This window comes from Chryseobacterium sp. CFS2 (genome assembly GCF_036543225.1).
GTDB classification, from domain to species: Bacteria; Bacteroidota; Bacteroidia; order Flavobacteriales; family Weeksellaceae; genus Chryseobacterium; species Chryseobacterium culicis_A.
Genome location: NZ_JAZHQU010000011.1, coordinates 1 through 57,671, shown reverse-complemented (window position 1 = coordinate 57,671; position 57,671 = coordinate 1). Strand labels below are relative to the sequence as shown.

61 protein-coding genes and 1 tRNA gene (1 of these 62 running past the window's edge) are annotated in these 57,671 nt (G+C 35.7%); 13 read left to right on the top strand and 49 right to left on the bottom strand.

Annotation, left to right across the window (positions count from 1 at the left end; all coding sequences use genetic code 11):
- The 18 genes from ODR02_RS21150 to ODR02_RS21065 form a co-directional block, all read right to left on the bottom strand.
- On the bottom strand, positions 1-36 hold the start of the coding sequence (locus tag ODR02_RS21150; protein ID WP_209783936.1) for a bestrophin family protein. Its footprint begins 969 nt before the window's first position; only the first 36 of its 1,005 coding nucleotides appear in the window; its start codon is at positions 34-36; the stop codon falls past the left edge of the window.
- 80 nt (positions 37-116) lie between these two features.
- Positions 117-794 (bottom strand): DUF2490 domain-containing protein, encoded by a 678-nt coding sequence (locus ODR02_RS21145; protein ID WP_309513464.1) that lies wholly within the window; start codon positions 792-794, stop codon positions 117-119.
- A 131-nt stretch (positions 795-925) separates the two neighbouring features.
- Complete coding sequence (locus tag ODR02_RS21140; RefSeq protein ID WP_309513463.1) at positions 926-1,318, bottom strand: DUF1398 domain-containing protein; 393 nt, start codon at positions 1,316-1,318, stop codon at positions 926-928.
- 153 nt (positions 1,319-1,471) lie between these two features.
- Positions 1,472-2,161: a response regulator transcription factor gene (locus ODR02_RS21135; RefSeq protein WP_209783933.1), complete on the bottom strand. Its 690-nt coding sequence runs from the start codon at positions 2,159-2,161 to the stop codon at positions 1,472-1,474.
- Positions 2,162-2,172: 11 nt separating this feature from the next.
- A complete protein-coding gene (locus ODR02_RS21130; protein ID WP_105680682.1) occupies positions 2,173-2,949 on the bottom strand; it encodes a sensor histidine kinase in 777 nt (258 codons plus the stop codon).
- Between the two features lie 21 nt (positions 2,950-2,970).
- Positions 2,971-3,603 carry a hypothetical protein gene (locus ODR02_RS21125; protein ID WP_309513462.1) on the bottom strand — a complete coding sequence of 211 codons (633 nt, stop codon included), beginning with the start codon at positions 3,601-3,603 and terminating at the stop codon, positions 2,971-2,973.
- Between the two features lie 19 nt (positions 3,604-3,622).
- Positions 3,623-3,949 (bottom strand): hypothetical protein, encoded by a 327-nt coding sequence (locus tag ODR02_RS21120; protein ID WP_105680684.1) that lies wholly within the window; start codon positions 3,947-3,949, stop codon positions 3,623-3,625.
- 301 nt (positions 3,950-4,250) lie between these two features.
- Entirely contained in the window at positions 4,251-4,700 is a 450-nt protein-coding gene (locus tag ODR02_RS21115; RefSeq protein WP_105680685.1) for a VOC family protein, read from the bottom strand.
- Positions 4,701-4,736: 36 nt separating this feature from the next.
- Positions 4,737-5,282 carry an SRPBCC family protein gene (locus ODR02_RS21110; RefSeq protein ID WP_309513461.1) on the bottom strand — a complete coding sequence of 182 codons (546 nt, stop codon included), beginning with the start codon at positions 5,280-5,282 and terminating at the stop codon, positions 4,737-4,739.
- A 17-nt stretch (positions 5,283-5,299) separates the two neighbouring features.
- Positions 5,300-5,671 carry a VOC family protein gene (locus ODR02_RS21105; RefSeq protein WP_309513460.1) on the bottom strand — a complete coding sequence of 124 codons (372 nt, stop codon included), beginning with the start codon at positions 5,669-5,671 and terminating at the stop codon, positions 5,300-5,302.
- Complete coding sequence (locus ODR02_RS21100; protein ID WP_309513459.1) at positions 5,668-6,072, bottom strand: hypothetical protein; 405 nt, start codon at positions 6,070-6,072, stop codon at positions 5,668-5,670. The genes ODR02_RS21105 and ODR02_RS21100 overlap by 4 nt, the downstream gene beginning before the upstream one ends.
- Positions 6,073-6,074: 2 nt before the next feature.
- The gene (locus ODR02_RS21095; RefSeq protein WP_309513458.1) at positions 6,075-6,545 is read right to left on the bottom strand and encodes a hypothetical protein; all 471 of its coding nucleotides are present in this window, start codon (positions 6,543-6,545) and stop codon (positions 6,075-6,077) included.
- Positions 6,546-6,557: 12 nt separating this feature from the next.
- On the bottom strand, positions 6,558-7,013 hold the full coding sequence (locus ODR02_RS21090; RefSeq protein WP_034699611.1) for a DUF1569 domain-containing protein: 456 nt from the start codon (positions 7,011-7,013) through the stop codon (positions 6,558-6,560).
- Positions 7,014-7,405: 392 nt separating this feature from the next.
- Positions 7,406-8,614, bottom strand: a complete 1,209-nt coding sequence (locus ODR02_RS21085) for an ABC transporter permease (protein WP_209783927.1) — start codon at positions 8,612-8,614, stop codon at positions 7,406-7,408.
- A gap of 67 nt (positions 8,615-8,681) precedes the next feature.
- A complete protein-coding gene (locus ODR02_RS21080; protein ID WP_309513457.1) occupies positions 8,682-9,638 on the bottom strand; it encodes an HlyD family secretion protein in 957 nt (318 codons plus the stop codon).
- Positions 9,639-9,649: 11 nt separating this feature from the next.
- Positions 9,650-11,068 carry a TolC family protein gene (locus ODR02_RS21075; RefSeq protein ID WP_309513456.1) on the bottom strand — a complete coding sequence of 473 codons (1,419 nt, stop codon included), beginning with the start codon at positions 11,066-11,068 and terminating at the stop codon, positions 9,650-9,652.
- 562 nt (positions 11,069-11,630) lie between these two features.
- Positions 11,631-12,119 (bottom strand): serine protease inhibitor ecotin, encoded by a 489-nt coding sequence (gene eco, locus ODR02_RS21070; protein WP_209783924.1) that lies wholly within the window; start codon positions 12,117-12,119, stop codon positions 11,631-11,633.
- A gap of 146 nt (positions 12,120-12,265) precedes the next feature.
- Complete coding sequence (locus tag ODR02_RS21065) at positions 12,266-18,181, bottom strand: alpha-2-macroglobulin family protein (protein ID WP_309513455.1); 5,916 nt, start codon at positions 18,179-18,181, stop codon at positions 12,266-12,268.
- Positions 18,182-18,199: 18 nt separating this feature from the next.
- On the opposite strand from ODR02_RS21065, the gene ODR02_RS21060 reads away from it, so the two are divergent.
- The 3 genes from ODR02_RS21060 to ODR02_RS21050 all read left to right on the top strand — a co-directional run bounded on the left by ODR02_RS21060 (position 18,200) and on the right by ODR02_RS21050 (position 20,507).
- Complete coding sequence (locus ODR02_RS21060) at positions 18,200-18,955, top strand: hypothetical protein (RefSeq protein WP_309513454.1); 756 nt, start codon at positions 18,200-18,202, stop codon at positions 18,953-18,955.
- A gap of 3 nt (positions 18,956-18,958) precedes the next feature.
- The gene (gene recF, locus ODR02_RS21055; RefSeq protein WP_309513453.1) at positions 18,959-20,038 is read left to right on the top strand and encodes a DNA replication/repair protein RecF; all 1,080 of its coding nucleotides are present in this window, start codon (positions 18,959-18,961) and stop codon (positions 20,036-20,038) included.
- Positions 20,039-20,213: 175 nt separating this feature from the next.
- Positions 20,214-20,507 (top strand): hypothetical protein, encoded by a 294-nt coding sequence (locus tag ODR02_RS21050; RefSeq protein WP_309513452.1) that lies wholly within the window; start codon positions 20,214-20,216, stop codon positions 20,505-20,507.
- A gap of 51 nt (positions 20,508-20,558) precedes the next feature.
- Here the strand turns inward: ODR02_RS21050 and ODR02_RS21045 are convergent, their stop codons facing one another.
- The 3 genes from ODR02_RS21045 to ODR02_RS21035 are packed head-to-tail and all read right to left on the bottom strand — an operon-like array spanning position 20,559 to position 24,343.
- Complete coding sequence (locus ODR02_RS21045; protein WP_309513451.1) at positions 20,559-22,595, bottom strand: recombinase; 2,037 nt, start codon at positions 22,593-22,595, stop codon at positions 20,559-20,561.
- Between the two features lie 13 nt (positions 22,596-22,608).
- A complete protein-coding gene (mtgA, locus tag ODR02_RS21040) occupies positions 22,609-23,253 on the bottom strand; it encodes a monofunctional biosynthetic peptidoglycan transglycosylase (protein ID WP_309513450.1) in 645 nt (214 codons plus the stop codon).
- A gap of 43 nt (positions 23,254-23,296) precedes the next feature.
- Positions 23,297-24,343 (bottom strand): ABC transporter substrate-binding protein, encoded by a 1,047-nt coding sequence (locus ODR02_RS21035; RefSeq protein WP_309513449.1) that lies wholly within the window; start codon positions 24,341-24,343, stop codon positions 23,297-23,299.
- A 59-nt stretch (positions 24,344-24,402) separates the two neighbouring features.
- On the opposite strand from ODR02_RS21035, the gene ODR02_RS21030 reads away from it, so the two are divergent.
- A tRNA-Arg gene (locus ODR02_RS21030) sits at positions 24,403-24,476 on the top strand.
- Positions 24,477-24,767: 291 nt separating this feature from the next.
- On the opposite strand, the gene ODR02_RS21025 is transcribed toward ODR02_RS21030, so the two are convergent.
- Positions 24,768-26,201, bottom strand: a complete 1,434-nt coding sequence (locus tag ODR02_RS21025) for an SDR family oxidoreductase (RefSeq protein WP_309513448.1) — start codon at positions 26,199-26,201, stop codon at positions 24,768-24,770.
- Positions 26,202-26,253: 52 nt separating this feature from the next.
- On the bottom strand, positions 26,254-26,844 hold the full coding sequence (gene ribA / locus ODR02_RS21020) for a GTP cyclohydrolase II (RefSeq protein ID WP_309513447.1): 591 nt from the start codon (positions 26,842-26,844) through the stop codon (positions 26,254-26,256).
- A 97-nt stretch (positions 26,845-26,941) separates the two neighbouring features.
- Here ribA and ODR02_RS21015 point away from each other — a divergent pair, with 97 nt between their 5' ends.
- From ODR02_RS21015 to ODR02_RS20980, 8 genes are read left to right on the top strand one after another with little or no spacing between them, the layout of a single operon-like run.
- Positions 26,942-27,598: a TetR/AcrR family transcriptional regulator gene (locus tag ODR02_RS21015; RefSeq protein WP_309513446.1), complete on the top strand. Its 657-nt coding sequence runs from the start codon at positions 26,942-26,944 to the stop codon at positions 27,596-27,598.
- A gap of 3 nt (positions 27,599-27,601) precedes the next feature.
- Entirely contained in the window at positions 27,602-28,924 is a 1,323-nt protein-coding gene (locus tag ODR02_RS21010) for an ABC1 kinase family protein (RefSeq protein WP_309513445.1), read from the top strand.
- Positions 28,925-29,080, top strand: a complete 156-nt coding sequence (locus ODR02_RS21005; protein ID WP_209783912.1) for a DUF2256 domain-containing protein — start codon at positions 28,925-28,927, stop codon at positions 29,078-29,080.
- Complete coding sequence (locus ODR02_RS21000) at positions 29,032-29,385, top strand: deoxyribodipyrimidine photo-lyase (RefSeq protein WP_309513444.1); 354 nt, start codon at positions 29,032-29,034, stop codon at positions 29,383-29,385. Before ODR02_RS21005 ends, ODR02_RS21000 begins: the two co-directional genes overlap by 49 nt.
- Positions 29,378-30,856 carry a cryptochrome/photolyase family protein gene (locus ODR02_RS20995; RefSeq protein WP_309513443.1) on the top strand — a complete coding sequence of 493 codons (1,479 nt, stop codon included), beginning with the start codon at positions 29,378-29,380 and terminating at the stop codon, positions 30,854-30,856. Before ODR02_RS21000 ends, ODR02_RS20995 begins: the two co-directional genes overlap by 8 nt.
- Positions 30,856-31,137: a TIGR03643 family protein gene (locus ODR02_RS20990; protein WP_309513442.1), complete on the top strand. Its 282-nt coding sequence runs from the start codon at positions 30,856-30,858 to the stop codon at positions 31,135-31,137. The genes ODR02_RS20995 and ODR02_RS20990 overlap by 1 nt, the downstream gene beginning before the upstream one ends.
- A 12-nt stretch (positions 31,138-31,149) precedes the next feature.
- Entirely contained in the window at positions 31,150-31,848 is a 699-nt protein-coding gene (locus tag ODR02_RS20985; protein WP_209783908.1) for an SDR family NAD(P)-dependent oxidoreductase, read from the top strand.
- Between the two features lie 36 nt (positions 31,849-31,884).
- On the top strand, positions 31,885-32,532 hold the full coding sequence (locus ODR02_RS20980; protein WP_209783907.1) for a MarR family winged helix-turn-helix transcriptional regulator: 648 nt from the start codon (positions 31,885-31,887) through the stop codon (positions 32,530-32,532).
- A gap of 253 nt (positions 32,533-32,785) precedes the next feature.
- Here ODR02_RS20980 and ODR02_RS20975 read toward each other — a convergent pair whose 3' ends face one another.
- From ODR02_RS20975 to ODR02_RS20925, 11 genes are all read right to left on the bottom strand, one after another.
- Positions 32,786-33,847 (bottom strand): carboxymuconolactone decarboxylase family protein, encoded by a 1,062-nt coding sequence (locus ODR02_RS20975; protein ID WP_245169668.1) that lies wholly within the window; start codon positions 33,845-33,847, stop codon positions 32,786-32,788.
- Positions 33,848-33,856: 9 nt separating this feature from the next.
- A complete protein-coding gene (locus ODR02_RS20970) occupies positions 33,857-34,366 on the bottom strand; it encodes a cupin domain-containing protein (RefSeq protein WP_309513441.1) in 510 nt (169 codons plus the stop codon).
- Between the two features lie 15 nt (positions 34,367-34,381).
- Positions 34,382-34,948, bottom strand: a complete 567-nt coding sequence (locus ODR02_RS20965; RefSeq protein ID WP_309513440.1) for a DapH/DapD/GlmU-related protein — start codon at positions 34,946-34,948, stop codon at positions 34,382-34,384.
- A 74-nt stretch (positions 34,949-35,022) separates the two neighbouring features.
- Positions 35,023-36,078 (bottom strand): alpha/beta hydrolase, encoded by a 1,056-nt coding sequence (locus ODR02_RS20960; protein WP_309513439.1) that lies wholly within the window; start codon positions 36,076-36,078, stop codon positions 35,023-35,025.
- Positions 36,079-36,167: 89 nt separating this feature from the next.
- Positions 36,168-37,046, bottom strand: coding sequence for a helix-turn-helix domain-containing protein (locus ODR02_RS20955; RefSeq protein WP_209783903.1), 879 nt, complete (start codon positions 37,044-37,046; stop codon positions 36,168-36,170).
- A 122-nt stretch (positions 37,047-37,168) separates the two neighbouring features.
- Positions 37,169-38,167 (bottom strand): NADP-dependent oxidoreductase, encoded by a 999-nt coding sequence (locus ODR02_RS20950; protein ID WP_309513438.1) that lies wholly within the window; start codon positions 38,165-38,167, stop codon positions 37,169-37,171.
- A gap of 2 nt (positions 38,168-38,169) precedes the next feature.
- Positions 38,170-38,934 carry an SDR family oxidoreductase gene (locus ODR02_RS20945; RefSeq protein ID WP_309513437.1) on the bottom strand — a complete coding sequence of 255 codons (765 nt, stop codon included), beginning with the start codon at positions 38,932-38,934 and terminating at the stop codon, positions 38,170-38,172.
- Positions 38,935-39,018: 84 nt separating this feature from the next.
- The gene (locus ODR02_RS20940) at positions 39,019-39,747 is read right to left on the bottom strand and encodes an SDR family oxidoreductase (RefSeq protein ID WP_309513436.1); all 729 of its coding nucleotides are present in this window, start codon (positions 39,745-39,747) and stop codon (positions 39,019-39,021) included.
- Between the two features lie 137 nt (positions 39,748-39,884).
- Positions 39,885-40,976 carry an alkene reductase gene (locus tag ODR02_RS20935; protein ID WP_309513435.1) on the bottom strand — a complete coding sequence of 364 codons (1,092 nt, stop codon included), beginning with the start codon at positions 40,974-40,976 and terminating at the stop codon, positions 39,885-39,887.
- A gap of 79 nt (positions 40,977-41,055) precedes the next feature.
- A complete protein-coding gene (locus tag ODR02_RS20930; protein WP_309513434.1) occupies positions 41,056-41,646 on the bottom strand; it encodes a TetR/AcrR family transcriptional regulator in 591 nt (196 codons plus the stop codon).
- A gap of 339 nt (positions 41,647-41,985) precedes the next feature.
- Positions 41,986-42,867 carry a DMT family transporter gene (locus tag ODR02_RS20925; RefSeq protein ID WP_309513433.1) on the bottom strand — a complete coding sequence of 294 codons (882 nt, stop codon included), beginning with the start codon at positions 42,865-42,867 and terminating at the stop codon, positions 41,986-41,988.
- 72 nt (positions 42,868-42,939) lie between these two features.
- Here ODR02_RS20925 and ODR02_RS20920 point away from each other — a divergent pair, with 72 nt between their 5' ends.
- Positions 42,940-43,797: a LysR family transcriptional regulator gene (locus ODR02_RS20920; RefSeq protein WP_209783896.1), complete on the top strand. Its 858-nt coding sequence runs from the start codon at positions 42,940-42,942 to the stop codon at positions 43,795-43,797.
- Here the strand turns inward: ODR02_RS20920 and ODR02_RS20915 are convergent.
- From ODR02_RS20915 to ODR02_RS20845, 15 genes are all read right to left on the bottom strand, one after another.
- Positions 43,789-44,235, bottom strand: a complete 447-nt coding sequence (locus ODR02_RS20915; RefSeq protein WP_309513432.1) for a GNAT family N-acetyltransferase — start codon at positions 44,233-44,235, stop codon at positions 43,789-43,791. The genes ODR02_RS20920 and ODR02_RS20915 overlap by 9 nt on opposite strands.
- Positions 44,236-44,239: 4 nt before the next feature.
- Positions 44,240-44,761 (bottom strand): GNAT family N-acetyltransferase, encoded by a 522-nt coding sequence (locus ODR02_RS20910; protein WP_209783894.1) that lies wholly within the window; start codon positions 44,759-44,761, stop codon positions 44,240-44,242.
- A gap of 3 nt (positions 44,762-44,764) precedes the next feature.
- Complete coding sequence (locus ODR02_RS20905) at positions 44,765-45,025, bottom strand: GNAT family N-acetyltransferase (RefSeq protein ID WP_309513431.1); 261 nt, start codon at positions 45,023-45,025, stop codon at positions 44,765-44,767.
- 9 nt (positions 45,026-45,034) lie between these two features.
- Positions 45,035-45,226 (bottom strand): hypothetical protein, encoded by a 192-nt coding sequence (locus ODR02_RS20900; RefSeq protein ID WP_309513430.1) that lies wholly within the window; start codon positions 45,224-45,226, stop codon positions 45,035-45,037.
- Between the two features lie 629 nt (positions 45,227-45,855).
- Positions 45,856-46,488 (bottom strand): NAD(P)H-dependent oxidoreductase, encoded by a 633-nt coding sequence (locus ODR02_RS20895; protein ID WP_209783892.1) that lies wholly within the window; start codon positions 46,486-46,488, stop codon positions 45,856-45,858.
- Between the two features lie 64 nt (positions 46,489-46,552).
- Positions 46,553-46,996 carry a nuclear transport factor 2 family protein gene (locus tag ODR02_RS20890; protein ID WP_309513429.1) on the bottom strand — a complete coding sequence of 148 codons (444 nt, stop codon included), beginning with the start codon at positions 46,994-46,996 and terminating at the stop codon, positions 46,553-46,555.
- A 133-nt stretch (positions 46,997-47,129) separates the two neighbouring features.
- Positions 47,130-48,137 carry a VOC family protein gene (locus ODR02_RS20885; RefSeq protein ID WP_209783890.1) on the bottom strand — a complete coding sequence of 336 codons (1,008 nt, stop codon included), beginning with the start codon at positions 48,135-48,137 and terminating at the stop codon, positions 47,130-47,132.
- A 210-nt stretch (positions 48,138-48,347) separates the two neighbouring features.
- Positions 48,348-49,205 (bottom strand): SDR family oxidoreductase, encoded by an 858-nt coding sequence (locus ODR02_RS20880; RefSeq protein WP_209783889.1) that lies wholly within the window; start codon positions 49,203-49,205, stop codon positions 48,348-48,350.
- A gap of 116 nt (positions 49,206-49,321) precedes the next feature.
- Complete coding sequence (locus tag ODR02_RS20875) at positions 49,322-49,900, bottom strand: Crp/Fnr family transcriptional regulator (protein WP_309513428.1); 579 nt, start codon at positions 49,898-49,900, stop codon at positions 49,322-49,324.
- Between the two features lie 334 nt (positions 49,901-50,234).
- On the bottom strand, positions 50,235-50,879 hold the full coding sequence (locus ODR02_RS20870; protein ID WP_309513427.1) for a response regulator transcription factor: 645 nt from the start codon (positions 50,877-50,879) through the stop codon (positions 50,235-50,237).
- Complete coding sequence (locus ODR02_RS20865; RefSeq protein WP_309513426.1) at positions 50,879-51,613, bottom strand: sensor histidine kinase; 735 nt, start codon at positions 51,611-51,613, stop codon at positions 50,879-50,881. The genes ODR02_RS20870 and ODR02_RS20865 overlap by 1 nt, the downstream gene beginning before the upstream one ends.
- A 493-nt stretch (positions 51,614-52,106) precedes the next feature.
- Positions 52,107-53,540, bottom strand: a complete 1,434-nt coding sequence (locus ODR02_RS20860) for a hypothetical protein (protein WP_309513425.1) — start codon at positions 53,538-53,540, stop codon at positions 52,107-52,109.
- Positions 53,541-53,550: 10 nt separating this feature from the next.
- The gene (locus ODR02_RS20855) at positions 53,551-56,355 is read right to left on the bottom strand and encodes a COG1470 family protein (protein ID WP_309513424.1); all 2,805 of its coding nucleotides are present in this window, start codon (positions 56,353-56,355) and stop codon (positions 53,551-53,553) included.
- A gap of 9 nt (positions 56,356-56,364) precedes the next feature.
- Positions 56,365-57,165, bottom strand: a complete 801-nt coding sequence (locus tag ODR02_RS20850) for an Fn3-like domain-containing protein (RefSeq protein ID WP_245169666.1) — start codon at positions 57,163-57,165, stop codon at positions 56,365-56,367.
- 80 nt (positions 57,166-57,245) lie between these two features.
- Positions 57,246-57,671: peptidoglycan-binding protein LysM (locus tag ODR02_RS20845; RefSeq protein ID WP_331835785.1), on the bottom strand; the 426-nt coding region annotated here is incomplete at its 5' end.

The window sequence follows — 57,671 nt, the reverse complement described above, 5'->3', positions numbered from 1 at the left end:
GAACTCTCTGGCTCCGAATCTTTTTCCTGAATGCATAAGTGTTTATTTTTTGTGTTTATTATTTTTTATTTTCAAATAAAGGCTTTTCTCAGAGCATTCAGAAGCAGTTTTTATCATCAGTTTTTAGTAAATGGAATATTGTTATAAAAACCAATCTGAATCTGCCCGCGATTTCTATTTTCCTGAATCTGGTTCATATAACCTGCTTCAATCCTCATATTTTTGTTGATGACATATCCTAAAGCTCCGTAGACTCTGTTTCTATCGAAAACCGGACTGTTGAAATGCAGGAAAATTTCATTATACATTGATGCGTAAAGGGTCTTTGGCAGCATTTCTTTTTGAGTAATCGGAATATTCACGCCCAGCATATAACGGAACCTCATCCTGAAATCATCCTGAAGAAAACGTTCTTCCAGGCGATAACGGTGCTGAAGATAGAAACGTCCAAATTTCTGTTTGGTAATATACTGCTGGAAAATTCGGTGTTCTATATTCTCTTTTTTCTCCCCGTTTACATAAGGCTGGCTCAGAATAAACCCATATCCTAACAAAACATTGTTGTTATTTTCGGTAAGATCATACCCTATCCCGGTACGGATCAGCAACTGTTCCAGATCTCCAAGGGCATCAAAATTACGGTACTGAATTTCATTATGCCAGTTCAGCTTTTTGCTGATTTTGTTATTTCCAAAATACATATACCATGCTCCCAGATCATTTTTCTGAGCAAATGTCAATATGGATCCCAAACTTAATACTGTGAATGCCAACTTCGTAAAAACCTTTCTCATGTTTACCAATTACTATTATCTATCGTTTTTAACAAAATTAATATTTTAAATCAATAATAGCAAACAATATTTTGCACGCGGATATAAAGAAGTCCGGATGCAATTATCTGCACCCGGTTTTATATAAAAGATTATTCTGGAATCTGTTCTGTCAGAACATTCGTTTCATGCTGGTCAAAATAAGTACAGTTCATCCCGTGAAGATCCATTGTCCATCCGTTGATTCCGTTTTCGGCACAGTCTTTACAGAAAGTCATGTAATCTGTTCCTCCCTGCTGATGAAGTTTCAGCCTTATTTTAAAATTTTCAAGGTTTAAAGTATCGGAAACAGGAAGTGAATCATACTTACTTCCAGTCTGCACAGATTGATTGTCATGATTAAAATATTCAGTATTTCCGTCTGAAACGTATGCCTTATAATGGGAAACACCAAGCCTTTTTATCGCCTGAATATATTGAGGAAAATCGGCTCCGGTTTTTACTTTTTGGTGTTCTTCTTTAATGTTTTCGATCGTAAATTTCATTCTTTTGTATTTTTCTGACTGTTATTATTTAAGAATATAAAATTATTATTTTTTCATAAACAAATCATGTGTATCTGCTTATAAAACAAAAACTAATTTAATCAGAAAATATAAATTTCATTTACTTTTTAATGAAAACAACGGCATGAATATTTACTCGAACCTGTCTTTTAAATAGTTCATATCTGCAATTTTACTTTCAATGGCATATACCACTAAACCTGCCGTATTTTTGGCTCCTGTTTTCAGCAGAAGACTGTTACGGTGGCCTTCCACAGTTCTGGAGCTTATAAAAAGCTGATCTGCTATTTCAGAAGTGTTGTATTGTTTACAGATTAATTCCAATACCTCTTTTTCTCTTTTAGAAATATGGTTGGCATCAAAAATACTGGACACTTTCTTTTTAGGCTCTGTAAGGTTTTGATGTAATGCTTCCATTACTTCATTATTGTAAAAGAAACCTTTGCTATATACTTCCCGGATTGCAGTAAGTAATTCAGCAGGGCTTGAGTTTTTTTTAAGGAAGGAACACGCTCCGGACTGTATCATATTGACAATAAACGCTTTTGTGTTATAGCTGGTCAATGCAATAATCCTGATCTGAGGATATTTGATATGGATTTGTTTGGTAGCTTCTACTCCGTTAATTTCCGGCATATTGAGATCCATCAGGATAATATCAGGCAGCTCTTCCAGGGTTATAAGCTCATCAAGCAGCTCTTTCCCGTTACTGAAATCACTTACCAGTTCAATATCTTTTTCTCTCTGTATCAACAATGAAATTCCCTGACGAAAGAGTGCTTCATCGTCTACGGTTATTACACGAATTATATCCTTTTCCATCTTATAACTATTTAAAATGTAAATTCTACGGTGATTCCTTTATTGTTTTCACTTTCAATTTTCAGTGTTCCATTGATCAGTTCTACCCGGCTTCTGATGTTTCGCAAGCCTAATCCTCCTTTCAAAGTATTTTCATCAAGATTAAATCCTTTACCATCATCTTTATAGATACAGGTATTTTTTCCTTCTTTTCCTAGAAATTCTATATCAATATGAGTACTTTCACCATGCTTTATGGAATTGTTAATGAGCTCCTGAAGTATTCTAAAGATATGCAAATTTTTTTCTTCTTCTGTTTTTGCAAAGTATAGACTGTTGGAATAAGTAACCTGCAGGGTTTTGGACATGTTAATTTCTGAGCATAGGGCATCTATTGCAGCATGAAGGCCAAATTTTTCTAAAATGGGAGGAAGCAGATCATGAGAGATTTGCCTGGCGCTTTCGGCAGTTTTGTTGACCAGATGTATTATTTTATTTTTCAGATCGGTGTATTCTTCTCTGGCCAGATTATCAAAATCCAACAGATGGATATTTAAAGAAACCACACTGAGTTTTGAGCTGATGTCATCATGCAGATCCTGAGCAATCCGCAGTTTTTCTTTTTCCTGAGCACTGATAATGGCATGGGTAAGATCTTTCTCATATCTGATTTCCAGTTCTTTTTTCTGAATAAGATTTCTGGTTATTTTCTTATTAGAAAAATAATAAAATATGATCAGCGTAACGGCCAGTAAAGTAAATGCCAGAAAGGTATAAACGATAGTGGAAATAATTGTATTTTCATTCATTTTGTAAAATCATAACAGTAATTACACATTTTTTCTACGGGAAGAAAGATATTCTGCCAGAATAAAAATCTGGTATATAATAAACATGACGACATTAAAAACCCATATCTCTTTATGCAGTTTTCTGTTCATCACCGTATAAAGATTTCCGGATAAAAATATCACAGTACTGCTTATCAGGTAAAGTAAAAGTCCCAGACTTATATAATTGTATTTCTTTTTAGTATCCAGTATATTATACAAATGAAATAATGCCAGAATTATAATGGAATAAGAGGTGACAAAAATTTCAAACAGGTTAAAAACATAATATTTCTCGGGGTATATTATATACTGTATAACGAGAACTACAGGAATGATAATTAAAAATGCAAGTGCTGTTTTTTTCTGGTATTTTTCTATTAAAATTTCATGAAAGAACAACCCCAGTAACAAAAACTGACCAATCAGATAATAATGAGAGAAAAACAGATTGTTTATCTTCTGAGAATTCAATACATAGAAAACAATTTCACATATTAATATCCAGGCTAGATAGCCGATGAAGAATGTATAGGCTTTTCCTGCTCTTGAAAAGCCCATACAGTATACTGCCAGATTGATCAGCAGAATGCCTTTTCCAATTAATGACAATATTTCAATCCAATGATCCAATGATCTCTAGTTTTTCAAATTACAGATTCCACCATTTCGCAGTGGAACATACACTTGGGCAAGGTGTTGTCATGTCATAAACATAGTATCCTTTATCATAATCTACAATATCATTGTTATCAGCATCTACCCCAACCATCAGAAACTTAAATTCGCCTTCATCGGTAATGGCATTATATCCCCGATATCTCTCAAATCCTTTATCTTTAATGAAAATATCATGTACATCCTTCGCTGGGATAAGGTGAGCCCGTATAGACATTCCATCAATTACTTTTGTATTCTGCCAGTTGCTGATCCATGTTTTAGCATCTTCTAATAAGACTGCATGTTTAGGTAGTTCCATAGTTTTCTTGTTTTAAATTATATAATAGGTTTAGAATAAAGTCGTTATAACTACACATTACAAGTTATGAAAAAACTAACCATACTGTGAAATAAATTTATATTAATTAACATAATATTTATTTTTCAAAATTATAATAATAAAAAACAACAGGATTGCGTATTTCTACCCGTTTTTCAATTTGGCATTTAATACGTTGTTATCACTTTTATTTCCTTTATCGGCTACTTATCAGGATCACATTGAAAAAGCCGACAGAAATCTGCCGGCTTTTTTACTATTTTAAATACCAATATAAATCTTATGGATGCTGCTGCATTTTAGCAGGATCGTCATAATTTACCATCCAGTTGATTCCGAATTTGTCACTAAACATTCCGAAATAAGCTCCCCAGAAAGTATCTGCCATTGGCATTGTTATTTGTCCTCCAGCAGAAAGACCACCGAATAATTTGTCTGCTTCTTCTTTAGATTCAGCGTTCACAGAAATAGAGAAATTGTTCCCTGTTTTGAAATTGGAAGACCACTCTCCTCCTGTATCGCTTCCCATCAATATTGTTTCTTTAGAGATTGGAAGTGAAACGTGCATAATTTTGTTTTTGTCTTCTTCAGGAGTTTCTTTTCCTTCCATTGGAGGCATTTCTCCAAATGTTCCGATGTAAGGATATTCTCCTCCGAAAACAGATTTATAAAAATCAAATGCTTCTCTGCAGTTTCCATTGAATGTCAAGTAAACATTTACTGTTGCCATAATTGTTTTGTTTTTTTAAGTTGAGTTTGTTTTTTATTAAGGTTTTTCAGATAAAACTTTTAATCTTGAAAGCCCTTTCTGATAATCTTTTCCAACAGCGTCCTCCATATTCATAAACAGCTTCATCAAAGTAAAAGGATAAGGAATCTGTGAGGTAAATCCCCATGTTGCCTTACTTCCGTTTCCTTCCGGAACTACTGTTACATAAGCGTTTGCTTCACTTTCATAGGGAGTAAGGAATTTAATTTCCGTATCTATTCTTTTACCTGCTTCATCCACTTTTTTCAATTCCTGACAACCTTTTCCTGCATTCTTATTTTTACTGTCCCAGCAAACTTTTTCTCCCGGTTGTCCTGTTGTTCCTGTCCAGTCTTTTTTCATCCCCGGATCAAGATCATTCCATGGACTCCATTGATCCATTGCTTTGAGGGTATTGGTATTTTGCCATACTTTTTCTACCGGTGCATTGATAGAAACTGACTTCTCATATTTACAGTCTCCTGAAATAAAAGCCGCCCAAACTAATAAAATGATTAGTACTGTGGTTAAAAATAAAATAATTCTTTTAAATGTTCTCATCATAAATGTGTTTTTAATTATTATCTGTGTTGGTCTATAAGAATCATATTTCCATCGGGATCTTTCAGGTAGATATGTTCGGGACCTGAAGTGGTTTCGTCCGCTTCTTTTCCGATTTCTATTCCGTTTTCTTTTAATCTTTTCTGAATTTCACGTACATCGTCAAAAGATTCAAGATTTTGTGCATTTTCGTCCCATCCCGGATTGAAAGTAAGCATATTTCCATCAAACATCGCCTGAAAAAGGCCTATCAAGGTAGAACCGTTTTTCATGATGAGATAGTTTTGTTTTTCCGTTCCTGCCATGGTTGTAAACCCAAGTTTCTCATAAAAATCTTTGGATTTCTGAAGATCTTTTACGCTTAAGCTAATTGAAAAAGCTCCTAATTTCATATTTTTTTTGTTTTTAAAGCAAGTTTATGTCCAACGAAAACCAATCCCCAAACAAGGATTCCTAAAATCCAGAACCAGATTGGAGTAGGTAAAGACACCATCATGTATACAGTCATTAGCAGGAAAATAATTCCGCAAATCAGTGCTGCTGTATATTTCCCATTATTTGAAATTTTTGTTGCTGTAAATCCGGAAATAACTGCTGCCAGGGCATAAGCCAGAATGATAAAAAACAGAGCCATAAAAGGCGCTTGGCCTACATAAACTTTCAATGCCTCAATATCTCCGGCTACCGCTTCCACAGGAGGAGGATATAAAGCATGTCCTATTTTCTCCACTACAGTAATACCAATGGATCCTGCAATAAGACCTGCCAATACGGCTAATATTCTTCTCAGCATGATTATTGGTTTTTGAGTTGGGTTTTAAGCTCTATGCTTCCATCATAGCTTTTCCAGTTTCCAATAAGCTCAATATACTGTCCTTCGATTTTCTCTGTTTTTCTGTTCCATTTGAAATTATAAACAAACCTTCCTTTAAAAAGTCCGGAATGTTTTCCTTTATTCTCTTCCGCCAGCTCATATTCTCCGTATACCGCACCCTGTTTCTTGGAATCTTTATATTTTGAAATGGTAATTTTCCCTTCAAATTTTGTATAATTGGTATCTACAAGAGAGTATCCTGAAACGAAATATTCCTGATCATTTTTTTTATTCTGTTCAGAAATATTGATCTTTACTTTCAGCTCCTGACCTTTATTTCCGATAGTTCCTATATACGGTTTACTATTGTTCAGCCAGGTATTTGAGATATCAGGCATCTGAGCCCATACAAAATTGGCTGCCAGAATGAAGAGTAATAAAAGTTTTTTCATAGTGTGATTTTTTTAAACGCCAAATTGGGCAAGATGGTGGTTCAGATGTTTGGCAAACATATTATTCCATTCCTGAGAATTCAGTTTTCCAAAAGAAAAAGATTCTTTACCATCAAACGCATCTGCACCTAACTGCTGGGTCTTCTGAATAAAACCGATCAGTCTTGTTTTTTCTTCATGAAAGTTCTTTCTGGTAGTAATCAAAAACTGTGGAGCGGTAGGAGAATCTCTTGGATATGCTTTTTCTCCCACTACCTTGGGTTTTACGAAAGTTTTCAGTATAAATTTGGCAATAGCTCCCGGCTTTTTGTGTTTTTCCGGTTCATAGATCATTTCATAGGTAATACAGCAGTGTGCCAGCATTTGGTCCACGGTCATTTTCCCCCACAAACCATGAGTATCTTCTACCAGCCTGTTGATCCTATCAATATAGTTTTGAGCATCTTTTGCATCAAATACGTTTTCCATATAATTTCTATTTTACTATGGACAAATATATCAGTTTTTTTGATTGATTTGATAGTTGGTTGAAAAAAGGAGAAATTTTTGGGATACGAGGTGTGAGATGCGGGTACGAGGTTGATTGTTGCAGGGTTCTGGCTGCCATTTTTTAGATTAAGTGTAGAAATTAAGATTGAAAGAATACGAGTTACGAGATTCGAGATTCGAGTGGCCAGCGATTCAACCTGGAAGCTGATTATCTCTGACTTATTTTTTAATCCTCAATATTTAAAATTATCATAAGCACAACCGCCCATCAGAATAACTGAAACAATCCCCTAACATCTAGCATCTAGCATCTAGCATCTAGCATCTAGCATCTAGCATCTAGCATCTAGCATCTAGCAAAGCAAAAAAAACTACTCAACATCCTCCTGGGAAGTATTCTCCAAAGCAATTTCCTGCGGCGCTGCTTTTCTGAAAATAAACCAAAGCTTAATCTTTAAAGCAATCCAGCCAATGATGGCATACACAACTAAAAGAATACTTAAATGTTTCAGGTAAGGGAAAGTAAGTTCTACCGAACCTTTTTGAATCAATAAGATTTTGAAAGCCTGTAAAAAGGGAGTTAATGGAATAATATTCGCGATAAACTGTACAAAAGCAGGCATTGCACTTAAAGGCCATGTAAACCCACTGATAATGAACGCTGGTGAAGCAATAACCATAAGGATCTGCGTAGCCTTCAAAGCATCCGGAATCAGAATACTGATAAATACTCCCAGAAATGAAACTGATCCTACAAAGACCGCTGTCAGAAGAATAAAATTAAATATTCCTTCAGGCATCGGAACATGGAAAATCATATGCATAAAGTAATAAATACCTACGATGAGAATAGAAAATACCCAAATCGGGATCACCTTAATAAGCATGGTTGGGAAAGCCCATTTTTTCATTTTCAGGTATTCTTTTACGAAAGAACCTCTTTCAAATTCGGCAGCAAAACTTACAGCCATCGCCAACAGAATTACCTGCTGTAATACTACCGCCAGCATTGCAGGCCACATAAAGATCAGGTAGTTTCCGGTAGTATTGAAAAGGGTGATATAATTAGCTTTGAAAGGCTCATACTGAGTAGCGGCCTTGGCAGCGGGCATTCCTGCTTTCTGAAGAGCTTTGATGGAAGCTCCGGCAGAAAATGTTCCTATGGTCAGCTGAAGAGCTTTGGAAGCAAAATTTGCTGTTAAGACATTTCCTGTATTGATGTAGACATTCAGTTCAGGGTATTTTTTCTGAAGCATATCTCCTTCAAATCTTGATGGAATAATCACCACAGCTGCAGCTTCATGTCTGATCACCTCATCTTTAATACTCAGAGGTTCCTGGAGATATCTGATAATTTTGATGCTTTTATTATCATCCAGCATTTCCGTCAGTTGGTTTGACAAAGGGGTATTATCCCGGTCGACAACCAAAACAGGAGTATTTTCAACTTTTCCGCTTTTGTAAACAAAGCCCAGCAAGGTTGCATAGAAGACTGGTGCCAAAAAGAACACCGTCCTTAAGGTTGAATTGCCGATAAAAAGTTTGAACTCACGTTTTAAAAGACGGAAAAATTCTTTCATCTGTATATTTTTATATGTTGAAGAACGAAATAAAATCCAATAGAAGTTTCATCTGTTCTTTTTCAATTTATTTCAGGATTATATTGGCATTGACCAAAATACTTTTAGCCTTATTCATGTCTTTCGGTTTTACTTTGATCTCATAGATCGCATCCTGCAGCTGATAGTCAGGGTAAGCTGTCGTGATATCTGCATATTTTGTCAGCTGTTTGATATACACTATATTTCCTGTCAGGGTTTCTTTGTTGTAAACGACTTGCATGGTCACCTCCTGTCCTTTTTTGTATTTTGAAATGGCACTTTCCGGGATTGTAAATCTGAAATAAGTGCTTTCGGGAATATATCCATTGAATAAAGCAAAACCAGCTGTAGCAAGCTCACCCGTATTCAAGCTGATGGTTTCGATTTCCATATCGTTGGTAGCAATGATGTATCTTTCGGAATAGGCTACATTGGCTTCCTGCAAAGCTCCTTTAGCCTGTGAAGCCTGCCCTGCTGCCATTTCTACTTTTTCGAAACGGGTACCTCTTGTTACATCATCCAGTTCGGCGACTACCGCATCATACTGTGCTTTTGCTCCCTGTAGTTTTGCATAGATTTCGTCATGAGCCTGTGGAGACATCAAGCTGTCGCGGAACATATTGTTTGCTCTTTTGTAAGATTTCTGGGCAAATTCATATTGCTCTTTGAGTCCTTTATATTTAGCCTTAAGCTGTCTCAACTGATCGGCTGTAGCTCCGTTTTTCGCCATCTGTTCCTGGGCCGTAGCAGCATTTACAGCGCCCTGTGCCTGTGCAATTTTTGCGGAAACTTCAGGAACATCAAGCTGAGCCAGCGTATCTCCCTTTTTCACGGTTTGCCCTTCAGAAACATATATTTTCAGAATCCTTCCGGTAACTTTAGGAGCAAAAGAGATCACATCCTTTTTTGTTTTTCCTTCAGGATCTTTGTTTTTTTCATTTTTTTTGTCACAGCTCCCCAGCAAAAACAGAGCAGCGAAGAGTATAGATATATTTTTATGCATCATTTAAATTTTTAAGGGATTAAATAAAATTTGGTGATATCCAGTTCCTGGGTAGACCTCATCAGTTCTATTCCCGCTCTTCTCTGGTTGAAAATGGCATTCTGATATTCCAGTTCGGAAGCTTCAAGATCATTTTCTGCATCAATAAGCTGTGAAGATTTACTCATTCCGTATCTGAATTCTTTTTCGGCCTGTACCAACGCATTTTTTGCCAGCTCTTTTTCTTTGGCTTTCAAGGTAATCTGTGCGGAGGCGATATTATAATTGGTTTGATTATTAGCCAGATTCAGGGTCAGTTTTTTCAGAGCATCTTCTTTCTGATTTTGTAGTACTTCTTTTCCTACTTTGGCTGTTTCTTCTGCATGTTTTCCTTCTTTACCATCAAAAATTTCCCATTTAAATCCTACTCCAGCTGTAATCAGTGGAAATATGTTAATGTTATTAGGTCTCCAGTCCAGTTTTTTTCCTTCATATCCAAGTATTGGAACTGCCGGGATGACATTTTCTGAGGACTTAATTCTGTTTCCGTACAGTCCGATATAATAGGCTGAAGCCATCAGCTGTACTTTAGGAATCATCCAGGTTTTTTCAGCCTTTATTTTATAGTCTGCAGCGCTGATGCCATGTTCCAGCGCTCTGATTTCAGCTCTCTGCTCTATTCCTTTTTCTGCGGCCAACAATTCTACCGGAGATAATACTGGATCAATCATTTTCAGCCTTTCTCTGTTGATTCCTGTTAAAATATAAAGCTGGGTAAGAAGAAGTTCTTTTTTCCCTTCATATTCTACCATTTTAGCATCTAAAGTTGCCTGAGCCAGTTCAATTTTTTTATGATCATAAGGAGTAATCAGACCATAGCCAAGAGCTTTATCTGCAGTTTTTCTGTTGATATCCAGTCTTTTTTTACTTTCATCCAGTACTTTTTTAGACTGATGAATTAAGGCTAATTGATCATACGCTTTAGAAATGGTGGCAATCACCTCATCTTTTGTTTTCTCCAAAAGAATATCTTCAGATTTTTTCTTTTCTTCAACGGCCTTTTTCATGTATTTAACTTTGCCACCTGAATACAAAAGCATTTTAGCATCAGCTTTGGCAATTCCTGAAAATCCGGACACATTGAAATTATTGTTGAAAGCTCCTTCCGGAATATTGATAAAGGGAGCGAGATTAAATTCCGGTGACGTCAGTCTTGCTGTTCCATTGAGATAACCTGCTTTACCACTTAATTCCAGGGTTGGAAGAAAGATATCTTTCAGTTTGTGTTCATCAAGATCGGTAAGTTTGTTTTGGGTAATCTGCATTTTAAGGTTCGAGTCCCGAACCATAGCACTATCCAGAAGTTCTTTAAAATCCGGCGCAGACTGTGCCCAGCCAAAAGCGGGGAAAGCAAAAAAACTAAACGTAAAAATCAATAAATTGTTTTTCATGGTTTATGTTTATAACAAATATAATGCAAAAAAAGATAAAATCCTTAAAGATAATTCTACAATACAGTGAATTTAAAGTAAGTTTAAAATATGTTTAAGTTTAAAGCCCTACAAAATAAAGTTTTGCCCGAAGTGTTTAAATGTTAATTAAAACTTAAAAAATTTTGAAAAAATAATTAACTCTACTTTTACTGCGTCCTTTTTATTGTGTCTTTTCTTAGGAAACAAAAGAATCAACGGATATTCAATCGAAAAATAAATCTTTCCTTTTTATTCTTATTCTGAATATAGGAATCTAGATTCCTGCGGAATGGCAAACTGGATGCTTAGGCTCTGGAAATAAAAATCAGTAAAATTTGTGAGAATGGGCTTTAGCCAAAAATATATTACAACGCGATGTCCGCAAAAGCATTATGAATCGGTTTAAGCTTGTTCGTAAAGGCGTTTCACTTAGCTAAGATAATGGAGAAAACGTTGAATTAGTTCCAATCTGATACTGTGCAAAAACGAAAACTCCCCGCATTACTGTGAGGAGTTTTCTGTATAATTATAATAAGCTGATTTACTTTTGAACTGCTTTTTTCATGGCAGCATCAGGGCGTAAGATTCTGTAACGTACTTCAATGTCTTTTGGTACATAGAATACCAATGGAAGTTTACTGTTGTATCTTACGATTTCAGGTTTTAAAGTCACAAACTTTTTAGTCTGTTTCTGCCCAGGGCATCCCATAAGAGTTCCTGCTGTTTCTCCTTTAGACTCTACTTCGTAATAGTTGTATCCCCATCCCTGAAGATCCTGAGTTTTCATTTCTCCCATTAAGAAATAGTTGTTGCAGTCTAACATTTTTTCAGTTCCGACAAAAAGTTCAACTTTTAAATCGTTTTCATTTTTTGCTACGGGAAGCTGAATATATACTTGTTTGTATCCTTCTTTAGCTTTTGGGAACATTTCAATCTGTAGTTTTTCAAACTTTTCTGCTTTCTTTTGTGCAAAAGCATTTACTCCGGCCATCAACACCAATCCTGTAATTAAAGTTTTAGAAAATTTCATCTTTTAATAATTTTTTTAATTGATATTATCTTAATTCCAAAAACTATTCCAAAATTAAACAATTGTTTGGTTTTTCGATTTAATTCTATTTTATTTTAAACCTTAAAACAAAAACTGCAGTAAAATTTACTGCAGTTTTTTATACATTACTCTGAAATTGTTACGCCGGTTCCTTTTGTATGCGCATTCATCTGCGGTGCGTAGTAATTCTGCATGGTGGTAATTCCATTTGAGAATTTACCTGATGCATTGGCTACCACATCATATTCAAAAACATATTTTCCTTTCGGCATATACTGAATATAGAAATTGGTAGAGGCATCTTTGGTAGACTGATAGTATCCCAGATTATTTTTCCACTGGTATCCGGATAATACATCTACAGGTTCGAATCCTGCGGCACGCATATCTTTAATATGAATAAACTCCATGGCTCTGTCTGTATTCAGAATCATTCTTACCGTCACTTTATCTCCTACTTTCAGCGGTGTTTCGGATGAGATTTTCTGAAGTTCTTCCCCATTTACCGTTTTTACCTTTTTATAAAGTTCTTTGGTTACAGAAATATAATTTTCAGAAGATTTGATTTTATCAAGGTCTTCATAATACTGCCAGAACAATCCTCCCTGAACAATTCCCGGACCTGGCTTCGTAACCGTTACAGTTGCTAAATTTTTATCTACGGCATCTGTTTTCATTGTTGATTTCACATATCCCGTTGCCTGAGTCTGAGGAACTAATTCCTTTCCGCCCCAAACAATGGTTGCTTTATCACTTTCTGTTCCCGTCCATGATTTCCCTGAATTCAAAATCGTGAAGATCACTTCCGCAGTTCCTCTTGAGCTTCCCCATGAGTTAACTTCTTTCTGAGTAACCAGCCAGATTTTCACATCTTCAATAAAGTTCTGATCATTAGATTTCAGCTTATTGAAAGCTTCCAGTGCTCCGGCATGGCTGACCACTTTAGAGCCAAACCATCCCCAGTCGTTCAGGTTTTGTTTCCAGTAAACTCCCTGTGTTTTTGTATCTGTGGAAGTCTCCTTAAGGTAGGTCATCAGCTTAGCAGATACCTCTTTCAGACCATAATCATTCATCAATAATGCAGCGCGGTGAAGTCCGAAGAATGTAAAATCGGTAATCTTAGCAGTCTTTGCTTTTTGTTTTACCAGCGTTTTCAGGGTTGCTCCTTTACCTTTCAAAGGATATTGCTGCTCCCAGTAGTTTCTGGTATCAAGATAATCCATTGCCCAGTTGTTCCAGACATTCCCTTTTTTCACATCAAAATATTTGCTCACTTCATTGTCTACATACTGAACCAGTTTAGCGACAATAGCTTTCTGTTCTGAGCTCTGATAATCTTTCACATTATCTTTTAACCAGGAATTGATTTTTCCTAAGTTTTTAAGGATATACAATGAGGTACCATAAGAACTTGGATAACCAGGATACCATGAGAATCCACCGTCAGGGTTTTGCAGTTTTTTCAACTCATCCCAATCCTGATTAATAGAATTTTTCATCGTATTGACATCAAACAATAATGCCAGTTTCTGCATCTGTTCGCCTTCATTTTTACTTTCCAGCACCCATGGTGTTTCTTCCAACAACAATTGTTTTAATTCCTGATTCTTTTCAAGGTTTGAATTTAATAATCCTTTGTTCTGATATTCCTCAAAAACCGTTTTCATTTTTGGATTTGCTTTGAATATTTCCGAAGCCAGTACATCCGCAAACCACTTGTTGAATATCACATCTGCAGAGTTATTCTGGTCATTTTTCAGACTTGGAAGGGCAAACATAATTTCCCAGATCGGATTGGTTGTCAGTTCCAGCGTATTGGAAACATTAGAAGCTGTTTTAGAGGTATTATTTTTAAGGTTATCCAATACAAATGTCTTCGTTTCTCCTTCTTTCACAAAAACAGGAACAGCATCCGTTACCAGCATTCTGTTTGGCAATACCGCAATGGCCTGCTGCTCTCCATCCGAATACGCTCCGGCTTTTGCTACCACTTTGAAAATAACAGAAGAAACATTGTCCGGAACTTTCAATTTCCATGTCAATGCACTGCTTCCATTTTCAGTTAAGCTGAAGTTTTGTCCTCCTGAACTCATTCCGAACTTCGAAGAAATATTTTCGTTGGTAAAGGCATCCAGAATTTGTAATTCCGCAGAACCATTTAGTTTTTTATCTGTAAGGTTAGATAACTTCGACTGTAGATTCAGTTCATCTCCTTCTCTCAGGAATCTCGGATAATTTGGAGTTACTGAGAATTCTTTTTGTGTTACCACTTCTTTTTCCAATGTAGCTGCTCTTGCATCTTTTGTATGGGCAAGGAACATCAGTTTCCATTTTGTCAATGCTTCCGGAGAAGTGAATTCGAAGTTGACATTTCCATCAGCATCAGTTTTAAGATCCGGATAGAAGAATGCTGTTTCATTTAGATTCTTACGAACAGCTACCTTGTCCAGATTTTCTTCAGAAGATCCAGGAGGAGAATTTTCTACCTTCGGAGCTTTTACAGGTTCAGGAACAACATTCTGCATAACCTCAATTTTATCTTCTGCAACGGATGCTCTGGCAGTTTTAAATCTTGCGCCCGCAATGGGTGATGGCGGCGGTGTATAAGCCGGAGCTTTAACTCCTTCCTGATTACTAAATCCTACAATGGTTTCTCTTGAAATTGAATAAAAATCACCATCAAACCAGTTAAACTGAGGAACTGCTATATATCTGTCTTCGAAATAGTTCAGTCTTTTCTGATAATTTTGCTGCTGCAAGTAATTTCTGATTCCATATGAAGTGACTATTACAAATGGGGTATATAATTTTCTCCAGCTATAGCTATTAGCTGCAAACTGATCGAGAGACATATCATACATATTAGCCAATACTTCAGCATTGATCTTTTCATTATCATTCCCGGTTACTTTTACCGTCCATTTTTCCTTAGAATTTGGCTCAAGCTTATCTCTGAAAGTTACCGTTTCTATTTTTAAAGGTTTTTCGGTATCCTTTATTTTTAAAGAAACAGATTCTGTATTCACATCATTGAATGCCACCAGCTGAAACTGAAGGTTCAGATCTGAGACACTTTTATCTTTAGGAATTTCAGTGGTATATTCCAGTATTCCTTTTTTAAGCTGATGAACTTCTGAAACCGTTTTTCCAGATCCGTCCTGAACAAAAACATTGACCAATGCGTCAGGAATTGCTGAGAAAACATACACTTTCACTTTTTCTCCTCTTGAGACTTCTTCTTTCGGAGCTATCACGGTAAGGAATGTTTTTTGAGTCGGCTTTAAAGAAGCTTTATCCCAGACACTGAAATACTGGGAAGATTTTATGGTGTCTTTTCCTTCAATATTGAAAAGCTCCAGCTGATAATCTCCGGCATCCAGTTTTCCTAAATCAAGATTCGTTGAAAGCTGAGCATTGTCAGCAGATGGCTGTTGTTGTCTTTCTACCAGTACTTTTTCTGTTTTCCAGTTTTTGACCTCATCATTTTTATCAAAAAGATCATGTGGGAATTTGCTGATAAATTCTTCTTTCGAATATTTAGGCAGATTCTGAACATCAGATTTGAAATTATCTCTGAAAATTCTGTCAGGAGCCATTAGTTTTGACAGCTTAACCTGATAAGGCTTCTTAAGATTCTGATCGTTATAGTTCTTGGTTTCTACCTTTACTTTTACATTTTCATCGGCAAAAGTATTGCTGATATTTTCTGCCTGGATATAGTGAGAAACTGAGGCTACCTTCAACTGGGTATTAGCGGTCTGTGTTTCCCCATTGATATCTGTAACCGAAGCATTGATGGCATAGTTATCAATTTGTATCCCTTCCAGTTTTTCATCTTTTTTAAGCTCTAAACGGATCGTAAACTCACCTTTTTCATTGGTCTTCGCCTCACCCAGAATTGAGTTTTCATTATCATTGTCCTGTGGATACCAGCTGAAATATCTCCATCTGATATTCTGCTTTTTGATTTCATAATTCACCACAGTGTTGCTGAGTGGAACACCGGAGAACATCACCGCTTTTCCTTTCAGTTCTATGGTTTGTCCATATTTATACTCTTCTTTTACCGGATTAAAGGTTACCTCAAACTTTGGTCTTTTGTATTCTTCTACCCTGAAGTTTTTATATCCCTGGCTTTCCCCTTCAATTCTCAGATAAAAATTACCGTTCAGTTTTCCTTTCGGAAGAATAAAACTTCCATGATAAGAACCAAACTCATTGGTGGTAAATTCCTGAGAAGAAACCTCCTCGTTATTGGTATTCAATAACGTAATTTTTTGTTTTAATCCAGAAAGCACAGCTTCCACTTCTTTATTCTGTCTTGTATTGATCACCTTGAAATAAACAGTTTGCCCTGGACGGTAGATGCCTCTGTCAATGAAAATCTGTGCCGTTGAACGCGTTTGTTTGTTGGGATTATAATCTTCAGCAGATCCTCTGTTTCCATACACCTGCATGATCTGGAAATCATTTGTCTTAGGCTGCTGGATCAGAAAAGTTCTGTAATATTCTTTGCTTTGTGTGGAAGGGAATTTAAATACTCCGTTTGCAGTGGTTGTTCCCTCAATTTTATTTAATGTTTTATTGGAAACAAATTCATAAAAACGAAGTCCTTCATTCGTCACAGGTTTACCATTTTCGCTATTAACCAGTTTCAACTCGTCAGTAAGAGGATTCCTGTCCGTTTTGGATTGATAAATAATTCTGTTTCCTGACACCAGAAAGTAGAAATTTTGTCGGGAATCGGTGTCTTTCATATCAGCTCCTGCAACTGTAAACTCTGCTACATATATTCCTGACGGAAGGGGCTTAACTTCCAGTGACGTTGTGTGATTCTGATAGTCCTTAGGATCCGGAAGCTGGAATGTTTCCTTCCTTACCAGATTCTTTTTTAGTTTTCCGAAGACATTGGAATAAGAATTATCAATGTATTGAAACAATGAGGTAAAATCATCTTTTACTTCATAAATATTCAGGGTAAATTCTGATACATTTTGATATTGGGCAACAAAATGAATCGGCAGGTTATTCTGAGTCTGGGCTTCATATTTTAAAGTCAGATATGGATTTACAATCTGAGCTTCCTTACTTTTGATATTCTCAATGAATGGAGATTTCGGATATTCACTTTTAGCCTGAGCCGCCAATGCAAGAGCTTCTTTAGGTTTCTTCTTGCCCACAAATTCATCCATGATCTCTCCCATGATCACCACTTTATAATCCCCTTCTACATTAGATTTTAAAAGATTCTGAAGCTGCTGAAGTTTATCCTTACAATGAGTGAAGTTACAGTTTTCCGTAATCTTCTCTTTCATGAAATACAGCTTGGAATTTCCGCTGTTTTGATCAATCAGCTCATCATAGATTGCACTGATCGTTGTGCGGTTGGCTGTCAGTTCATTTTTTGTGAAAATATTGTTTTCGGATAAAAACTCTATTTTCTTGACCGCATACCAGTCCGATAATGTCGGAAAATATGCTATATCTTCAGTTCCTGAAAAAACTTTTTTATACTTTTCCAGAGAGATCTTTTTCATTTCAGGTTTTTCCTGATCAAGTTCCTGAAAACTTTTGGTCAGGTAATTTTTAAAATCAAGCTTACTCCAGGTTTCAATCTGGGAAACATCCTGGGAATTGATATTGGTTCTTCCGTTTATTTTCCATGAGTTTTGGTTGTAATAATCCATAAAAAAACCATTCAGCAGGACCTTGTACATCAATTTCTCTTCTCCGTTCAGTTTTCCTTCCGCATCTTTAAGTTTTTTGAAAAACTGAGAAGCAGAATCATTCTGATCATCATCCACTGTTTGGTTTACAATACTGAATTCCGCTTTCAGTGAACGGATCAGCTCAAAGGCATTATTTTCTTTCATGGCTTGTTTTTGTATGTCTAAAATAATGGGAAGATTAGATTTATAAGCTCCTTTCGTACTGTTTTCAGCAATTTTTTTCCATTGGGTATCGTAATATTTCTGTGCGGATACCGTTGAAAAGCTTAGCATTACAAGCAAAAGCAGAAAAATCTTGGAAAATCTTTTCATATATATTAATTTTGATAAATGAACATCTTAAAAATACTGAAAAAAACCGTCATAGACAGTCAGATTTATGTCTCTCTTATGGGAACTCTTTTTGCAGTATTTTTCATGAAAGAGCAAAACACATTCCGTTTCCCTACCTTTGCATTAATTTTCATCACTTATTTCAGTGGTTATCTGTATACTAAATATCAATATACCAAGCATTTTTTCAAAATAGTTGTTATCAATGCCCTTGCGGGAATTGCCTGTGCTTTTTTAATCATCCACAATCATAATGAAATAAGGCTTTTGAAATGGTTTATTATTGTGGTACTGGGACTGCTTTACAACAGTTTTTTTCTTGATGTTTATATCCGAAAGATTCCTTTGCTGAAAGTTTTTTATGTAGGTTTGGTATGGGCGCTGGTCAACTGCTGGCTTACGCTTCCGGAATTCAGTATACCGATCTTTCTGATCAGCTTTTTCTTTATCACAGCACTTGTTCTTCCTTTTGATATCCGGGATATGAATAGTGATACCGTAAAAACCTTTCCGATGCTGATTGGTGTTCAGAATACTAAATACATTGCCTATGCACTTGTCTTCATCAGTAATGTGATCTCGATTTTTTATCTTGAATTATCTTATGCCAAGGCTTTTTTTATGGCAAGCATTGTAACTTATATCCTCATCTATTTCTCTGATAATAAAAGAGATGACGCTTACTACTCTTTCGGAGTGGAAACTTGTTCTGCACTTCCTTTTTTATTTTTACTAATAATGGAGTATTTTTGACGAATGATTATCAAGAAGCTTTCCCTTTACAATTTCAAAAACCACGCTGAGAAAAAATTTGAATTTTCCCCGCAGATCAACTGTTTTGTGGGTAATAACGGTGTGGGAAAGACCAATATTCTGGATGCCCTGCATTATTTATCAGTAGGAAAAAGCTTTCTAGGAAATACGGATTTTAACAATATAAAAAAAGAGGAAGATTTTTTTACCATTGATGCTGAAATTCAGAATGAGGAAAGTGAAGATATCATCAGAATCACTCAGCCTAAGGAAGCTAAAAAGGTGATCAAAAAAAATGATAAAAGCTACGACAGACTTGCTGATCATATCGGATATCTGCCCAGTGTGATGATCTCACCTTATGATTCCAATCTTATTTCGGATTCCGGGGAAAGCAGGCGTAAGTTTCTGGATGCGATGATTTCTCAGACAGATTCAGAGTATCTTTTTGACCTTATTCAATATCAGAAGACCATTCAGCAGCGAAATGCTTTACTGAAATATTTTGCCAAAAACAGAACGTGGGACAAAGATTCGCTGGAAATCTATAATGATCCCATCACCAGATTCGGAACAAAAATTTTTAATAAAAGAAAAGAATTTGTAGAGCAGCTTAATCCTATTGTTCAGAATTTTTACCAGATCATTTCAGGTGGAAAAGAAACAGTATCTGTTATTTATGAATCTCATTTACTGGAAAATTCTTTTGAAAATCTTTTAAAAGATAGCCTTGAAAGAGATCGTATGCTCACTTATACTTCAAAGGGAATTCATAAAGATGACCTTCTTTTTGAAATGGATCATATTTTAATCAAGAAAATCGGTTCTCAGGGGCAGCAAAAATCTTTCCTGATTTCTTTAAAGCTGGCTCAGATGAGTCTGGTAAAAGAACTGACGAAAAAGACCCCTATATTGTTGCTTGATGACATTTTTGATAAACTTGATGATACCAGGGTTGCACAATTGATTGAGCTGGTTAATAAAGAAAGTTTCGGCCAGATCTTCATCACGGATACCCACAGAGAACGTACGGAGAGTGTGGTAAAGAAAATCAATGAGGAAAGTATAATTTTTGAAGTTTAATGCCAGGTGCGGGATTCGAGTTACGAGATGCAGAATTGGACTGTAATTAAAAATTACTTTTCTTTTATCCTCGAAATATTTTTTATCTTAACTTATCATTCGAACTATATCCCGAATCACATAATCCGAAAACACGAATCACGTACCCCGAAAACCTGAAACCCGAACCTCAACTATGAAGAAGAAAAAACGTGAATATCAATCCTCCGAACTGGTAAAATCTTTTGCCAGAATCTACGGTTTTGAACATAAACTTGTCGCTTTTGATATTAAAGATTTCCTTGAAGAGTATCTTGATGAAAGTCTTTTCAAGGAAATAAGAAGTGTCAATATTGAAAATGAATGCATCATCATTAAAATTGATTCTCCTTTACTGAAACATGACTTTACAATGCGAAAAAGCTTTTACCTCAAAAAGTTCCAGGATAAATTCGGGGTGGAAAAATTCAGTGACCTTCAAATATTGTAAGACGTAAACCTATAAAAAATGCTGCCCACGGACAGCATTTTTATTTTATTGTTAATGTTCTTCTGATTTATTAGAATTAGAAATCGTACTGCTCATTAAGTCATCTGCTTTTTTGTCCAGCCCTGAGCGTAATGGCAGGAAGAATTTCAACGGATGCTTGATGAAATATCCGAATATTTCTTTATAGATCTCACTTACCTGTCCAAAGTTCATCTTTCTGGATCTGAATGCCAGGAACATCGACAAGCTGAAACTTACCAGAAAATTGAAGAAACCGATCAAAAATACGGTTACAAAAGACATCCAGAATGTATAGGAATCTACGGAAAAATCTTTTCCATACAATCCCAACGCAAAGTTACCGGCAGCAAAGGTAATGTGTCTTATATCCAGATCGAGACCGAAAAACATCCCCACCGGAGCTGTCGCCCCAAGGAAAACACCAAACCAGAAATTAGAAATGATTCCCGGCCAGTTTTTAGCATAATATTTTGAAAGTCCTTTGGCAAACTTCTTTCCAAAAAAGCTTCTGATGGAAAGGTTTTTAGCAATTCTTTCCGGAATCTGATAAAACACAGAATTGTTCCCGATATTCCCGGAAATAATTCCTGAAATAAAAAGATAAAATCCGGCAATACTTGCATGCAGAATTGCTTTTGATTTAAATGGATCAAGATCTTTTAACAGTTTATCAGAACGCTCTACAGCAAGGTTTTGTGAGAAAAAGACATCCAGACCGTAAATAATGGCAAGAGCCACCGGAAAGGCCAGCAATACATTGCCCACAAAGGCAATAAACTGGCTTCTGAATAACTTGGAGACCAGATGGGCAAACTCCGTATTGTTTCTTTGAGCATTCCCTTCTTCTGACAATACTTTTGTCATGGTAGCCGCTGTCATTGCCGGCTGTTTTGTTGCCAGAGTAAATCCCATCAGATAAATCATGATGAATCCCATTGCATAGTTCATCGAGTACAGGAAAGCATGAGAGAAGTCACTCCCGGGAATATATCCATACAGCATTTTCAGAACACAAAGGGCTCCTACAATAATTCCCCCTCCGCTCGCTTTATAGAACATAGTCATATATTCCTTTCGGGTAGACGTAATATAATGGGTACCCGCTTCTGCCGTGTGATTGGTAATAAGGTGTGAAATCAGCCTTGTACTGTCGTTAATAAGATCTGAGATATTATTTTTATGGGATTTATAGCTCAGAATGTTAAAGACCAGTTGTTTAGATTTTATCTGAATATCTTCATCGGTATCAATAATCAATAGCTGAACAATTTCATAAATTCTTTTGGTCTGCTGGCGGATTTTTATCAGAGATTGATTAATTTTTCCTGAAATACCATATTTAGCTGAATTTTTAAAAGCAATATTCACAAATTCCTGGCATTGTTCCACATAGATCTTAATCTGTTTATATCTGCTGTCTTTTGAATGCAGCTGTAGTTCAGGCTCTTTTATCAGATCATCGGCTAATGCCTCCAACTCATTCTGCAGAGCAAGAAACGGATTGTCTAAATTTCTATATTGAGGTGCCATTCTCACTACTTCCACTTCCATTGCCATTCCTGTTACCCTCCAGGAAAGAATATTCATAGAGAAAATGAGTTCTTTTTTCACATTGGGACGGATAATAAAATCCGAAGCTCCCAATATATTTAAAAATTCATTGATCTCATTTTCGGGAAGGTTATGCAGGTATTTCAAATCCTTCTTCGGTCTCATACTGACATTGTCGATCATGTACCATACTGTCTTTTCGTTTTCAACAGGTGGCAGAACTTTGTTCAGTATTCTTTTTTTCAGTTCCGGGAAAAAGGCATTTTCTGAAAGAATATTAGCTTCTGTCAGTGAAAGGTTAAAAGGTCTTCCTTTAAAAATATTGTGAATATAATATTTAAAGTTCTCAGTAAATTGAGGATTGCTTCTGAAAAAATTGAGCACATCTGTGAAGTCTGCCTCTTTTATGGTCTCTAAAAACTCTGCAAAGGGTTCTAAAGAAAGGGTTTCGTTCTTAAAAGAAAAATACTTTTTAAGAACTGACTCAAAATTTGTGCTGGAATTAAAGAATTTCATTAGTACAAAGATACTATTTCAAACTCACATTCCTCATCTGTCTCATAATCCAATTATGTTTCTTTCTTAAATAGGGAGATGGATTTTTAGGATCATACTTCTTTGGATTAGGTAATACAGCGGCAATCCATGCTGCATCTGAGGTACTTAAATCTTTGGAGGATTTCCCAAAATAATATTGAGCAGCAGCCTCTACACCAAATACACCCTGCCCCATTTCTATGGAATTCAGGTATCTTTCAAGGATAATATCTTTAGCCCATACTTTTTCTATAATAAAAGTATACACAGCTTCCAGCCCTTTTCTTACCCAGCTTCTGCCCTGCCAAAGAAACACATTCTTTGCCGTTTGCTGGGAAATAGTACTTCCTCCTCTTATTTTTTTGCCTTTCTCGTTATTTTTCATGGCTTTTTCGATAGCAGTATAATCGAAACCGTCATGATCAAAGAATTTCTGGTCTTCAGAGGCAATTACTGCCTTCTTCACATTATTTCCCATCTCATCATAGGAAATATAATCTCTGTGCAGTTTTCCGTATTCAAAAAGCCCTCCTATCTGAGTAAGAGTGATTGGCGGATTAAAGAATCTGCCCCAGATGATAAAAACTACATTCAGAACAAGAATGATGAAGATAAGCTGTTTAATTTTTTTCCACATAACTTGATAAAAAGGAAAGGCAAAAATAAGCAAATAGTATGAGTTACTGCAATTCTTTCATATAAGTAAGCTGATAATCCGGTAAAAGTTCAGGATGAAAGATCTTTATATAATCTTTAAGGATCAAGTCTGCTCTTACCACACCGCTTTCAAAGAAGTCATTAGCTTTCAATTTTTCTTTTCCTGCAATAGTATATATCTTCCCTTTATTGAATACATCCAGCTTTCCGTAGAAAGGATTCATGCCCAGCATTTCTTTTTTTGAAGTGTGGCTTCCTGCATTTACCCAGTACTGAACACCTCCTGCTTTAGCATATACTTCTTCAAAACTCATTGTTAATGCTTTTTCATCTTTATTATCCTTCATGATGTAATTGGCATTGGCATCGGAAATATAGTGAGCCACAGAAGTATTTCCTCCCGGAAGATACCAAACATCCCCATACATTTCGTTAGCCAGGACAACAGGTTTTTCTTTTGCTTTTGACGCAAGCTGTTTCAGATCGCTGTAGTTTTTCTCAACTTCCTGATATTTAGCTTCTGCTTCTTTTTCTTTTCCTAAAAATTCTCCGAAAAGTTTGATATAAGCCGTTTTTTCCAAAGGCTTCTGCTCCATGTATTCATCCAGAAATATCACCTGAATTCCATTGTTTTTTAAAAGTTCATAGGTATTGTCAAAACTGGCAATGTGATTGGTAAAAATAGCATCCGGTTTCATAGAGATAATCTTTTCTACATCATATTTCTGTTCGCTTCCTACATTCTGGATTTTTCCTTCTTTAATCAGATTCTGGATTTTATCAGAATAAATATACTCCGGACTTGAAACACCTATGATTACATTTTCTGCTCCAAGCTCCGAAATATACCCTGCCATACTTGCATTCAACAGGATTATTTTCTTAAAAGGAGTTTGATTCTGCTTAAAATTATAAGTGAAATTCCCCGATTTTAGTTCCAGGATACCATCATGTTCTTTAAATTGGGTTCTGTTTGAGATATTCGTCCAATCTGAGGACGAAATTTTTGATTCTCTTTTACAGGCAATTAGCGAGAAGACCGTAAATAAAAGTAAAATTTTCTGTTTCATCTTTCAAAGAACGGAAAAAAGTGGTATATTTGCAACCGTTAAACAACAAGATAACAAAAGGCCTCGTGGCGCAACTGAATAGCGCATCTGATTACGGCTCAGAAGGTTACAGGTTTGAATCCTGTCGAGGTCACAAACAGCCAAATGGCTCAATTTAATCCAAATTGAGCCATTTTTTTATTCCAAAACAAGCCAGATTAGGATTTTTATTGTTTTAGTGAATCTATCTTAAGAAAATAAGAAATGGCAGTCATATTTGGACAGAAAAAATAAAATCCGTTTCATTTATGAATATCATAACTAAAGAATAGGAACTATACACTTTTCTGCACCAATTAGATTTACCTTCAATAACACTATCATAAAGGACTTTGCTAAAAGCTACGTTTCCTATGTTCAAAAGATTTTTTATGAATTAAACTCATTAATGGCCAGCAGCCAATTTTATCACCATTCCTTTAAAAATAAATCCGTGAAAAGGCAATACAGAATACCAATATAATCTTCCCCACAATCCTTTTGGCCGGAAAACTGCTTTCTGCCAGAGCTTTCCTTTGTATAATTTGAACATCAGCCACGCCTCTCCAGGCAGTTTCATTTCAGCAATAAGAATCAATTTCCCTTCTTCCCTATCAGCATAAAGTACCCGCCAAAAATCCAGAGCATCTCCTTCGTGAAGCTCTACCGGGTGCGTTCTTCCTCTTCTGAGCCCCGGACCGCCAACCAATACATCCATATAACCCCGGATTTTCCAAAGGTTTTGTCCGTACCATCCGTTTTTGCCGCCCAAACCAAAAATACGGTCGAGACATTTTTCACGGTCGTCATATTTTTCACTTCGAACGTCTTTAAAACAGCCAAAATGCGGAACTTCAATAAATTCCTTCAGGGAAGAATCATTTCTGCTGCTTATAAAGCTGTCTTTCCAACTGGAAAGTATTTCGTTGGCCTGAATCTTTGCCATCGTTCTCTCCAAAGCCTGCTCGTAAGAAAATGGTTGAACTCCAGTTATTTTTTTAATCTCTAATAAACTTTCATTGTTACAAACTACCTCAATTTTCATACTTCCAACGAGCGAACTTGCCAGACTGTAAGTGGTTGAAGTGATGAAATATAACCAATACGAAGACAATTTCGGAGTCATTACCGGCAGTGTGATAATAGTTCTTTTCAAACCTCTGATTTTCGCAAAACCCAGCAATATTTCTTTGTAAGTCAAGACATCTTCACAACCGATGTCAAAACTTTTACGGTAAGTTTCTTTTTTGAATAAAGTGAAAATTAGAAAATCCAAAACATTCGCAATTCCTATGGGTTGACATTTCGTAGTGAGCCATTTTGGCGTAATCATGATCGGTAATTTTTCAACCAAATCTCGAATGATCTCAAATGATGCGCTTCCAGAACCGATGATAATACCAGCTCGTAAAACAGTTGTTGGAATTTTAGACTCAATTAAAATCTTTTCTACATTAAATCTTGAATTCAAATGCTTTGACAATTCTTTCTGATTGACTAATCCTGACAGATAGATAATATGTTTGCACTCCGTTTTTTCAATTGCTGAAATAAAATTCTGAGCACAGATTTTCTCCGATTCTTCGTAGTCACCATTCGCACTCATAGAATGCATCAGATAATATGCCCCGGAAATATCCTCCGGAATATTCTTCAAAGTTTCCTCTCTCAGGAAATCAACTTCGATGACTTCTATTAAATCATAATTGATCCCGGCGGGTCTGGAAAATCGGCTGACGTCACGGCAGCAGCACACCACTTTATAGCCTTGCTCTGTAATCACACTCATCATCCTTTTACCGATGTAACCTGTTGCTCCCGTTAATAAAATCTTTTTCATGAGATTAATTTTGAATCAGTTAAAGAATTTTTCTATGAAGTTTAAATGTAATTTAAAGTTTTTCGAAGAGATGCCCAAAATAATCCTTCTTTGTTGTAAGATACGACGCATTGACTGAATTAGATTCAATTTCCAAAGGAATTCTTTTATTGAGCAAAATCCCGCTGTTGTTGAAAGCTTTCAATTTTTCAGGATTATTGGTCAATAAATTAACTTTTGAAATTTCCAGCATTTTCAGCATCTCGATTGCAACATCAAAACTTCTACCATCTGCCGGCAAACCTAATCTCAAATTTGCTTCTACCGTATCAAAACCTTGTTCCTGAAGAGCGTAAGCCTTTAATTTATTGATGATTCCAATATTTCTGCCTTCCTGTCTGAGATAAATAATCATTCCTCCGTTTTCCGACACAAATTTCATTGCCGCATCCAGTTGTTGTCCGCATTCACATTTCCTCGAATGGAAAACTTCTCCGGTAATGCACTCCGAATGGAAACGTACATTAACAACTTCATTAAAATCTGTTTTTTCAGCCACCAAAACCAAATGTGGACACCAGTCATTTTCATTTTCAGAAAATGCATAGACGGTAAATATTCCAAAATCGGTCGGTACATTAGATTGAGCCTGTATTGTAAGCATTAGTTATATTTTGAATCATTACTATAGTACAAATTTATACTTTATTTATTTAACTAGTAAAATTAATTACTAAATTTGTTGATAAATAAAATCAATAATGGAACAAAAAAATATAATTACAGAAGATAAAATATTTGAATTGTATGGTGACTACGTTTTGAATCACGGCGAAAGACCAAAAAACATTTACCGCTTCGCAAAAGACAATGAGTTCGAAGAAAAAGACTTTTACGATTACTTTTCAAGCTTTGAACAGATAGAAAAATCAATGTTGGTCAATCTTTTTGATAAATCTGTAGAGTTAGCTTCGGAAGTTAACAATTCTGATGAAATTACTTCAAAAGAAAAACTGTTGAATGTCTATTTTATCTTTTTTGAAAATATGACGATGAACCGTTCTTTGGTTCTGATGATCTTGGGGAATGACAAATTACACTTGGCAAAAATTTCAAATCAGCTTAAGGAAACGCATCGACAATTCATCAAAACTCTTGATTTTAATGATTGGGAAATGATTCAAAAAGCGAAAGATGAGGTGAAAAATTTCCACGAAAAAGCTCGTGAAGAAGCATTGTGGATTCATTTGGTTTCCGCCATCGAATTTTGGAAAAAAGATACATCTCCATCATTCGAAAAGACAGATATTTTCATCGAGAAAACAATTGATACAGGATTTGAACTGATGGATAACGAACCTTTGAGAAAAGTAGTTGACCTCGGAAAGTTTTTATTTAAAGAAAAATTTAAAAAATAGCAGATGAAAACACTCAATAAAATACCAACAGGAAAGCTGGAACGAACGAGCAGCTTGCTGAAGGCAGGAGCAAAAGTAGGTGTTAATTACATTAAATATTACGGAAATAAAATCACAAAAAATAAAGATGAGGGCGAAGCGAGAAAAGCTTTGAATGAAAACAACGCAACCGACATTTACGATTCTCTGAAAGAACTGAAAGGCTCAGCCTTGAAAGTTGCCCAAATGCTAAGCATGGAGAAAAACATTCTTCCGCAGGCTTATGTTGAAAAATTTTCTTTGTCGCAATTTTCTGTTCCGCCGCTTTCGGGAGCTTTGGTAAAGAAAACTTTTAGAAAATATTTCGGAAAAAATCCCGAGGATCTATTTGATGAATTCACGAATGAATCCGTTAACGCGGCCAGTATCGGACAGGTTCATAAAGCGAAAAAAGATGGTCAAAATCTTGCTGTAAAAATTCAATATCCCGGCGTGAGAGAAAGCATTTCAAGTGATTTGAAAATGGTAAAACCTATTGCGATGAAAATGTTTAATATCCAGAAAGAAGGTTCAGAATCTTATTTTCAGGAAGTAGAAAATAAATTGTTTGAGGAAACAGATTATGATCTTGAACTGAAAAGAAGTCAGGAAATTTCTAAAAAATGCAGTCATCTTGCGAATTTAGATTTTCCAAAATATTATCCTGAATTATCTTGCGAAAGAATCATCACAATGGATTGGATGAACGGAAAACATTTCTCGGAATTCACAAAATTGAAAAATTCTCAGGAAGATTTGAACAAAATAGGACAGACACTCTGGGATTTCTATATGTACCAAATGCACGTCCTAAAACAGGTTCACGCAGACCCACATCCAGGCAATTTCCTGGTTTCAGAAGATAAAAAACTGCTCGTGATTGATTTCGGATGTATCAAAGAAATCCCAAATGACTTTTATAAACCCTATTTTGAGTTGGCTCAACTTGAGAATCTGAATAATCCTGAATTTTACAAAGAAAAATTATACGATCTGGAGATTTTGAGTTCTAATGATTCTGCTAAAGAACAGGAATTTTTCACCAAATTATTCTACGAATTGCTGGAATTGTTCACAAGACCTTTTAACGCAGAAATTTTTGATTTTTCTGATGAATCGTTTTTTCAGGAAATTGCAGATCTGGGTCATAAATACGCCAAAATCAGCGATATGAAAGGAATGAATACCAACAGAGGTTCAAAACATTTTATTTATCTGAACCGTACATTTTTTGGTTTGTATAATATGATGCACGATTTGAAAGCCAAAAATGTCGTAATCAATCAGTACAAAAATTTTAACCAATAAATGCCAGCCAACTTACCTTCAAAGATTTGTGAAGTCTGCGGACTGCCGTTCAACTGGCGGAAAAAGTGGAAGAAAAACTGGGACGAAGTAAAATATTGCAGCGAAAAATGCCGGAAAAACAAAAAATCAACCTCCTCTGGTTCGGAAACAATTTAAGGATCAGAGATAGTGAATCACTTTTCAACGTGATGCAGGAACATTTACCTTTTCTTGCAGTGTATATTTTTGACAAATCTTTTTTCAATTCGACCCAACTTAGTTTTAAGAAAATTGGAAAATTTCGGGCTAAATTTTTGTTGCAAACTGTTTCGGATTTGGAAAATAATTTAAAAGAAAAGAAGATTCCGTTTCTTAAAAAATTGGGTAAGACCGAAGATATTTTTAAGCAGATTTCTAAAGGTTTTGAGGTTGAAAAAATATTCTGTCAGAGAGAATGGACAAAGGAAGAAATTTATGGCTAAAGTAGCATCTTCAACGGCGCAATTGATATTTCCGCATCAGCTTTTTAAAGACACGGATTATCTGGATAAAAATCAACCTGTTTTTTTGGTGGAAGAGTTTCTGTTTTTTAAACAATACAAATTTCACAAACAGAAAATTGCCTTTCATAGGGCGAGTATGAAGTTTTATGAGGAATTTTTGACCAAAGAAAAATTCAAGGTGGAATATGTTGAAAGTACTTCTCCACTTTCTGATGTTCGAAATTTAATAAAGCATTTAGAAAAACTAAATTTTGACAAAATTCTCATCACAGATGTTTGTGACAATTGGCTTGAAAAGAGAATTAAGGAAACTAAATTGGAATTAGAGATTATTGAAAGTCCTTTGTTTATAAATACTAAGGAAGATTTGAAAGACTATTTTGAAGATAAAAAATCGTATCATCAAACCGATTTTTACAAGCAACAGAGAATTTCCCGAAATCTTCTAATGAAAGCCGGAAAACCAATCGGTGGAAAATGGACTTTCGATACAGAAAACCGTAAGAAATATCCAAAGAACAAAAAAGCTCCACCCATTCACTTCCCGGAAAACAGCACATATTTTGAGGAAGCGAAAATTTATACCGGGAAAAATTTTAATGAAAATTATGGCAATTTAACGTCGTATCAACTCTATCCCGTCACTTTTGAGGAAGCTGAAAATTGGTTGAATCAGTTTCTGGAACTGCGGTTTGCCGATTTTGGGGTCTATGAAGACAGTATCGTGGAGCGTGAACATTTTCTGCATCACAGCGTGCTTTCGCCATTGTTAAACATTGGACTTTTAACTGCAGAAAACGTTTTGAGAGAAGCCATTGAATATGCGAACGAATATAAAATCCCCATCAATTCTCTTGAAGGATTTGTGCGGCAGATTTTAGGTTGGAGAGAATTTGTGAGAGGGATTTACCTTTATCAGGGAACTTATCAGCGAAATCAAAATTATTGGAAGCATCAAAATCGGCTTCCCGAGTCTTTTTATACGGGAAAGACTGAAATTAAACCAATTGACAGCACAATTTTGAAGGTCCTGGAAACTGGTTATGCACATCACATCGAACGATTAATGATTTTCGCCAACTTTATGAATCTGTTGAAACTTAATCCAGACGACGTTTACCAATGGTTTATGGAAATGTTCATCGATTCTTACGATTGGGTAATGGTTCCTAATGTTTATGGGATGAGCAGCTTCTCTGACGGAGGAAAAATGAGTACAAAACCTTACATCAGCGGAAGCAATTACATCAAAAAGATGAGCGATTACCCTGATGACGACTGGACGGAAAAATGGGATGCCCTCTTTTGGAATTTTGTGAATGATAACAAAGAATTTTTCAAAACAAATCCGAGATTGGGAATGATGCTGCGAACTTTGGATAAAATGACGGATGAGAAAAAATCTGAACACTTTAAAATCGCCCGGTATACGATTAAAAATTTAAAATAATGGTGAAAGAATTTAATGTAATACAGACAGACCGCATCATTGAAATGGCTTGGGAAGACAGAACACCGTTTGAAGCGATAGCATTTCAGTTTGGAATTTCAGAATCTGAAGTGATTGAATTGATGAGAAGAGAACTGAAACCATCAAGTTTTCGGCTTTGGAGAAAAAGAGTGAATTCTGGAGTAAGCCAGAAACATCTGATGAAAAGAAATCCTGAAATTAATAGGTTTAAATGTAAAAGACAGCGTACAATAAGTCATAATAGAATTTCGAAACGATAAAAACAGAATAAAATGAAAAACATAGTCATTGTCGGTTGCGGACAGGGAATTGGATTTGCTGCTGCAAAAATATTATCAGAAAATCATTACGTTATTGGTATTTCAAGAATCGAAAATCCTGAAATTGAAAATTTAAATATTGAATTTCATCCAATAGATATCCTTTCGGGGAATCTGGATGAGATTATATTCCCAGAAGTTATTGACGGTTTGGTTTATGCACCGGGAAGTATTAATTTAAAACCATTTAACCGGCTTTCGATTGAAGATTTCAGGAATGATTTTGAAATCAATGTTTTGGGTGCTGTGAAAACGATTCAGAAACTGCTGCCTAATTTGAAGAAGTCGGAAACTGCTTCTGTTGTATTGTTCAGTTCGGTGGCGGCAAAGCTGGGAATGCCTTTTCACGCCTCAATTTCTGCAAGTAAAAGTGCTGTTGAAGGTTTGACGAAAAGTATGGCCGCAGAATTTTCTACTCAGAAAATCAGAGTGAATGCCATCGCTCCCTCGTTAACGGATACTAATTTAGCTTCACCACTTCTTTCAACACCTGAAAAACGGGAAGCTTCAGGAAAAAGACATCCATTACAAAGAGTCGGAAGAGCCGACGAAATCGCAAAAATGGTTGCGTTTCTATTATCTGATAATTCAGCTTGGATCACAGGACAGGTCATTGGAATTGACGGAGGAATGAGTAATATCAAATTGTAATCATTCCCAAAAACTAATATCTTTACCAAAATTATTATGCAAACCGACTTTTTCATAGACCTGCTCCATCAAGTGAAAGAATTTGAACATTCTGACGCCTGCAAATCCAACTCTACCGTTGATGATTTCCGCGTGTGGATGAATGATAAAAAATATGCTGATGAAAGTCCGACCAAGCTTTTTAAAAATGAAAATCATCAGGTTTCATTTACCGAAAATGAAATTTGCAAACAGGTTCTCTTATTAGGACGATATTCTAAATTACTGATCAGAAAAGGGTTGGGAGATTTTCCTGAATTAGCGAATGAAGAATTTACCTACCTGTACCGCTTAAAAGACGAACCTTTTTTAACGAAAATTCAATTGATCGAAAAAAACGGTCACGAGAAACAAACCGGAACTCAAATCATCAAAAGACTTTTGGAAGCAGGATTTTTGGAGGAGAAAAATGATAAAGATGATAAGCGCAGCAAACGACTAAATTTGACTAAAAAAGGCGAAGAAATTTTTCACGCCTCAGTTTCTAATGTCAACTTAATCTCAAAAATTTTATCCGGAAAGCTTGATAAAGTTGAGAAGAATGAATTTCTTAGGATTTTGAAAAAACTTAATGAATTTCATTATCATATTTATGTTGATTATAAGAATTCCAACATCAATCAGATATCAGAATTTTTTCAATAAAAACATACATCAAATCTTATTAACGGATTTAGGAATTCCATTTTAATTGACTTAATCAAAGCAAATCATCAACAAAAGTGTTTGAAGATACGCCCGTCTTGGTTACAAACAGCTAAATGGCACCAACTAGACAAAGTTGAAGCCATTTTTTTATTGAATTTCTTTTAGACTAATTTCTCTAAAGTCTTAAAAAAAATTTCAAAATTAAACGTGTAAATAAAATGACTTTATATTACAATTTACTGGTCTGATACTACTTTATCTTTTTAAAGATATAAGACATCGCTTCTTTGTCAATACTTTCCATATCTATTAATTTCAGGGATTTTACCATTTTCAAGGTTGATGATTTATACTTCAAAAAATGCGGCGTTTGCAAATGAAGCTGATATGCTTCTTTGTCCGCATAGATTTCTACAATTCTTAACTGAGTTGAATTTTCCTTTTGATACATCGGAAAAATTGCAATCACACCTTTCTCCAGCTTTACTGATGCTGAAGCTTCTTCTTTCAGAATAGAATTATATTCTTCTAAAAATTCAGGGATAATTTCAATTTCGGAAATCCGAATCATCATATCTTTTTCAATAATCGGAACAAGCGGTTTTGCAATGATTTTCCGAGCTGTATTTGCCTGAGTTTTATTAACGGTTTCTTGAATCAAATCAGCCAATTGAGCTAATTGATTTTCAGTAATTCCTGTGTTTTTTCCCATATTGATATGCGATTGCAACTGTCCTTCTACTCCATCCAAAGAAGCAAGAGCAGAAATCGTTACGATTTCTCTTTGCTTATAAGTCAGCACATCGCTCACAAAAATATCAGCAAAAAGATGTTCTTTTAAAAAAGCGTCAACCCGTGGAGCAAACTCACCAAAACCTGGTGCTGGTTTGGTTTGTGGCATTTTTGTAAGTTCTTCAAGGGTTTTTCTGCCTTGTTCATATTTGTCTTCAACATTATTTTCTACAATGATTTTCTTTCCTTCGATATCATTAATACCTTTTGATTTTCTTTCGTCTACAACTGATTTAAAAGTATTAATAGCATTCAGACTTCTCGGAAAACCACAGTACGCATACAATTGAACCAGCGCTTCCTTAATTTCATTAATCGTCAAACCAGAATCCAATCCGGCATTCAACTGAAGTTTTAGACTTCCAAGATTTCCAGTTGCCGTGAGTGAAGAAATCTTTACCAAACTTTGTTCTTTAGCATTCAAATTTTGATTGGTTTTATTTTCTTGTGCATTCATTTTTGTGATACTTAATGTGAGAATAAAAAGAATAATCCATTGTAGAAATTTGTTTTTGCTCATCTTAGAAAATTATTTTTTGTTGGCTTCAGCAAATTCTTCATCGGAAACAGCTTCCAGCCAAACATTTTGATTGGTTTGCGGATTTCCATTCGTTGCTAAATGCGAAAACCAATTGTCGGCAGTGGCGCCGTGCCAATGCTCAACATTCGGAGCAATTTCTACGATATCTCCGGGTTTTAAACGACGTGCGGGTTTTCCTCTTTCCTGATATAAACCTTCGCCACCCACAACAATCAAAAGCTGTCCGCCTGTGTGGCTGTGCCAATTGTTACGACAGCCCGGTTCAAATGTGACATTAGAAAGGGGAACATTTAAATCTTTATTGCTTGTAAGCGGCGCCAAATAGGACTTGCCAATAAAATACTGCGCATAAGCCGTATTTTCTTCACCTGTCGGAAAATCACTTATTTTAGGAATATCTGTACTCATTTCGTTTGATTTTATTTTGTTTGAATTTACTTTATTTTGTGCGATTACAGTTGGACAAAACGCTAAAAGAATGATGATTAAATATTTCATTGTTTTACATTTAATTTATGATTCAATTGTTTTGATGATTTTTGCAGGAACTCCTCCCACCACAACATTGTCCGGAACATCTTTAGAAACGACCGCTCCGGCTGCAACTACAGCATTTTCTCCAATCGTAACTCCCGGTAAAATGGTTGCATTGGCTCCAATCCAAGCATTTTTCTTGATTACAATAGATTTTCCAATTAATCCTTTTCTATGTTGAGGTTCTAAAGGATGATTTTCCGTTATCAGGTTTACTTTCGGGCCGATTAAAACATCGTCTTCAATGGTAATTCCACCTAGAGTCAGAAAAGTACAGTCGAAATTGATGAATACATTTTTACCAATATTGAAATTCTTTCCATAATTGATGTAAATAGGTGTAAACACCGCTACATTCTCCAATTCTTTGCCGATAATTTGACTTAATATTTTTAAAATCTCATCCGGTTTTGCGGAATTATTTAATTCAATCAATTGTTTCTTAACCTCATAAGAAGCTTCCAGCAATTTGTGAATTTCCGGGTCGCCGGGCATTATTGTTTCACCATTTTTTAGTCTGGTAAAGATATCTTCGTTAAAGCTCATTATTAAATATTTAGAGAAATAAAAAGGATGAATCCGCTTTTTAAAAAAGCTGATTCAGCTATTGCAATGTTCAATTATTTTAAATTGGTTCTGAAGAAATTATCCAGTTTTTCAAAAGGAATCACATCTACTTTGTCGTATAAATCAACGTGAACCGCATTCGGAATAATCATCAGTTCTTTCGGTTCTGCAGCCATTTTGTAAATGTCTTCTGAAAAATACCTTGAATGTGCATTTTCACCGGCAATTAAAAGCATAGGTCTCGGTGAAATTTCTTTGATGTAACTTAAAATGGGCATATTCATAAATGAAAGTGCGCTGGTTAATCTCCAACCTTTTGTTGAATTTACTGAACGTTCGTGGAAACCTCTTGACGTTTTGTAATAATTAAAATAATCTTTTACAAATTGAGGTTCACTGCCAGTTAATTTTTCCGGAAGATGAGAAGATGGATATCCCTGTTCGCCTGTTTCTGCATCTTTCCATCTTTGCAGATTCAGGTCTACCAGTGTTTTTGTTCGTTGTTCGAGGGTAACTACATCATTATATCCTTTAGAAATCACTCTTGTCATATCATACATACTCGTGGTTGCAACGGCTTTTATTCGCTTATCTATCGCAGTAGCATTCAATGCCATTCCTCCAAATCCGCAAATTCCGATGATCCCGATCTTATTTCTGTCCACATTTTTCTGAAGTCCCAGGAAATCAACAGCCGCACTGAAATCTTCGGTATTGATGTCGGGTGAAGCTATATTTCTTGGTTCACCGCCACTTTCGCCTGTGTAAGAAGGGTCAAAAGCGATAACAGCGAAACCTCTTTCCGCCATTTGATTCGCATACAAACCGGAAGACTGCTCCTTCACCGCACCAAACGGTCCACTGATTGCCAACGCCGCCAGTTTTTCGTTTCCTGCATTTTTTGGAAGATATAAATCTCCTGAAAGCATTATTCCGTAACGGTTTTTAAAGGTAACCGCTTTTCGGGTAACTTTATCGCTGAGTTGGAAAGTATAATGTTCGTTTTGTTCTGTTGTATTCATTTTTCCTGGATTTGATTTTTTATTCTGCGCAAATGCCTGTCCGATGAAAAGAAAGGACAAAGCCATCACTGTTGTTATTATTTTCATATCTGAATTTTGTTTAAAAATTACTGATACAAAATTAGAAACAGCGGCGTGCTAACAGTTAATGATAATCAAACCAAAAATTAAGAAAATCAAACTTCCGTCAAACGAAATGCTTTTGGATTGGTTCCGGTTTGTTTTTTAAAGAAATTATTAAAATACGTTGGATAATCGAATCCGAGTGCGAAGGCTATTTCTGAGATATTCCAGTCGGTGTGCTGCAGCAATGCTTTTGCTTCTGTGAGAATTCGTTCCGTAATATGAGTTGTTGTTGATTTTCCGGTAACTTCTTTCACGGCACGATTGAGATAATTAACGTGAACATTTAAATTTTTTGCAAAATCCTGAGCTGATTTCAGTTGCAGAGATTGGTCTGTAGTTTCGATGGGAAATTGTCTTTCCAACAGTTCCAGAAAAACGGATGATAATCTTGATGCTGCATTTTTGTTCTGGTCAAAATCTTCTGCAGGTTCTAATTTCAAAGATTCGTGGATAATTAAGCTGATGTAATTACGAATCAGCTCATCCTTGTAGACATAATCGCTTTCCTGCTCAGCAATCATTTTTTGAAAAATCGTATTGAGAAAGAGTCTCTGTTCTTCGGTAATTTTCAGAACGGGAGTTCCGCCAATTTTAAAGAAAGAAGATTGCTGGAGGCTTTCGGAACGTTCAGAATTCTTGAAAAATTCTTCAGAAAAAAGAATGGTATAGCCTTTATAAGTTGTTGAAATGGTTTCCCAGGAATACGGGATATGCGGATTTCCGAAAAAAAGCACCGTTCCTTCCTGCTCGAAACTTTTATCAGAATAATGAATTTTACTTTTCCCTGTCGTAAGGCAGATTTTATAAAATTCTTTTCTGCTGTAGACACGGGTTTCACTTCCATCCTGCTCAATCTGGAATGCACGGAATCCTTTTAGTTTTAATTCAGTATTAAACTCAGAAACAACTCTTTTTAGCTTTTCTTTCATTTTGCAAAGTTAAGAAAATCAAACTAATCAGTTCTAAAATGATATAAGATTCGCTAGAATTTTTTTACGATAATAACAGATGTATATCAAATTAATATTACTAATATTTTACACTTTCACGATTATTTCAACTTCACCACAACCTTTCCTTTCGCTCTTCCACTTTCAACATATTCCAAAGCTTTATTGGTTTCTTCAAACGGAAATACTTTATCTAAAACAGGTTTTAATATTCCCGATTCTATTAGTTTTGTCATCTCTTCTAATTGTTTTCCATCTGCTGTCATAAAAAGAAACGTGTAATCAACACCCAATTTTTTTGCTTTTTTCTTAATTCCAAAGCTCAGAAATCTTGTTGCCGTTTTCACCAGCCAATTCGCATTGATATCCTTTGCAAACTCCGGTGTTGGCGGACCAGAAATTGAAATGAGTTTACCTCCTGCTCTTAGAATATTTAAAGATTTTTCAAATGTTTTGTTATCCTGACTGTTCAAAACGAGGTCATAATCTTTCAATATCGCTTCAAAATCCTGCGTTTTATAATCAATTAAAACATCGGCTCCCAATTCTTTAAGAAAATCAAAACTTTTGGTACTCGCAGTCGTTGCAACAGTCGCTCCAATATGTTTTGCCAACTGAATAGCAACGGTTCCCACCCCTCCGGAACCAGCCTGAATAAATACTTTTTGTCCTTTTTTAACCTGTCCGATTTCCACCAAAGCCTGCCAGGCCGTCAAAGCAACCAAAGGAACTGAAGATGCTTCCTCCATCGAAAGATTCTTAGGTTTAAAAGCCAAATCTTCCTCTCTAACGGCAATATATTCTGCAAAAGTCCCGATATGAAAATCAGCAGGCCGAGAGTAAACCTCATCTCCAACTTTATACTTTTTTACATTTTTCCCAACTTCTGTTACAATTCCTGCAAGATCGTGACCTAAAATAAGTGGCATCTTGTAGGGAAGAATCAGTTTGAATTCGCCAGTTTTGATTTTAGAATCTAAAAGGTTTAAGCCTGATGCATAAATCTCTATCAAAACTTCGTTGTCTTTGATTTTTGGTATAGAAACATCTACCAACTGCAAACCTTCTTTCGTGTACTTATTGATTAAAAATGCTTTCATGATTATTTCAATTTTGTGAATTCTTTTTTTGGATTGATTATATCGTATGCTTTTTTAGGTGCAATTCGATTAAGAAGATAAAGTGCTTTTGCATCGCCGACTCTTATCGTGTCAATATTTTTTTGCATTCCAACAATCAGACTTTTTACCAATTCTGTGGTACTTATCTTTTTATCCTGTCGGTCTGCAACCATATCGGTATCCACCAATGGCGGCAACAATTCAAAGACTTTCACTGAAGCATTTATTGACTGCAAATGTGACCTCAATGATTTTGTATAAAATGCCAAAGCCGATTTTGAAGCAGAATATGTCGCTTCCAATACCGACGGAACAATGCTTAGAATAGACGTTGTATTAATAATTGCTGATTCCCGGCGGGATTTCAGCATTTCCATAAAAAGGTTATTCAGACGAATAACCCCCAAATAATTAACTTCCATCTCATACACTGCACCCTCCAAATGTTTTTCATTAGCAATCCCCAAATTCATTGGACGAACACCAACTCCTGCATTGTTGTACAAAATATCAATACCACCTAAAGCATTTACTTTTTCATAAAGAGCCACTGCATCTTTCTCTTCCGCGGCATCAGATTGAATGACCGTTATTTCAGAAAATTGTTGTTTAACGGCATCTAATTTCGTTTGATTTCTTCCTGTAATAATGACCTTATTGCCTAAAGCCAAAAATTGTTTTGCGGCTTCCAATCCAATTCCGGAAGCTCCTCCCGTAATCAGAATGGTTTTATCTTTTAAATTCATGACCGTAAAATTTAAAAATGAAATAAACCAATCATAGTCTGCATTAAGTTACAGAAAATAAATAGCTTATAATAATTATTTCTTTTAAGCCTGCATTAACTTTGACATTGCTTCTCCAATAGCATTTGCATAAATTTTTGAATCTCCCACAGGAATATCGAATAGATTATTTTCTAGTCCGATAAACAGTTCATCTGCCACCTCACTTGGCGGAATTCCTGCAGCACCACCAATTTCTGCAGAGAAATCTGTATTAACCAAAGGTGGATATACTTCGTAAATGTGAAGGTTTTTCTGTTCTTCATAAGTTTGTCTCAATGCAGTTGTGTAACTATGCAAAGCAGCTTTTGTGGCCCCATAGGTTGGTAAGAATTTGTGACTTCCGTAGACAGCAATGGACGAAATATTAATAACTGCTGATTCTTCTTTTTCCAATAAATGAGGAATCATCAGTTCTGTAAAATGGATGATGGCAAAATAATTGGTATTCATTTCAATCTGAGCTTTTTCGTGAGCGTTGGTTGTTTCGCTTAATAAATATCCGAATGCAGCTCCTGCATTGTTTATGATGATATTTACATCAGCATGATTTGTCTTCAGGTCTTCTGCTATACGGATTCTGTCTGCTTCAATGGATAAATCTCCCTGAATTCCTACAGCATCTGTGAGTTCTGACAATGCTTTTTGGAGGCGTTCTTCATTTCTTCCGTTGATAATGATTTTATTACCTGCCTGATTTAATTTTTTAGCGATTGCTAAGCCTATTCCGGCACTTCCGCCGCTGATGAATATGGTATTACCTGTTGTTTTCATTTTGTTGAATTGTTATTTTTTGTTGAAAATGTATAATGATTAACTGCCTTGCGACAGGGATAGAAGCGACATCCTTTTGTGGAGCTTTAGCGGAACAAAAGATATAGCGGATAGCCCGCTCGGTCGCCCCAATTATTTTAGTTGTTAAGGAAAGGATAATCCGTGTAACCTTTTTCTCCCGGTGTGTAAAAAGTCTCCTGGTCGGGTGCATTAAGAGCTGCATCGGTTTTGAAACGTTCTACCAGATCTGGATTAGCGATAAACGGAACGCCAAATGACACCAAATCTGCATCACCATTTTCCAAAACTTTAGTCGCCGTTTCTTTGTTGAAGGCACGGTTGATGATAATGGTTCCGTTATAGATTTTTCGGAAATGTTTTGCGACCTCCTGAATGGCATTTTTGTTGTTGGTAACGTCTGTGAAAGGTTCAATTAAATGGATATAAGCCAAATCGTAGTGGTTTAGTCTGTTGACCATATAGTCATAGGTTGCGATGGTTTCATCATCCACAGCAATTCCCATAATTCCGTTCAAAGAAGGATTGAGACGAATCCCCACTTTTCTGATATCGGCAACTTCTTGGATGGCATCTAAAATTTCGAATAAAATTCTGGCTCTGTTTTCTGGATTTCCTCCATATTCATCGGTTCTGTCGTTAGAATTTTTGCTAAAAAACTGCTGCAACAAATATCCGTTGGCGCCATGAAGTTCTACCCCATCAAAACCAGCTTCGAAAGCATTGATTGCTCCATTTTTAAAATCCTGAACTGTTCTTTTAATATCTTCAATCGTCATTGGCTGTGGAGCCACGGTTGGTTTGAAACCTTCTGGTGTGAAAGCTTGTTGGTTCGGATTAACATTTGAAGGTGCCAAAGGTAATTTTCCGTTATGTAAATCCGGATGAGAATATGCTCCTGTGTGCCAAAGCTGGGCAAATATTTTACCGTTTTTATCGTGAACAGCTTTGGTTACGGTTTTCCAGCCTTTTATTTGAGGTTGAGTATAAATTCCGGGAACATTGATAAACCCAATTGCTTCTTCGCTGATAAAAGTTCCTTCGCTGATGATAAGTCCTGCTGTTGCACGTTGTGCGTAATAGGCTGCTGTAAGTTCTGTTGCGACATTCCCTTCGTTTGCAGAACGGGCTCTTGTCATGGGAGCCATTACAATTCTGTTGTTTAAACTTTGTCCCTTAAGCTCATGGCTTTCAAATAACTTGTTGTTCATATTTTATTTTTTTGAAATTGATTTCTAAATATCATTACTTCTAAAATATACTAAAAAGTATATTTTTTATTAAAAAAAATTAGAGTGAATACAGCTCTAATTCGTTTTTTAAACTTTTTACCAATTCTATCATTGGTTTTGAGGTTTCCATTGTTCTACACAGAATAATACCACCCTCTACAGCTGCCATCATTTTGAATGCAAAAGCCTCCGGATTAAGCTTCTCTGAAAACTCCGAATTATTAATTCCTTCTTGTAAAACATTAGCTATTCCTTGTTGTCCGGCTCTTAAAGTAGCTGCAACTTTCTTTTTAATAATCGGAAAATTATCATCAGCTTCTACCGCCGTATTGAATATAGGGCAACCGCCCGCTATAAATGTATCAATCGGATTTTTGTAAAAATCAAGATAAAGAAAAACTTTTTCTTTAGCTGTTTTTCCCTGGGAAACAATTGTTGACATTTTAACTGACATTTTATTTAGTGAATAATCAATCACTTGTTCCGATAAATCGTCTTTACCATTAAAATGCCCGTAAATGCAGCCTTTTGTTAATTTTGTGGCTTCTAAAACATCATCTATACTCACACCAGAAATCCCTTTCTCATTATAAAGTGGTGCTGCTGTTTCCAGAATAAATTGCTTTGTTTTTTCTGCTTTGGTTAACATTATATTTTGATTTAACATTGCAAATATACTAAAAAGTATTTTTTAAAAACAAATAAATTATACTAAAAAGTATATTTTGATAGTAACTATGTATTTATATGCATCATCTCAAAAATATAAAACAGTAAAATACCAATGATCTATCTGGCTTATTTGTATTGAATAATAAAACTCATATTTTGGATAAAGATGCTATTCGGTACATTGAAGTATATAATCACCCAATTTATTAATATTGATTTAAAAATAAATAATATCGTACTTTTTTATCCTGTACAAACAAGTATAAAATTGCTAAAAGACATCATGTTTCTACAAAATATCTGATATCCTGGATTATTAATTGACTTTTGTTTTTTTAAGTTTTGAAAATTTAATCTCGGAAATAAGCGTTGCAGTCAAAATCAGACTTCCGCCAATTAATAAACGCCAGGTCAGATTTTCACTGAGGATAAAAAATGAGGCAATTGCTGCAAAAACAGGTTCGAAAAGATAGATAATTGCCACCTTTTCTGCACTGATGTATTTCTGTGTAATATTGGAAACCGAGTACATAAAAGCAGTTGAGAAGAGCGAACAAAAAGCCACACCTATCCAGAAATTATTGTTTGCCGGAAACCAATTGCTTGAACTATCGAATAATGATAAGATAAACATCAAAATCGCAGCAGTTGTAAACATCGGAACCAAAGTCTGGATAATATTATTTTCTGAAGCAAAATACTCAACTCTTATCAGGTAATATGAAAACCCTAAAACACCGATTAAAACATAGGCGTCGCCGATGCTGATTGAGAAATTTTTAGTCAGAGAAATAATTCCCAACCCTAACAATGCTAAAGCTGCCGAAAACCAAATCTTCAGTTCGATTATGGATTTGTAAAAGATAATTTTTAGAATCGGAATCAGCACAACGCACATTCCTGCGACAAAAGCACATTGCGAAGCCGACGTATGTTTTACAATTCCCAACGTCTGAAAATGAATCCCAAATGTCAGCGGAATTGCCAATCCGATTCCTGCTTTTACGGAATTCATATTTAAGTTTTTCAATTGTTTATGGAAAATTAAGCCAATTAAAATTGAGGCAAAAAAGAATCTGTAAAACAGGAATGTCGATTGCGAAATATTTCCAACAGACATTTTGGTCACAGGAAATGAAATTCCCCAAAACGCAGTTCCCAGCACCAGAAGCAGGAGGCACCAATTTTTCTTTTCCATAATTTTTTGATGAATTGATTTTTAATTCGATTTACTTGTTAAATTTGCTTTACTAATGATTAATTTGCATTAATGGATATACAGCAACTCAAATATTTTCTGGCTTTGGCAAAAGAACTTCATTTCTGGAATACTTCTGCAAAAATGAATATCACGCAATCTGCTCTGAGCCGACAGATTCAGTCTTTGGAGAATGAATTGGGTGTTCAGTTGTTTTATCGTGACAAACGAAATGTAAAGCTTACACCCGCCGGAAAATTCTTGCAGGAAAAATGGGGCGAAGAACTCAATCAGATCGATTCTTTTCATCAGTTGGCTCGACAAATCCATTTGGGTGAATCTGGAACGATTAGGATTGCGCATCCTGATTCGATTTCCTCTTCGGTTTTACCAGATTTTGTGAGAAAAGTTTCCGCTGCTTTCCCGAATCTTAATTTGGAATTAGTTCAATTGACGAATGAGGCTCAGGAAGATTACCTTAAAAATTTCAAAATTGATTTAGCATTTTCCCGTGATATCAATAGCTCTTCAGTGATTAACGAAAAGAAATTAGGTTACGAAAATCTGTCTTTTGTGGTTCCTGAAAATCATCAGTTTAAAACTTTATCCGATATTTCTGAAGAAACTTTGAAAGTCCAAAAATTCCTATTAACGACTGGAGATTACAGCAGTAGTTACAATCTTTTGGTTCAGGAAGTAATTGATTCTTATAATATTAAACTCAATTCTTACATCCGTTGCGAATTTGGCTCAACCATTATTTCGATGATTAGAAACGGATTAGGGATTTCAATTCTTCCTCATTCTTATCATCTTCATCAAAATGCCGGAATCCGCTTTATACCGCTTCCTTTCGTGACCGATTTGTACATCCAATGGCGAAAAGACGACCCAAATCCTATTCTTAAAAATATTCTGGAGTTAGTTTAAGACCATTTCGATATGAGGAATTCCGTCTTCATCGTAAGGATTTCCAATTTCTCTAAATCCTAAAGAGTTGTAAAATTTCAAGAGATATAATTGTGCGCTGATTCTAATTTTTGATTCACCAAAAACTTCTTTACAGGCTCTAATAGAATTTTTAATCAGTTGTTTTCCTAAACCCACTCCTCTAAAATCCGAACCGATGACAACACGGCCAATTGAAGCGTCTTCATAAGACAAACCTTTCGGAACAATTCTGGTGTAACCTGCCAATTTTTCATCAACCATACACATCAAGCTATAGCATTTCAAATCTTTATCATCAATGTCTTGATAAGCACAGTTTTGTTCTACAATGAAAATTTCGTTTCTTAATTTTAATATTTGATAGAGTTCTGTGGTGGTTAATTCTTCGAATGATTTTACGAAATATTCAATCTCCATTGTATTAATTTTTCAAATTCAACTTCATCATAATATCGGTCTGCTCTTCATTTCCAAGCCTGAAAATATGTTTGTCAAATTCTACAAAACCATTTTTCTTGTAAAAACCAATCGCTCGCAAATTGTTTTCCCAAACTCCTAACCAAACATAATCTACCTCTTTTTCTTTCGCAGTTTCAATTGCTTTGTTGTAAAGAATTTGCCCAACATTTTTCCCGTGAAAATCTTTAGACACATAAATTCTTTCGATTTCCAAAGCGTTTTTACTTTTAATTTCTGTTTGAGAAGAGCCTGTATTAAGTTTCAAATATCCGATTACTTCATTATCCAACTTTGCAAAATAGAACTCGGAATTTTTATCGTTCATTTCAGTAGTAAGTTTCTCTGTTGAAAAACTTTTTTCTAAATATTCAGCCATACTTTCTTCCGTGTTGTTCTCGGAGAAAGTTTCAGAGAAGGTTTTTCTGCCAATTTCCTGAAGCTGTACTATTTCGTTTTTCGTAATTTTTGTTATAATAATTTCCATTTTTTATACTTTCCATTCGTAATTCAACCCATCGTTATTTTCTTCTGCACCAAGACGTTCATAGAATTTTTGTCCGGCTTTGTTCCAAGGTGCAACCGTCCATTTTATCTGTAAACAATTATTTTTCTCTGCCTCTATTTTCAAAGCATTCATCAACTGTTCTCCAATTTTCTGACCACGATAATTTTCATCCACATACAATTCTTTCATATAAATTGCCGGTCTGTTTTGCGCAGTGTAAGGAAGGAAATAATACACTAGCATTCCTGTAATTTAGTCTTTATCTTCCGCAACCAAGCAATAAAAATCCGGTGGGTTTTTCCTGAAACCACTTTCTTTCACAATTTCCGGCGTGATGGCAAAACTGTCACTGTATTCTTCAAAAATTGCCAGCTGCTCTATCAAAACCCAAACTTTTTCACTGTCGGATTCTATCGCTTTTCTGATGATAATATTTGTATTCAAGTCAGTCAATTTTTATAATTGCAAAATTACCAGATAGAGTAATGCTAAAAAATGCTATTTTTTAATTAACTGATTCAATTTTTGCATTAAAACTTCATCATTAAGAATCATATATGAATTGGTACATTCAAATATATAATTGTATAAATTACCTTATTCTTTGTTGATAAAAGCAAAATAAGAATTTGAAAAAAATTAATTTTTTACTATTGATAGTTGTGAGATTCTTTATAAATCTTCTACCAAATGTCTCGACATGTCTCCCGTTATGGGTACAAGACCGAAACAGTCAATTAAAGACATACTATTCCAATTCTGATTGCTAATGGTTCTGAAAATTGGAGTTCGTAATTGATTTTAATTTGCCTTAATCGAACCAAATCATCGATAAAAGTATTTGAAGATACGCTCGTCAAGGTCACAAACAACAATTTGCGCATATTTATTTTTATACAACTCATAATCATTTTCATTGCTTATTACTTTCTCACGAAAAAATAATCTTGCTATTCTTTGTTTAGTTGATCTATCAGATACCATATAAATGACTCCTGATCCCAGTGGTTTTTGTGTCTTATCGTGGTTTATTTTTGTGAATGATTCATATTATTTACATTTTAAATTAGTTATTAAATAAAGGTTACAAATTCTTCAAATGGTTTGCGAACTTTTTCCAGTTTCAGATTCCAGTCATTTTCCTGGTCTCTGTATCCCAAAGCAAGCAACATTGAGCTTCTTAAACCTTTGGAAGGAAGTTTCAAAAATTCGTCAAGCGCTATCGGGTCAAAACCTTCCATCGGCGTAGAATCTATTCCTTCAGAAGCGGCTTCAATCATCGCTAAACCTAATGCAATATTTGCCTGCTTAGCTGCGTGATGGAAGTTTTCTTCGATACTCATATTTCCGAAAAATTGTTTCGAAAATTCTCTTTGCTTATTATACTCATTGGAATCAACATTGCGTTTTTCTGAGAGATAATCGAAGACTTTATCTATTCTCTCTTTGGAATATTCATCCCAGACTGCAAAAACTAAAAGATGTGAAGATTCTACAACCTGAGGCTGATTCATTGCAATGGGTAATATTTTCTTTTTGATTTCAGGATTGCTGATTACGATAATTTCGTAAGGCTGTAATCCAATTCCTGATGGAGCAAGACGAGCTGCTTCCAAAATATTATTGATTTTTTCAGAAGAAATTCTCTCCCCTGTCATTTTTTTTGTGGCGTATCTCCAGTTCAATAATTCTATTATATTTTTCATTTGATGTTAGTTTTGAATCAAGGCAAATGATGAGTCATCACTTACCTTGATTAGTTTAAAGTATTTAGAAAATGCCTAGCTGACCTAAAAGTATCGTTGCGGCAGTGTAACAATGGAATGATTTTATTTTTCCATTCTCGATTGTGAAAACATCACAACAAGGGGTCTGCATTGTTTTATTTGTCGCAGGAATAGTTCCGGAAGGTAACTCGAGTGGACCTTTATGAGTTCCGTTTAAAGATAATTCAACTACTACTGTATTCTCATTTTCCAAAACATAAAGATCATACAATTCCCTGTGCATATCTGGAAAAGCTGTTGCATAAATATCTACTGTTTTGCCGATGTCTTGTCCATAATACTTAGTTCCTGCAGACACATCCCAGAAATAGCCGTCTTCCGCAAAAAGTTCTACAAAACCTTGTGTATCCTGTTCTTCTGCGATTCTGTACAATTCACGGATTAATGTTTCATTTGCTGAATTTTGATTGATTACTGATGATTTCATACTATTTTATTTTAAATGTTAAAGATTGAGTTTGATTTATTTTTTTGAAAAATGGAGGCAAGAATCCTGTTGATGAATTCTCATTCACCGATTTGTTTATTGTTAAATTTTGTTTGATATTTTAAGAAAGAAACTATTTTTTGGCGTCTACAAAAACATATAATTTGACTGCTTTTCCGTTTTCGAAAACGAAAAGATCCATTCCTGTTACAGCATCCGGTTTTTCAGTAGTTCCGTTCTGCCAGTAGAGTCTTGCAATGTTGTGATTAACGTCTATTGCTTTGATATGGGAAAACTTAGAATTTGGACTTTTCTGTTGCAATCCATCCACAAAACCATTGATTTCTTTGTGGCCGACTGCTATAAAGTGACTGTCTACCATTTCAATCTCATCTGCATAAATTTTTGACATTAACGCTTCACGTTTTTTAAGGTCTCTTTCGTTCCAGATAGCCAGATGTCCTTCTACTAAAGATTTAATCTCATTTTCAGAAAGCGTTTTTGAATCTGGTTTTTCAGTTTGATTTTTCACAGCATCTTTGGGTGACCATAAAATTGTTGTCGGATTTTTTTTCTCATAGCCCTTGCCGTTTGGATATGAAACCAATTCCATTTTAGAGCCCCATGGTGTTAAAAAATACACCCAGGTTTCGCCTTCTGTATCTCCTGATAGCATCAAAAATGGTTCTCCCAAAAATTGTACTCCTTTGCTTTTCAGATAAGCAACACTTTTACTAATATCATTGGTATAAAAAGCAATATGACTTGCTCCGATATCATCTCCTCCAGGTTGTTGTGAACTTCCTTTATTGTCTTGATATTCGAATAGTTCGATGTTGGCTCCCGTTCCTGCTTTTACCATTTTGAATGATACCGGACCGGTTTTGAGATTTATATGATTATTCTTTTTCCACACATCATCCAAAGGAATCGGGCCTAAACTTGTTACCGCTCTAAACCCTAAAACATCAGTGAAAAAATTTACGGCCTGTTTCATATCCGGAACGTTGATTCCCACATGGTCTATTCCAAGAATTCCTGTTTTTTCTTGCGCCGAGGTGTTTGAAACTGCTGCTGATAATAAAAGTGCACTTGCCACAGCTGTTGCATTGGCTTTGATTTGATTTTTTAAATTGCTCATTATGATAATTTTTTGTTGTTATTTATAGAGCAAATTTCCAACATTCAGAGGTCTTCTTCCATTGACAAAAGTTTGAAAATAAAGCAAACAAATGTCAATGAAAAATTGAACCTGTTTAAGATTCAACGGTGATATTGGGATTTAATGTTTAGAAATAAAAAAGGCTGAAGCACAAATTCCTCAACCTTTATCTATTTATTTTGAAATTAATTAGTCATTATATTTTGCAAGCCATTTAGCTTTCAATTCGGCTCTGGCATTGATAAATTCGAGGTCTGTTCCCTGAGCCACAGCATCCAATGGAAAACGCAACGGGCGGGCTCCTTCTTTCATTTGTATTAATTCCAATATCCCGTCTGCAATAGTTTGCGGATTCATATTGAATTCCTTCATTTTTCCAAACAATGCAGCACCAATAGCATTAAACTGCTCTGTGGCAACCGGATTATAGGCTTCAGAAATTTCAGGTTTATCTGAATTAACACCCGCTTTTTCACCCGTGTTCATTTCAGTTGGATAAACACCCGGCTGGATAGAAACATTATCAATATTGAATTGTTTTAATTCATCCTGCATGCCTTCGGTAATACTTTCCACTCCAAATTTAGAAGCAAAGTAAGGAATCATAAAAGGGGAAGTATGAGCGCTTGCTCCGGAACTTATATTGATAACCAAACCACTTTTATGTTCTCTCATAGAAGGTAATACAGCCTGATAAGTGCGGATGACTCCATAAAAATTCACTTCAAACATTTGTCGTATCCTATCTAAGCTATAGGCTTCCAATAACCCGAAACCTGAAACAGCGGCGTTGTTGACCAATACATCGATTTTACCATACTTTTGAAGTACTTTTTCGAAAGCATTGGTGACCGAAGAATCATCAGTTACATCAATTTCAACGACTTCAATATTCGGGAGTGCTCCCAATTCTTTGGCTACGGTTTCATTTTTTACTGAAATACCTCGCATTCCTGCAATGACGGTGTATCCTGCTTTTGCAAGAGTAATTGCTGTTAATTTTCCAAAGCCTGTACTTGTTCCAGTGATAAATACTGTTTTATTCATTTTGTCTTATTTTTAATTGTTATTTTAATAAGGCAAAGATGCTGGAACATTAGGTTTTCTTCCATTGACAAAAGCTTGAAAATAAAGCAAACAAATATCAATGAAATGGATTGGGTTTATTTCTTAACCATATTTCTACGCAGTCTGGTAAGGGTTTCGGGAGTAATACCAATATAAGAAGCAATCATATGCTGAGGAATCCGGTTAACGATGTGAGGATATTTTTCGAGGAAATTCTGGTATTTTTCTTCCGCTGTAAAACTAATATTAGCTAAAATCCTTCCCTGCGAAACAATAAAGCTTTTCTGAATAATCTGATTAACCAATTGATCGAGCTGAGGAATTTCTGCGCACAGCTTTTCAAAATCTGATTTTTCAATTAAAATCACTTCTGTAGGTTCGATAGCGTCAATGTTGAGACGTGAAGGATTTCCACTGTGAAGACTTTCACGATCTCCCGTCCAATAATTTTCCGGTGCAAAGCTGATGATATGTTCGGTTCCATTTTCAGCAATAGAAAAGGTTTTTACCAGTCCACGACAGATAAATGCATTGTAATGCCAAATGTCTCCTTCCTGAGAAAGGAATTGTTTTTTACGAAGTTTTTTGGGTTTACATACGGATTCTATTAATTGTATTTCCTGGTTAGAAAGTTCTATTTTGTCGGTAAGGTATTTTAGAAAGATTTCGAACATTATTCATAGTTATAAAGCAAATTTAGAAATTTAAAATAATTCAGCTATTTAGATTTTATAAATTTAATTTGCTAAAGTTTAGATTCATTAACAATTCAATACTTTTCCGTTAAGATAATCAGACTTGTGATACCAAATAAAAATCAATAGTACACATTTTGTTTAATTTAGCTCAAACGAAACCAATTATCTATAAAAGTGTTTGAAGATACGCTCGCCCTGTTTGCAAAAAGCAAAATGGCACCAACTTTAGTCGGCGCCATTTATTTTATTTTTGATTCAACATATTGCGTAATTCCATTGAATCACAATCCAATTTTTTATGGTAAAATATCTACTGATTATATAGCCTAAGAATCTCCACCAATTCGGGTACGGATCGTATTTTCAACTTCTCAAACAACCTGTTTTTGTAAGTACTGATCGTTGATGAATGAAGATTCAGTTGATTTGAAATTTCTTTGAGGGGAAGACCTTCTGCAATCTTATTGGCAATTTGCAATTCGCGGTCTGATAATGCTTCAAAGGGAGAATTTTTTGTCACACCATTTAATGATTCTAAAAAAATTGCTTCTTTTATGTTGTCACTGACATATCGGCCCTTACTGAGCATCGCCGTTAAAGCCGCCTCAATGACTTCAGTGGAACTTAGCTTGCTGAGATAGCCACCAGCACCCATTTTTAGATAACGCATCCCATACAACTCTTCATCCTGTGAAGAAAATATGAGAACTTTTAATTCAGGTTGGTGAATTTTTATGTAATCTATTGCTTCCTGAACAGAACCATTAGGCATATTAACATCCATAATGGCCAGATCAAATTCTTCTTTCAGAATTAATTTGTACAGCGATTTATAATCTTCTACTTCTGAAATTATGGCATCGGGTATGAATCGTTTGATTGTTTGTATCAAACCCATCCGAACGATACCATGATCATCTGCTACAACAATGCGAGTGCTTGCTTTTAAACCCATTATTCTATAATTTTATGTAAAAAAAGAGAAACCGTAGTACCTTTATTTTCAGCGGAAGTAATTTGGATGTTTCCCTTCAGCAAGGATATAAAATTTTTTACAATTTTCAAACTTAATCCAACTCCTTTCTCGCCAGCAGTTCCCAGGAATATGGGACTACCATAATTGTAGATGGTAGATAAATACTTCTCCTCTATTCCTGTTCCGGAATCAATGACAGAAAGCACAACCTGATCACCTTCTGTAGTTGCCTGTAAATAAATATCTTGCCCCGAAAAAGAGTATTTTACCGCATTGTTAAAAATCTTGTCTAAAACATATTCGAGCAACAGGCGATCGCTTGTAAGAAATGCATCGTGGTCTCCTTTAAAATAAAATTGAATGTTTTTTTCTTTTAATTTAGCCGCGTATTTTTCTTCTAAATAGTGAAAAAGATCCATCACCATGATTTTAACGGGTTTAATCTTAAAATCCCCATATTGTGTTTTTAGCCAGGCATTACTGTCCTGGATCGTTTGCAGATTCTTCTGGGCATCTCGTTTTACCTGTGGCAACAACTTAAAAAAATCTTCCTCACTTAAAGTCTTTTGCTCTAACTCTTCTATAAGCCATAGAAAAGTTCCAAACAGTTCTTTTGGGTCATGAGACAATATCGAGATCAGTCCGTTCTTGAAATTGATTTCGTTTTCCAGTCTTTCGATTTTTAATTGGAGTTCGTTGATAAAATCATTCATAAATTAAGTATCAAAGGTTTTAGAAGCTTTTTGAATTATTTTTTTGGAAAAAGGCAGAAAGAGTTATATTTTTTAATGCGAATAAAACATCCGGTTCAAGCCTTTCTCCAGGAACTGGCAAGTTATAAAAAATATCGTATTAGTAAAAAATCAAATGGGATTTACTTGAAATAGTAAATCCCATATTTTATCTTAATAAAATCCAGATTGCCCAAAAAGGCAAAGTTGAAATTCATGAAAAGCGCTGAATTGTTGAGAAAATCATCTTATGAACTCTTAATACCAGAAGAAGTTCCAAAGATGATGAAAGAAAAACAGAAAATGCCAATGTTGTTATTGTCATAGCAAAGATCAGGAGACTAACTCATAAAATTTAATTCAAACAGCTTCTGAATTTTTCTCATGCAGTTAATTTATCAATATTCTGATGATCCGGAAATTGATTATTGCTATTAAAGTGGTCCATAAGGAGAACCTGTTTCAGAAAGTACTGTTAAATTGCCGTAAAGCTATAATAAACATTAATAGAGTAAGTAGTATTTTCCTTCCCTACCAAACTTTGGGCACCCGCAGGTGGTATGGTGTATCTTACGTTCAATCCACGGTCCAAAACCGGAGCTCCGTTAAAGAGTATTTTCTGAGGAGTTTTGGATAAAGGAACATTTACAGCACTCCCATCTATGCCAATTTGTAAAATATTTGAATTGATGCTGGTCTGTAAACCACCTTTCTTAAAATAATTTTCGTCCGATTTTACATAGAGCTCAAAATTTTCATTATTGGACAACATAATTTGGTTGGGAATCATTTGTGACTGACCATCAGTGTAATGGGCAGCGGTATTAAAATTGAAGTTTACATTGCGCCCGGAACTCGGGATGGTGATCTCTGACAGAGGAAGCACCTTTAGCTGAACAGCCGTATTTTGCAAACTGTTAATTGAGTTATCTGTACTGCTTGCATTGAAGTTCAAATCAAACGTATAAGTTCCGGCTTCAAAAAAGAAGTTTTTAAAATCTTCCGCAGACACATAAAGCTGCGGAATGAAGTTGGTTCTGTTTCCTGCTACGACACTGAAATTAGCCGCGGAAAAATTCTGAAAATCGGAAGATAAAGCTTTGGTTGTGAGTGAAGATCCGTTACTACCCAATTTAATGCTTGCTATATTTCTGGTTCCCGGAACACCTTTAGAGGACGTGAACTGAATGTTTGTGGCAGCAGCTTTCGCCCAAAAATTAAAATCAACCGTATTTGCAATTTCTGTATTCCCCAAATCCCACACCTGCGTGCTTGTACTGCGGTAGTCATTCAAAGAAGAGATTTCTATGTATTTTGTTAAAGAGTTTGCAACCCATTTTATAGCTGAAGGAATGACTAAAATTGTTTTAAAATTACGTGGTGTGAAGTCATTATAATTCTGAGTGATATCCATGGAGTAATTCCCGGCCCGGAAGGCATTGGCACTAAATTGTGAGGCAGGAATTTTAAAGGTAAAATTGATATTTCCCCGGTTGAATCCTCCTCCAAGACTGATGGATGGCGGTTCAAACCATCTTACAGCGCTTGTACTGAACGACTGAAAACCTGGCAAATAACCTGAAAATCCAGTAGAAGGCATCTGTCCTCCCATACTTTCCAACTGCCACAGAAGCGTGGAACCGGGCAAAGTAAGTGAGGAAGAAGAGTGAGTAAAATTGGGCCCGGAAACAGAGGTAAATGTAGGAGCTGTTGGGAGTAATCCCAAAAAGGCATAATCCCAGTTGGTTCTGTTGGCGTTCGTCATTACCCTTGTAGGTACTGAAGTAAATTCGCTCCTGTTAAAAATAGTATTGTCAGGAACCGACAGGTACACATCCTGAGCTTTCATGACTGTAGCCCCACAGTACACAGTAAAAATTCCTATTAGAAAAGACCTCATCTTTTTCATACTTTTAAATTTAAAACTTTTTCACCTTAATGGTGGTGTCTTTCTTCTTATATTCAAAAACCACAGTTTTTGAGTACCCTTCTTTTGTCACCTGAATAGTTTGGGTAGGCTGCGTATAGCTGTATTTGTCATTTTCAATATAGAGGTTGTATTTCCCATCTTTCAGGAAAAACTCAAACTCATTTTTTTGGTTAACCACGGCAGTATAGATCATACCATCTTCACTTTTGGCATACACTACTATTCCGGTTACATCCGTTTCCAAAACATCGTAGGCTTGCCTGATCTCTGTTAATTTCCCACTTACCTTAATATTTTTTACCAAGCCTACTTTACGGTTAATATTGGCATGCACCATAATGACAGGATCCATCATCAATCGGGCACCCGCACTTTCATTCACTTTCAGTGTGTAAGTACCTTCAGGCACATTCTGAAAAACTACTTTTCCATTCTTATCCGTCATCGCTACATAATTGTCCAGTTTTACAATTTCATTAGCAAGTACCGATTCGCCGGATTCCAGAAGTCCATTGAAATTTTTATCTTCAAAGAACTGGAACGCCACTTTATGATTTCCGAGAGCTGTAGCTGTGGTAAAATATTTTTTAATCCCCACTCTGTACTGGTAATAACTTCCACTGCTTGCATATTCAGCCGTAGATTTATAACCGGAAAGATTAAAATACCCTGTGGTAGACCATGAAGACGAAATCTTATATTCCAGATTACCGGTGATATTGCTGTTTAAATTTTTATAAAGTTCCGAATAGAAAGCTCCGGCTGAAAAAGATCCAGTCAGATTATGACTAAACATCTGGAAATTATATGATGCGTATACATTGTAGTTGGCGAAATTACGGTTTACATCATAATAAGAGTTTAAATCAAAAACACTGGTTGCGTTCCATTGAGCTGTTCCGTTGAGAGAGAATGATTTATATCTGTAAGACAAAGTTGTCTTCAAACTGTTGAACCACTCTGGGTTATCATTCTCTTTTGAATAAGAATATTCCGCTGTCAGGTTCAATCCATGCGCACCTAATGTAGTGCTGATGTTGGCTTCCAAACGGTATGAAAAAAGTTCCTGCGATGTGTAAAAATTAGCTGTTTTTTGTTTTTCAACCTTTGGAGACAGTAAAAAATTCCACTTTCTTAAAGAAAACTGATACCCTAATCCCAACGCTTCTGTACTGTTGAAATAATAACGTAAATTAGAGGTATTCCCAGGTTGGTTTGATTCACTCTGGAAACTCAGGAACTCAGGTTCTACCTGCGAATTCTGATATTGTATAAAAGCACGCTGAGCAGCAGAAAATTGACGGCCAATCCTCTGATTTGAGAAAAAGGATCCCCGTTTGATTCCTGCATAACTTTTGGTAGCAAAGGAATTGAAAGATTGTATATCCCATTTCCCTATTTTCCCATCGTAATTGGCTCCCATGGAAGCTCCTGCGTTTTCATCTTTGTTCAAAAGACCTTTTTCGTGACTCAGGCCCACCTCCGTGCGGATGGTGTGTTTATCGTTAATTAACAATGCTGATACTGCGTTCGCTACCTGCGTATCTACGTTAAGGCGCGGATCATGGTCGAAAATATAGGACACTTTCCCATTGAAAGATTTAGCATTCCCAAAAGCATATTTTGCGCCCGCCATGGTAGAACCTTCTGTTTGTTGGAAATAAGTACCGTACAGATTATAATTATTTTCCAGGGCAAGAATTTCAATCTGATTATTTTCACCAAATTTGGTAGAGACCTTCCCTCCTCTTCCGAAAACCGGATAATCGTAATCGCTGCTATTAACATTTCCCAGGCGTAACACCGTATTTTTTCTCTCCAGTTCCAACCAGGTATCATACAGGTTATAACGGCCGTCTTCAAGATAGTAATCTGCCCCGATATTGAAGCGCGATTTCAAATTCTCAGTTACCCGAAATGCTGTGTTTCCCCTCAATTGAAGAAAATTAAGAAGTGAACTGTTTTCATTATAGCTCATTTCCGCAAAATTACTTCCGCTCGCCGCTTCGTTTCCACGGGCAATTTGTCTGTTGTGCGATAAAACAACTAAGTAGAGCGTGTTGCTTCCCACAATTTTATTATCAAGCAGGTCTGTGACGATTGCATTAATATTAAATTCCGGATAAAGCGTATTCTGTTTTCTGACCACAATTTTGATCTCAACCGTTTGTTTTTCCAAACCTTCCAGAGATACAGTTTGTTGTTTTGGCAAAATTTCCAAGCCGTCAGGAATAGATTGCAGATCAATTTTAACGGTTCGTTTACTATACCCTTGGTTTTCTACAGTCAGCAGAATTGAAGATTGCGGCAAAGCAGGGTTAATGAAATTTTCGTAGGTGGCCGTATAAATGGCGATGTTTTTGTTCTCACCTTTAGCAACAAAGAACGCGGCACTTTCAGTTTTGGTGACCGTTGGAGTGGTATACGAAACCTTGAATTGAATCTCATTGGATCTCAGTTTCATAAAATCCACGTTGGCGATCAGTTTCACAGGAAGATTTTTAGACTGCCCCGCACCTAAGGTAAAGTCATTTTTGGGATAAAAAAGCAATCCCGGATAGTTTTCCTGAGGCAAGATATTCTGAATGATAATGTCTTCAGAACTTTTATTCTCAATGACCAGGAAATTAGTAAAAGTAGAACCTTTCTCAACAGCTACACTGTCATTTTCAAAATGGATTTGTATATCCTTCTTTTCCTGTGCAAAGGCCCACGAGAAGTTCAGAAGAACAAATACAAAAAATAAGATTGTTCTTCTTAAGACTGATAACGATATTCCATTCTGTGGTTTCAAAGCTTAATTTTAAAATTTAAAGTTTTTTTCGCCTACGCGTAAATCATTTGATTCTGCCATTTTGATAATAACCACGCCAAGGAAGTTCCCTGAAATGTTCTCTGGTAAAGAAAACTGAACAACCTGATGAGTATCCGGAAGCATGGAGATGGAAATTGCAGGTAATTTTATTTCCTTACCACTGTCTGTGTTAGTGAGTTCAAAAGCAACGGTGGCATCATTGATGGTGTTTCCATCATTATGGATGCTTACTGCAACTTTTCTATTCCCTGCATTCTCATTACTCGCTTCTGAAATATTGGTAATATCCAAACTTTTCACATGGTTTCCCGGTGGAGTATAAAAAATGTGAAGTCCCACTTCAAATAAGGTGATAATACCTATTCCATTCTGAACACGTGCCTTATCTGCCTGCTGAGGAAGTTGGGTAAAAAATAACATGCTGTTCGTAACGGCAGATTGTGATGCGTTTGCCGGAATCTGCATGGTTACTACAATCTCCTTTGTACTTTTCGCAGGAACTGTTACAGCATTTTCTAAGGTGGACACCCAGGAAGCATTGGAAGTTTTTGAACTGCCTGCTTCAAGATAAACCTTATTTCCGTCTTCTTCTCTAGCCCAATCTTTATAGTTGAGATTAAAAACATAATCCTTATCCGAGCTGTTTTGAAGCGTGACTGTCTTTGTTACTTTTTCTCCCGGATTACCTGTAAAAAACAAGCGTGTGGGTGACATAGAGATACTTTGTGCCAGAAGCGAAGAAGATCCCGTAACGATTAAGAAAATGAAAAGGTGGATAAACTTGTGCATGGTATAAATAGTTTAATAATAAAGATTCTCAAAACTACTGAAAACGTAGCAAAATGAACCTTTACAAACTAAAAATTTTATTATAAAGCAGTCGCTGTATAAGTTACTGTTTGTGTATAAGTTCCGGCTGGCTTCCCTAAAATATCAGAAGATGATGATTTTGCTGCTGGAATAGTGTAGTCCAGATTCAGTGTTAAGGCACTTCCTAATGGGGCATTTGTAACTAAATTCTGATCCGTTGCAGATAACACTACAGCATTTTTTGTTCCGCCCATTGTTCCGGCAGCTGTAGCTGCTTTAATTGTCAAAACATTTACAGGGATTAAGTTGGTTCCATTCATGAAATTAGCACCTCCTGCTTTTACTTTAACATTAAAGTTCTTTGTAGAAGTAACTTTTAAAGAGTTAGCTTTAGTAATAGTCTGATCAGAGTTATAGTCTGCTGCAGTAACGTAGTTAAAATCTACTGTATTACCAATGGCAGTACTTCCTGCGTCGATAGAGAT

Bases quoted from the DNA above. Each gene is read 5' to 3' on its own strand.
- ODR02_RS21145 (WP_309513464.1), bottom strand. From the start codon at position 794: ATGAGAAAGGTTTTTACGAAGTTGGCATTCACAGTATTAAGTTTGGGA.
- ODR02_RS21140 (WP_309513463.1), bottom strand. From the start codon at position 1,318: ATGAAATTTACGATCGAAAACATTAAAGAAGAACACCAAAAAGTAAAA.
- ODR02_RS21135 (WP_209783933.1), bottom strand. From the start codon at position 2,161: ATGGAAAAGGATATAATTCGTGTAATAACCGTAGACGATGAAGCACTC.
- ODR02_RS21130 (WP_105680682.1), bottom strand. From the start codon at position 2,949: ATGAATGAAAATACAATTATTTCCACTATCGTTTATACCTTTCTGGCA.
- ODR02_RS21120 (WP_105680684.1), bottom strand. From the start codon at position 3,949: ATGGAACTACCTAAACATGCAGTCTTATTAGAAGATGCTAAAACATGG.
- ODR02_RS21115 (WP_105680685.1), bottom strand. From the start codon at position 4,700: ATGGCAACAGTAAATGTTTACTTGACATTCAATGGAAACTGCAGAGAA.
- ODR02_RS21110 (WP_309513461.1), bottom strand. From the start codon at position 5,282: ATGATGAGAACATTTAAAAGAATTATTTTATTTTTAACCACAGTACTA.
- ODR02_RS21105 (WP_309513460.1), bottom strand. From the start codon at position 5,671: ATGAAATTAGGAGCTTTTTCAATTAGCTTAAGCGTAAAAGATCTTCAG.
- ODR02_RS21100 (WP_309513459.1), bottom strand. From the start codon at position 6,072: ATGCTGAGAAGAATATTAGCCGTATTGGCAGGTCTTATTGCAGGATCC.
- ODR02_RS21095 (WP_309513458.1), bottom strand. From the start codon at position 6,545: ATGAAAAAACTTTTATTACTCTTCATTCTGGCAGCCAATTTTGTATGG.
- ODR02_RS21090 (WP_034699611.1), bottom strand. From the start codon at position 7,013: ATGGAAAACGTATTTGATGCAAAAGATGCTCAAAACTATATTGATAGG.
- ODR02_RS21085 (WP_209783927.1), bottom strand. From the start codon at position 8,614: ATGAAAGAATTTTTCCGTCTTTTAAAACGTGAGTTCAAACTTTTTATC.
- ODR02_RS21080 (WP_309513457.1), bottom strand. From the start codon at position 9,638: ATGCATAAAAATATATCTATACTCTTCGCTGCTCTGTTTTTGCTGGGG.
- ODR02_RS21075 (WP_309513456.1), bottom strand. From the start codon at position 11,068: ATGAAAAACAATTTATTGATTTTTACGTTTAGTTTTTTTGCTTTCCCC.
- eco (WP_209783924.1), bottom strand. From the start codon at position 12,119: ATGAAATTTTCTAAAACTTTAATTACAGGATTGGTGTTGATGGCCGGA.
- ODR02_RS21065 (WP_309513455.1), bottom strand. From the start codon at position 18,181: ATGAAAAGATTTTCCAAGATTTTTCTGCTTTTGCTTGTAATGCTAAGC.
- ODR02_RS21060 (WP_309513454.1), top strand. From the start codon at position 18,200: ATGAACATCTTAAAAATACTGAAAAAAACCGTCATAGACAGTCAGATT.
- recF (WP_309513453.1), top strand. From the start codon at position 18,959: ATGATTATCAAGAAGCTTTCCCTTTACAATTTCAAAAACCACGCTGAG.
- ODR02_RS21050 (WP_309513452.1), top strand. From the start codon at position 20,214: ATGAAGAAGAAAAAACGTGAATATCAATCCTCCGAACTGGTAAAATCT.
- ODR02_RS21045 (WP_309513451.1), bottom strand. From the start codon at position 22,595: ATGAAATTCTTTAATTCCAGCACAAATTTTGAGTCAGTTCTTAAAAAG.
- mtgA (WP_309513450.1), bottom strand. From the start codon at position 23,253: ATGTGGAAAAAAATTAAACAGCTTATCTTCATCATTCTTGTTCTGAAT.
- ODR02_RS21035 (WP_309513449.1), bottom strand. From the start codon at position 24,343: ATGAAACAGAAAATTTTACTTTTATTTACGGTCTTCTCGCTAATTGCC.
- ODR02_RS21025 (WP_309513448.1), bottom strand. From the start codon at position 26,201: ATGAAAAAGATTTTATTAACGGGAGCAACAGGTTACATCGGTAAAAGG.
- ribA (WP_309513447.1), bottom strand. From the start codon at position 26,844: ATGCTTACAATACAGGCTCAATCTAATGTACCGACCGATTTTGGAATA.
- ODR02_RS21015 (WP_309513446.1), top strand. From the start codon at position 26,942: ATGGAACAAAAAAATATAATTACAGAAGATAAAATATTTGAATTGTAT.
- ODR02_RS21010 (WP_309513445.1), top strand. From the start codon at position 27,602: ATGAAAACACTCAATAAAATACCAACAGGAAAGCTGGAACGAACGAGC.
- ODR02_RS21005 (WP_209783912.1), top strand. From the start codon at position 28,925: ATGCCAGCCAACTTACCTTCAAAGATTTGTGAAGTCTGCGGACTGCCG.
- ODR02_RS21000 (WP_309513444.1), top strand. From the start codon at position 29,032: ATGCCGGAAAAACAAAAAATCAACCTCCTCTGGTTCGGAAACAATTTA.
- ODR02_RS20995 (WP_309513443.1), top strand. From the start codon at position 29,378: ATGGCTAAAGTAGCATCTTCAACGGCGCAATTGATATTTCCGCATCAG.
- ODR02_RS20990 (WP_309513442.1), top strand. From the start codon at position 30,856: ATGGTGAAAGAATTTAATGTAATACAGACAGACCGCATCATTGAAATG.
- ODR02_RS20985 (WP_209783908.1), top strand. From the start codon at position 31,150: ATGAAAAACATAGTCATTGTCGGTTGCGGACAGGGAATTGGATTTGCT.
- ODR02_RS20980 (WP_209783907.1), top strand. From the start codon at position 31,885: ATGCAAACCGACTTTTTCATAGACCTGCTCCATCAAGTGAAAGAATTT.
- ODR02_RS20975 (WP_245169668.1), bottom strand. From the start codon at position 33,847: ATGAGCAAAAACAAATTTCTACAATGGATTATTCTTTTTATTCTCACA.
- ODR02_RS20970 (WP_309513441.1), bottom strand. From the start codon at position 34,366: ATGAAATATTTAATCATCATTCTTTTAGCGTTTTGTCCAACTGTAATC.
- ODR02_RS20965 (WP_309513440.1), bottom strand. From the start codon at position 34,948: ATGAGCTTTAACGAAGATATCTTTACCAGACTAAAAAATGGTGAAACA.
- ODR02_RS20960 (WP_309513439.1), bottom strand. From the start codon at position 36,078: ATGAAAATAATAACAACAGTGATGGCTTTGTCCTTTCTTTTCATCGGA.
- ODR02_RS20955 (WP_209783903.1), bottom strand. From the start codon at position 37,046: ATGAAAGAAAAGCTAAAAAGAGTTGTTTCTGAGTTTAATACTGAATTA.
- ODR02_RS20950 (WP_309513438.1), bottom strand. From the start codon at position 38,167: ATGAAAGCATTTTTAATCAATAAGTACACGAAAGAAGGTTTGCAGTTG.
- ODR02_RS20945 (WP_309513437.1), bottom strand. From the start codon at position 38,934: ATGAATTTAAAAGATAAAACCATTCTGATTACGGGAGGAGCTTCCGGA.
- ODR02_RS20940 (WP_309513436.1), bottom strand. From the start codon at position 39,747: ATGAAAACAACAGGTAATACCATATTCATCAGCGGCGGAAGTGCCGGA.
- ODR02_RS20935 (WP_309513435.1), bottom strand. From the start codon at position 40,976: ATGAACAACAAGTTATTTGAAAGCCATGAGCTTAAGGGACAAAGTTTA.
- ODR02_RS20930 (WP_309513434.1), bottom strand. From the start codon at position 41,646: ATGTTAACCAAAGCAGAAAAAACAAAGCAATTTATTCTGGAAACAGCA.
- ODR02_RS20925 (WP_309513433.1), bottom strand. From the start codon at position 42,867: ATGGAAAAGAAAAATTGGTGCCTCCTGCTTCTGGTGCTGGGAACTGCG.
- ODR02_RS20920 (WP_209783896.1), top strand. From the start codon at position 42,940: ATGGATATACAGCAACTCAAATATTTTCTGGCTTTGGCAAAAGAACTT.
- ODR02_RS20915 (WP_309513432.1), bottom strand. From the start codon at position 44,235: ATGGAGATTGAATATTTCGTAAAATCATTCGAAGAATTAACCACCACA.
- ODR02_RS20910 (WP_209783894.1), bottom strand. From the start codon at position 44,761: ATGGAAATTATTATAACAAAAATTACGAAAAACGAAATAGTACAGCTT.
- ODR02_RS20905 (WP_309513431.1), bottom strand. From the start codon at position 45,025: ATGCTAGTGTATTATTTCCTTCCTTACACTGCGCAAAACAGACCGGCA.
- ODR02_RS20895 (WP_209783892.1), bottom strand. From the start codon at position 46,488: ATGAAAAATATAATAGAATTATTGAACTGGAGATACGCCACAAAAAAA.
- ODR02_RS20890 (WP_309513429.1), bottom strand. From the start codon at position 46,996: ATGAAATCATCAGTAATCAATCAAAATTCAGCAAATGAAACATTAATC.
- ODR02_RS20885 (WP_209783890.1), bottom strand. From the start codon at position 48,137: ATGAGCAATTTAAAAAATCAAATCAAAGCCAATGCAACAGCTGTGGCA.
- ODR02_RS20880 (WP_209783889.1), bottom strand. From the start codon at position 49,205: ATGAATAAAACAGTATTTATCACTGGAACAAGTACAGGCTTTGGAAAA.
- ODR02_RS20875 (WP_309513428.1), bottom strand. From the start codon at position 49,900: ATGTTCGAAATCTTTCTAAAATACCTTACCGACAAAATAGAACTTTCT.
- ODR02_RS20870 (WP_309513427.1), bottom strand. From the start codon at position 50,879: ATGGGTTTAAAAGCAAGCACTCGCATTGTTGTAGCAGATGATCATGGT.
- ODR02_RS20865 (WP_309513426.1), bottom strand. From the start codon at position 51,613: ATGAATGATTTTATCAACGAACTCCAATTAAAAATCGAAAGACTGGAA.
- ODR02_RS20860 (WP_309513425.1), bottom strand. From the start codon at position 53,540: ATGAAAAAGATGAGGTCTTTTCTAATAGGAATTTTTACTGTGTACTGT.
- ODR02_RS20850 (WP_245169666.1), bottom strand. From the start codon at position 57,165: ATGCACAAGTTTATCCACCTTTTCATTTTCTTAATCGTTACGGGATCT.